This window comes from Micromonospora sp. NPDC023966 (genome assembly GCF_040639095.1).
Taxonomy (GTDB): Bacteria; Actinomycetota; Actinomycetes; order Mycobacteriales; family Micromonosporaceae; genus Micromonospora.
This window is the reverse complement of the sequence record NZ_JBEZZJ010000001.1, coordinates 680907-735831: the sequence shown is the minus strand read 5'-3', so window position 1 is coordinate 735831 and position 54925 is coordinate 680907. Positions and strand designations below refer to the sequence as shown.

57 protein-coding genes and 1 pseudogene (1 of these 58 running past the window's edge) are annotated in these 54925 nt (G+C 72.8%); 29 read left to right on the top strand and 29 right to left on the bottom strand.

Translation table 11 applies throughout. The features are described from left to right. Positions 1–1088: the 5' portion of an NCS2 family permease gene (locus AB0F68_RS03585; RefSeq protein WP_357332718.1), read on the bottom strand. Its footprint begins 394 nt before the window's first position; 1088 of the gene's 1482 nt are visible here — the first part of the coding sequence; the start codon lies at positions 1086–1088; its stop codon lies off the left edge, out of view. Between the two features lie 89 nt (positions 1089–1177). Between AB0F68_RS03585 and AB0F68_RS03580 the strand changes: the two genes are divergently transcribed. Further along, positions 1178–1438, top strand: coding sequence for a DUF2530 domain-containing protein (locus tag AB0F68_RS03580; RefSeq protein WP_357332716.1), 261 nt, complete (start codon positions 1178–1180; stop codon positions 1436–1438). Between the two features lie 18 nt (positions 1439–1456). Here the strand turns inward: AB0F68_RS03580 and AB0F68_RS03575 are convergent, their stop codons facing one another. Next, positions 1457–2296: a DUF3027 domain-containing protein gene (locus AB0F68_RS03575; RefSeq protein WP_357332714.1), complete on the bottom strand. Its 840-nt coding sequence runs from the start codon at positions 2294–2296 to the stop codon at positions 1457–1459. An 87-nt stretch (positions 2297–2383) separates the two neighbouring features. Here AB0F68_RS03575 and AB0F68_RS03570 point away from each other — a divergent pair, with 87 nt between their 5' ends. Both AB0F68_RS03570 and AB0F68_RS03565 read left to right on the top strand, forming a co-directional pair. Continuing rightward, on the top strand, positions 2384–3982 hold the full coding sequence (locus tag AB0F68_RS03570) for an MFS transporter (protein ID WP_357332712.1): 1599 nt from the start codon (positions 2384–2386) through the stop codon (positions 3980–3982). Continuing rightward, positions 3979–4629 (top strand): futalosine hydrolase, encoded by a 651-nt coding sequence (locus AB0F68_RS03565; RefSeq protein WP_357332710.1) that lies wholly within the window; start codon positions 3979–3981, stop codon positions 4627–4629. The genes AB0F68_RS03570 and AB0F68_RS03565 overlap by 4 nt, the downstream gene beginning before the upstream one ends. Before the next feature lie 19 nt (positions 4630–4648). Here the strand turns inward: AB0F68_RS03565 and AB0F68_RS03560 are convergent, their stop codons facing one another. Continuing rightward, positions 4649–5548 (bottom strand): GNAT family N-acetyltransferase, encoded by a 900-nt coding sequence (locus tag AB0F68_RS03560; protein ID WP_357332707.1) that lies wholly within the window; start codon positions 5546–5548, stop codon positions 4649–4651. Positions 5549–5971: 423 nt separating this feature from the next. On the opposite strand from AB0F68_RS03560, the gene AB0F68_RS03555 reads away from it, so the two are divergent. Beyond that, positions 5972–6802, top strand: a complete 831-nt coding sequence (locus AB0F68_RS03555; protein ID WP_357332705.1) for a 1,4-dihydroxy-6-naphthoate synthase — start codon at positions 5972–5974, stop codon at positions 6800–6802. Here AB0F68_RS03555 and AB0F68_RS03550 read toward each other — a convergent pair. Further along, positions 6763–7149: a cold shock domain-containing protein gene (locus tag AB0F68_RS03550; protein ID WP_357332703.1), complete on the bottom strand. Its 387-nt coding sequence runs from the start codon at positions 7147–7149 to the stop codon at positions 6763–6765. The two genes, AB0F68_RS03555 and AB0F68_RS03550, sit on opposite strands and share 40 nt — an antisense overlap. A 28-nt stretch (positions 7150–7177) precedes the next feature. Beyond that, the gene (locus AB0F68_RS03545) at positions 7178–7801 is read right to left on the bottom strand and encodes an HAD hydrolase-like protein (RefSeq protein ID WP_357332701.1); all 624 of its coding nucleotides are present in this window, start codon (positions 7799–7801) and stop codon (positions 7178–7180) included. Between the two features lie 84 nt (positions 7802–7885). Here AB0F68_RS03545 and AB0F68_RS03540 point away from each other — a divergent pair, with 84 nt between their 5' ends. After that, a complete protein-coding gene (locus tag AB0F68_RS03540; RefSeq protein ID WP_357332699.1) occupies positions 7886–10357 on the top strand; it encodes a helicase-associated domain-containing protein in 2472 nt (823 codons plus the stop codon). A 7-nt stretch (positions 10358–10364) separates the two neighbouring features. Here AB0F68_RS03540 and AB0F68_RS03535 read toward each other — a convergent pair whose 3' ends face one another. After that, the gene (locus tag AB0F68_RS03535) at positions 10365–10601 is read right to left on the bottom strand and encodes a hypothetical protein (protein ID WP_357332890.1); all 237 of its coding nucleotides are present in this window, start codon (positions 10599–10601) and stop codon (positions 10365–10367) included. A 123-nt stretch (positions 10602–10724) separates the two neighbouring features. Beyond that, positions 10725–11591 carry a L,D-transpeptidase family protein gene (locus AB0F68_RS03530; RefSeq protein ID WP_357332697.1) on the bottom strand — a complete coding sequence of 289 codons (867 nt, stop codon included), beginning with the start codon at positions 11589–11591 and terminating at the stop codon, positions 10725–10727. Positions 11592–11765: 174 nt separating this feature from the next. Here AB0F68_RS03530 and AB0F68_RS03525 point away from each other — a divergent pair, with 174 nt between their 5' ends. Next, the gene (locus tag AB0F68_RS03525; RefSeq protein ID WP_357332695.1) at positions 11766–13445 is read left to right on the top strand and encodes a DNA repair helicase XPB; all 1680 of its coding nucleotides are present in this window, start codon (positions 11766–11768) and stop codon (positions 13443–13445) included. Positions 13446–13763: 318 nt separating this feature from the next. Here AB0F68_RS03525 and AB0F68_RS03520 read toward each other — a convergent pair whose 3' ends face one another. Continuing rightward, positions 13764–13973 (bottom strand): winged helix-turn-helix domain-containing protein, encoded by a 210-nt coding sequence (locus AB0F68_RS03520; RefSeq protein ID WP_357332693.1) that lies wholly within the window; start codon positions 13971–13973, stop codon positions 13764–13766. A 395-nt stretch (positions 13974–14368) separates the two neighbouring features. On the opposite strand from AB0F68_RS03520, the gene AB0F68_RS03515 reads away from it, so the two are divergent. After that, entirely contained in the window at positions 14369–14656 is a 288-nt protein-coding gene (locus AB0F68_RS03515; RefSeq protein WP_357332691.1) for a DivIVA domain-containing protein, read from the top strand. Next, positions 14653–14919: a hypothetical protein gene (locus tag AB0F68_RS03510; RefSeq protein ID WP_357332689.1), complete on the top strand. Its 267-nt coding sequence runs from the start codon at positions 14653–14655 to the stop codon at positions 14917–14919. Before AB0F68_RS03515 ends, AB0F68_RS03510 begins: the two co-directional genes overlap by 4 nt. Positions 14920–15248: 329 nt before the next feature. Here the strand turns inward: AB0F68_RS03510 and AB0F68_RS03505 are convergent, their stop codons facing one another. The 5 genes from AB0F68_RS03505 to AB0F68_RS03485 all read right to left on the bottom strand — a co-directional run bounded on the left by AB0F68_RS03505 (position 15249) and on the right by AB0F68_RS03485 (position 19608). Beyond that, the gene (locus AB0F68_RS03505; RefSeq protein WP_357332687.1) at positions 15249–16103 is read right to left on the bottom strand and encodes a GNAT family N-acetyltransferase; all 855 of its coding nucleotides are present in this window, start codon (positions 16101–16103) and stop codon (positions 15249–15251) included. Between the two features lie 125 nt (positions 16104–16228). Next, positions 16229–17074, bottom strand: a complete 846-nt coding sequence (locus AB0F68_RS03500) for a patatin-like phospholipase family protein (protein WP_357332685.1) — start codon at positions 17072–17074, stop codon at positions 16229–16231. A 73-nt stretch (positions 17075–17147) separates the two neighbouring features. Continuing rightward, a complete protein-coding gene (locus AB0F68_RS03495) occupies positions 17148–18065 on the bottom strand; it encodes an alpha/beta hydrolase (protein ID WP_357332683.1) in 918 nt (305 codons plus the stop codon). A gap of 199 nt (positions 18066–18264) precedes the next feature. After that, positions 18265–19002 carry a TIGR03089 family protein gene (locus AB0F68_RS03490; RefSeq protein ID WP_357332681.1) on the bottom strand — a complete coding sequence of 246 codons (738 nt, stop codon included), beginning with the start codon at positions 19000–19002 and terminating at the stop codon, positions 18265–18267. A gap of 27 nt (positions 19003–19029) precedes the next feature. Beyond that, positions 19030–19608 (bottom strand): TetR/AcrR family transcriptional regulator, encoded by a 579-nt coding sequence (locus AB0F68_RS03485; protein ID WP_357332679.1) that lies wholly within the window; start codon positions 19606–19608, stop codon positions 19030–19032. An 88-nt stretch (positions 19609–19696) separates the two neighbouring features. Between AB0F68_RS03485 and AB0F68_RS03480 the strand changes: the two genes are divergently transcribed. Further along, positions 19697–20065 carry a DUF4267 domain-containing protein gene (locus AB0F68_RS03480; RefSeq protein ID WP_357332677.1) on the top strand — a complete coding sequence of 123 codons (369 nt, stop codon included), beginning with the start codon at positions 19697–19699 and terminating at the stop codon, positions 20063–20065. 28 nt (positions 20066–20093) lie between these two features. After that, positions 20094–20588 carry a cupin domain-containing protein gene (locus tag AB0F68_RS03475; protein ID WP_189193234.1) on the top strand — a complete coding sequence of 165 codons (495 nt, stop codon included), beginning with the start codon at positions 20094–20096 and terminating at the stop codon, positions 20586–20588. A 137-nt stretch (positions 20589–20725) separates the two neighbouring features. Here the strand turns inward: AB0F68_RS03475 and AB0F68_RS03470 are convergent, their stop codons facing one another. Together AB0F68_RS03470 and AB0F68_RS03465 are read right to left on the bottom strand one after the other, a co-directional pair. Next, positions 20726–21613, bottom strand: a complete 888-nt coding sequence (locus tag AB0F68_RS03470; protein WP_357332674.1) for a hypothetical protein — start codon at positions 21611–21613, stop codon at positions 20726–20728. Positions 21614–21619: 6 nt separating this feature from the next. Continuing rightward, positions 21620–22138: a SigE family RNA polymerase sigma factor gene (locus AB0F68_RS03465; RefSeq protein WP_357332672.1), complete on the bottom strand. Its 519-nt coding sequence runs from the start codon at positions 22136–22138 to the stop codon at positions 21620–21622. Positions 22139–22296: 158 nt separating this feature from the next. Between AB0F68_RS03465 and AB0F68_RS03460 the strand changes: the two genes are divergently transcribed. After that, positions 22297–24588, top strand: a complete 2292-nt coding sequence (locus AB0F68_RS03460) for an esterase-like activity of phytase family protein (RefSeq protein ID WP_357332670.1) — start codon at positions 22297–22299, stop codon at positions 24586–24588. A gap of 45 nt (positions 24589–24633) precedes the next feature. Here the strand turns inward: AB0F68_RS03460 and ligD (AB0F68_RS03455) are convergent, their stop codons facing one another. Together ligD (AB0F68_RS03455) and ligD (AB0F68_RS03450) are read right to left on the bottom strand one after the other, a co-directional pair. Next, on the bottom strand, positions 24634–25548 hold the full coding sequence (ligD, locus tag AB0F68_RS03455; RefSeq protein ID WP_357332668.1) for a non-homologous end-joining DNA ligase: 915 nt from the start codon (positions 25546–25548) through the stop codon (positions 24634–24636). After that, complete coding sequence (gene ligD, locus AB0F68_RS03450; RefSeq protein WP_357332666.1) at positions 25538–26476, bottom strand: non-homologous end-joining DNA ligase; 939 nt, start codon at positions 26474–26476, stop codon at positions 25538–25540. The genes ligD (AB0F68_RS03455) and ligD (AB0F68_RS03450) overlap by 11 nt, the downstream gene beginning before the upstream one ends. An 85-nt stretch (positions 26477–26561) precedes the next feature. On the opposite strand from ligD (AB0F68_RS03450), the gene AB0F68_RS03445 reads away from it, so the two are divergent. Continuing rightward, positions 26562–27575 carry a Ku protein gene (locus AB0F68_RS03445; RefSeq protein ID WP_357332664.1) on the top strand — a complete coding sequence of 338 codons (1014 nt, stop codon included), beginning with the start codon at positions 26562–26564 and terminating at the stop codon, positions 27573–27575. 95 nt (positions 27576–27670) lie between these two features. Here AB0F68_RS03445 and AB0F68_RS03440 read toward each other — a convergent pair whose 3' ends face one another. Beyond that, complete coding sequence (locus AB0F68_RS03440) at positions 27671–28063, bottom strand: PPOX class F420-dependent oxidoreductase (protein ID WP_357332662.1); 393 nt, start codon at positions 28061–28063, stop codon at positions 27671–27673. 182 nt (positions 28064–28245) lie between these two features. Between AB0F68_RS03440 and AB0F68_RS03435 the strand changes: the two genes are divergently transcribed. The 6 genes from AB0F68_RS03435 (at position 28246) to AB0F68_RS03410 (ending at position 32891) form a co-directional block, all read left to right on the top strand. Beyond that, positions 28246–28905: an FKBP-type peptidyl-prolyl cis-trans isomerase gene (locus AB0F68_RS03435; protein ID WP_357332660.1), complete on the top strand. Its 660-nt coding sequence runs from the start codon at positions 28246–28248 to the stop codon at positions 28903–28905. Between the two features lie 139 nt (positions 28906–29044). Beyond that, on the top strand, positions 29045–29902 hold the full coding sequence (locus tag AB0F68_RS03430) for a hypothetical protein (protein WP_357332889.1): 858 nt from the start codon (positions 29045–29047) through the stop codon (positions 29900–29902). A gap of 26 nt (positions 29903–29928) precedes the next feature. Further along, positions 29929–30189, top strand: coding sequence for a YciI family protein (locus AB0F68_RS03425; protein WP_357332658.1), 261 nt, complete (start codon positions 29929–29931; stop codon positions 30187–30189). Positions 30190–30230: 41 nt separating this feature from the next. After that, the gene (locus AB0F68_RS03420) at positions 30231–30890 is read left to right on the top strand and encodes an HAD family phosphatase (protein ID WP_357332656.1); all 660 of its coding nucleotides are present in this window, start codon (positions 30231–30233) and stop codon (positions 30888–30890) included. A 66-nt stretch (positions 30891–30956) separates the two neighbouring features. Further along, positions 30957–31706, top strand: coding sequence for a MerR family transcriptional regulator (locus AB0F68_RS03415; RefSeq protein WP_357332654.1), 750 nt, complete (start codon positions 30957–30959; stop codon positions 31704–31706). A gap of 171 nt (positions 31707–31877) precedes the next feature. Continuing rightward, positions 31878–32891 carry an NADPH:quinone reductase gene (locus AB0F68_RS03410; RefSeq protein WP_357332652.1) on the top strand — a complete coding sequence of 338 codons (1014 nt, stop codon included), beginning with the start codon at positions 31878–31880 and terminating at the stop codon, positions 32889–32891. 184 nt (positions 32892–33075) lie between these two features. On the opposite strand, the gene AB0F68_RS03405 is transcribed toward AB0F68_RS03410, so the two are convergent. Continuing rightward, positions 33076–34725, bottom strand: coding sequence for a fatty acid--CoA ligase (locus AB0F68_RS03405; RefSeq protein WP_357332650.1), 1650 nt, complete (start codon positions 34723–34725; stop codon positions 33076–33078). An 86-nt stretch (positions 34726–34811) separates the two neighbouring features. Here AB0F68_RS03405 and AB0F68_RS03400 point away from each other — a divergent pair, with 86 nt between their 5' ends. Then, the gene (locus AB0F68_RS03400) at positions 34812–35303 is read left to right on the top strand and encodes an NUDIX domain-containing protein (RefSeq protein ID WP_357332648.1); all 492 of its coding nucleotides are present in this window, start codon (positions 34812–34814) and stop codon (positions 35301–35303) included. Here AB0F68_RS03400 and AB0F68_RS03395 read toward each other — a convergent pair. Then, entirely contained in the window at positions 35296–36189 is an 894-nt protein-coding gene (locus AB0F68_RS03395; protein ID WP_357332646.1) for an EamA family transporter, read from the bottom strand. The genes AB0F68_RS03400 and AB0F68_RS03395 overlap by 8 nt on opposite strands. Before the next feature lie 84 nt (positions 36190–36273). Between AB0F68_RS03395 and AB0F68_RS03390 the strand changes: the two genes are divergently transcribed. Next, positions 36274–37158, top strand: a complete 885-nt coding sequence (locus AB0F68_RS03390) for a LysR family transcriptional regulator (RefSeq protein WP_357332644.1) — start codon at positions 36274–36276, stop codon at positions 37156–37158. A 33-nt stretch (positions 37159–37191) separates the two neighbouring features. On the opposite strand, the gene AB0F68_RS03385 is transcribed toward AB0F68_RS03390, so the two are convergent. Further along, positions 37192–38865: an MDR family MFS transporter gene (locus AB0F68_RS03385; RefSeq protein ID WP_357332642.1), complete on the bottom strand. Its 1674-nt coding sequence runs from the start codon at positions 38863–38865 to the stop codon at positions 37192–37194. A 51-nt stretch (positions 38866–38916) separates the two neighbouring features. Continuing rightward, positions 38917–39465 carry a type 1 glutamine amidotransferase domain-containing protein gene (locus tag AB0F68_RS03380; RefSeq protein WP_357332640.1) on the bottom strand — a complete coding sequence of 183 codons (549 nt, stop codon included), beginning with the start codon at positions 39463–39465 and terminating at the stop codon, positions 38917–38919. A 121-nt stretch (positions 39466–39586) separates the two neighbouring features. Between AB0F68_RS03380 and rfaE2 the strand changes: the two genes are divergently transcribed. Both rfaE2 and AB0F68_RS03370 read left to right on the top strand, forming a co-directional pair. Further along, the gene (gene rfaE2 / locus AB0F68_RS03375) at positions 39587–41431 is read left to right on the top strand and encodes a D-glycero-beta-D-manno-heptose 1-phosphate adenylyltransferase (protein WP_357332637.1); all 1845 of its coding nucleotides are present in this window, start codon (positions 39587–39589) and stop codon (positions 41429–41431) included. Next, entirely contained in the window at positions 41428–42306 is an 879-nt protein-coding gene (locus AB0F68_RS03370) for a glycosyltransferase family A protein (RefSeq protein ID WP_357332635.1), read from the top strand. Before rfaE2 ends, AB0F68_RS03370 begins: the two co-directional genes overlap by 4 nt. 3 nt (positions 42307–42309) lie before the next feature. Here AB0F68_RS03370 and AB0F68_RS03365 read toward each other — a convergent pair whose 3' ends face one another. The 3 genes from AB0F68_RS03365 to AB0F68_RS03355 all read right to left on the bottom strand — a co-directional run bounded on the left by AB0F68_RS03365 (position 42310) and on the right by AB0F68_RS03355 (position 44514). After that, positions 42310–43413 carry a glycosyltransferase family 9 protein gene (locus AB0F68_RS03365; RefSeq protein WP_357332888.1) on the bottom strand — a complete coding sequence of 368 codons (1104 nt, stop codon included), beginning with the start codon at positions 43411–43413 and terminating at the stop codon, positions 42310–42312. 61 nt (positions 43414–43474) lie between these two features. Continuing rightward, positions 43475–44011 (bottom strand): Hsp20/alpha crystallin family protein, encoded by a 537-nt coding sequence (locus AB0F68_RS03360; protein WP_357332633.1) that lies wholly within the window; start codon positions 44009–44011, stop codon positions 43475–43477. Beyond that, positions 44008–44514: a DUF2231 domain-containing protein gene (locus tag AB0F68_RS03355; RefSeq protein ID WP_357332631.1), complete on the bottom strand. Its 507-nt coding sequence runs from the start codon at positions 44512–44514 to the stop codon at positions 44008–44010. The genes AB0F68_RS03360 and AB0F68_RS03355 overlap by 4 nt, the downstream gene beginning before the upstream one ends. Positions 44515–44679: 165 nt before the next feature. Here AB0F68_RS03355 and AB0F68_RS03350 point away from each other — a divergent pair, with 165 nt between their 5' ends. Further along, a complete protein-coding gene (locus AB0F68_RS03350; RefSeq protein WP_357332629.1) occupies positions 44680–45300 on the top strand; it encodes a pyridoxamine 5'-phosphate oxidase family protein in 621 nt (206 codons plus the stop codon). A 27-nt stretch (positions 45301–45327) separates the two neighbouring features. On the opposite strand, the gene AB0F68_RS03345 is transcribed toward AB0F68_RS03350, so the two are convergent. Next, the gene (locus AB0F68_RS03345) at positions 45328–47538 is read right to left on the bottom strand and encodes an acyltransferase family protein (RefSeq protein ID WP_357332627.1); all 2211 of its coding nucleotides are present in this window, start codon (positions 47536–47538) and stop codon (positions 45328–45330) included. A 312-nt stretch (positions 47539–47850) separates the two neighbouring features. On the opposite strand from AB0F68_RS03345, the gene AB0F68_RS03340 reads away from it, so the two are divergent. The 4 genes and pseudogenes from AB0F68_RS03340 (at position 47851) to AB0F68_RS03325 (ending at position 50976) form a co-directional block, all read left to right on the top strand. Beyond that, the gene (locus AB0F68_RS03340; protein ID WP_357332625.1) at positions 47851–48735 is read left to right on the top strand and encodes a hypothetical protein; all 885 of its coding nucleotides are present in this window, start codon (positions 47851–47853) and stop codon (positions 48733–48735) included. Between the two features lie 141 nt (positions 48736–48876). After that, a pseudogene (locus tag AB0F68_RS03335) lies at positions 48877–49326 on the top strand (SRPBCC family protein); the annotation flags it as partial. Between the two features lie 358 nt (positions 49327–49684). Next, positions 49685–50272, top strand: a complete 588-nt coding sequence (locus AB0F68_RS03330) for a GNAT family N-acetyltransferase (protein WP_357332623.1) — start codon at positions 49685–49687, stop codon at positions 50270–50272. A 77-nt stretch (positions 50273–50349) separates the two neighbouring features. Continuing rightward, a complete protein-coding gene (locus AB0F68_RS03325; protein WP_357332887.1) occupies positions 50350–50976 on the top strand; it encodes a hypothetical protein in 627 nt (208 codons plus the stop codon). Here AB0F68_RS03325 and AB0F68_RS03320 read toward each other — a convergent pair. Both AB0F68_RS03320 and AB0F68_RS03315 read right to left on the bottom strand, forming a co-directional pair. Next, on the bottom strand, positions 50948–51892 hold the full coding sequence (locus AB0F68_RS03320; protein ID WP_357332621.1) for an inositol-3-phosphate synthase: 945 nt from the start codon (positions 51890–51892) through the stop codon (positions 50948–50950). The genes AB0F68_RS03325 and AB0F68_RS03320 overlap by 29 nt on opposite strands. Before the next feature lie 137 nt (positions 51893–52029). Next, a complete protein-coding gene (locus AB0F68_RS03315; protein WP_357332619.1) occupies positions 52030–52296 on the bottom strand; it encodes a helix-turn-helix transcriptional regulator in 267 nt (88 codons plus the stop codon). Between the two features lie 89 nt (positions 52297–52385). Here AB0F68_RS03315 and map point away from each other — a divergent pair, with 89 nt between their 5' ends. After that, positions 52386–53204, top strand: coding sequence for a type I methionyl aminopeptidase (gene map, locus AB0F68_RS03310; RefSeq protein WP_357332617.1), 819 nt, complete (start codon positions 52386–52388; stop codon positions 53202–53204). A gap of 228 nt (positions 53205–53432) precedes the next feature. Further along, positions 53433–54002, top strand: a complete 570-nt coding sequence (locus tag AB0F68_RS03305) for a TIGR03086 family metal-binding protein (protein WP_357332886.1) — start codon at positions 53433–53435, stop codon at positions 54000–54002. 306 nt (positions 54003–54308) lie between these two features. Here AB0F68_RS03305 and AB0F68_RS03300 read toward each other — a convergent pair whose 3' ends face one another. Further along, the gene (locus AB0F68_RS03300; RefSeq protein WP_357332615.1) at positions 54309–54875 is read right to left on the bottom strand and encodes a heme-degrading domain-containing protein; all 567 of its coding nucleotides are present in this window, start codon (positions 54873–54875) and stop codon (positions 54309–54311) included. Between the last annotated feature and the right edge of the window lie 50 nt (positions 54876–54925).

Below are 54925 nucleotides of genomic sequence, written 5' to 3'. Positions count from 1 at the left end.
CTTTCGATGTACGACGTGTTGCTCGACACCGAGGCCGCGCCACCCGCGGCGGCGGCGATCGAGTCGACCAGCAGGATCTCCCGCGCCCGCGGCGGGGTGCCCCGCTCGTCGAGCATGTCACCCTCCTGGCCGATGGCGACCATCGTGCCCATGGTGTCGAAGAAGTCCGTGATGAGCAGGGTGAACACGAACATCAGCGGAACCAGCCAGCCGACCCGGGTCCACGAGTCCAGCACGTTGAAGTTGCCGAGCAGGGAGAGGTCGGGAACGTCCACCACCTTCTCCGGCAGTTCCGGCACGTTCAGCGCCCAGCCTTTGGGGTTCGGCTTCCCGTTGACGAAGGACGGCCCGATGTTGCCGACCGCCTCCACCACGATCGCCAGCACGGTGGACGTCAGGATGCCGATCAGGATCGCGCCGCGCACCCGGCGTACCACCAGCACCAGGGTGAGCAGCAGGCCCACCACGAAGACCAGCAGGGGCCAGCTCACGATCTTGCCGCTGATGCCCAGCCCGACCGGCACGGTGGTGTTCGCCACGTCGGGCACCCGCCGGACGAAGCCGGCGTCGACCAGGCCGATGATGGTCAGGAAGAGGCCGATGCCCACGCCGATCGCCGTCTTGAGCTGGGTCGGGACCGAGCGGAACACCGCGGTACGCAGCCCGGTGAGCACGAGGATGCCGATCAGCACACCCTCGATCACCACCAGGCCCATGGCGTCCGCCCAGCTCATCTGCGGCGCGATCTCGAACGCGACCAGCGCGTTCACGCCCAGCCCGGCGGCCAGCGCGATGGGGAACCGGGCCACCACGCCCATCAGGATGGTCATCAGGCCGGCGACCAGCGCGGTGGCCGCCGCCAGCGCCGGGATGGCGAGCTTGCGCCCGTCGCCGTCGACCGCGCTGCCCAGGATCAGCGGGTTCAACACCACGATGTACGCCATCGTGAAGAATGTGGCCAGCCCGCCCCGGACCTCCCGGCCCGGCGTGGAACGGCGGGCGGAGATCTCGAAGAAGCGGTCGAAGCCGTTGCGCGGGTGCGCGGGATCGGGTGGGGTGCCGTGGTCCGGCGGCGGCGCTATGGCCATCGGGTCCTCACATATTGATCGACCGGTTGTCGCGCGCATCGTCCCAGATCACTCACGGGCAGGGAAGAACGATCGCGTACGCTGGGCGCGTGCCACAGGAGCAACCGCCGCGGCCCGAGCCGCTCGACCCGCCGATGGTGCCGATCGCCGTCGCCGGGCTGATCGCCTGGGCGGTGGCCGGGCTGGTGCTGCTGCTCTTCTTCCGCGACTGGCTCACCACGCACGGGCACGAGAACTGGCTCTGGACCTGCCTCGCCGGTTTCCTGTGGGGCTTTCCCGGCCTGGCTGTGATGATGCGGCACGACGCCAACCGGCGCCGCCGCCGGGCGGCCACCGCCCGTCAGAGCTGACCCGTCAGGGCTGACCCGTCAGGGGTGGCCGTACGGCTCCGCCGGCTCGGCCGCCTCCACCGAGCCCGGGGCCCGGCTCACCGACACCGCCTCGACCGCACTGTCGTCGTAGACCGTGGGCAGCTCGTCGACCGGGCTCTCGGCCGCCTCGATCAGCGTCTCCGAGTGGGCGCCGCAGCCGTGGTCGGCGCTGACCACCCGGCCGTCGTCGGGGGCGTAGAAGTTGCCACAGGCGCCGAAGGACTGCCGTAGCGCGCCGGCGAGCGGCAGGTAGAAGCCGCAGGTGCCGCAGCGGGCGGCGGCCGGCGCGGCCACCGAGATCGCGGCGTCGGGCCCGTGGTCGCCGTCGTACCAGCGCTGGGCGGCGTCGGTCCGGCCTTCCCGGGACAGCACCCGGGCCCGGCCGAGGCCCAGCTCCCAGGCGGTCTCCTCCACGGCCGGGTCGTCGGAGAGCAGGTAGCCGGGGGCGAGCCGCTCGTCGTCCGGCGGGGTGGGAAGCAGGTCACCGGGGCCCAGGTCACCCGGCTTGAGCCGCTCCTGCCAGGGCAGCCAGCCCGGCGCGAGCAGCGCGTCGGAGCCCGGCAGCAGCACCGTCTCGCAGATGGTGACCGTGCGGCTGCGCGGCACCCGGGTCACCGTGACGGCCCAGCGCCAGCCCCGGTAGCCGGCGAGGCGGCACTCGAAGTAGTGGGTGACGAGCCGGTCGCCCTCGGCGACGGCCTGGAGGTGATCACCGACATCGGCGGGGTCCACCTCGGTGATGGCGTTGCGGGCCACCTCGACGGCGGCGGCACACACCTGGTCGAGCCGGGGAGCGCGGGCGGAGGCGGGCCTGGTCACCCGACCATTGTTCCCCATGCCGGCGGTCGAGTGACAGCCACTCCCCAGAGTCGTTCTCTCCGGGTGATGCGGCACGCGTGGATCAGATGGGCGAGGATGGGACACATGCCGCTGTCCTCCCGCTCCGGCCGGTCCGTCCTCGGGCGGACCGTCGGCACCGGCATCCGCGCCACCCGCCTGCTGCTCCGGGGCTCGCTGCACGGCGGGCGGTGGATGACCCGGCGGGCCGGGACGGCCCGGGCCCGCAGCGCCGGCAACGAGGTGGGCATGGTCCGCCTCTTCGACCTGCACGCCCTCTCCTGCGCCGGGGACACGCTGATCGCCATCGGCCTGGCCGGGACGATCTTCTTCGACGTCCCGCTGGGCGAGGCGCGCAACAAGGTCGCGCTCTACCTGCTGGTGACCATGGTCCCGTTCGCCATGCTCGCCCCCGTGGTCGGTCCGCTGCTGGACCACTTCCGGCACGGCCGCCGGTACGCGCTCGCCGCCACCATGCTCGGCAGGGCATTCCTCGCCTGGCTGATCTCCGACTACATCGGCGGCTTCGGGCTCTATCCCGCCGCGTTCGGGGTGCTCGCCCTCTCCCGGGCGTACGGGGTGGCCCGCTCGGCGGCGGTGCCCCGGCTGCTGCCGGACGGGCTCGGGCTGTCCCAGGTGGGTGCCCGGGCGAGCGTCTACGGCACGGTGGCCGGCGCGCTGGTCGCCCCGATCGGGCTGGCCGCCTTCTGGTTCGGGGCGCAGTGGCCGCTCCGGGTCGCCTCGCTGATCTTCGTGATCGGCATGGTGATCTCGCTCCGGCTGCCGCCACGGGCGGACTCGGAGCCGCCGGAGCGGGTGCCGCGTCCGCTGCGGGCGCTGCGCCGCCGGGACGGGGAACGCCCGCTGGGCCGGGGCCGACCGGCCGGCCGGCTGGTGATCGCCACCCTGATCGGCGCGGCGGCGCTGCGCGGGCTCTACGGCTTCCTGCTGCTCTTCCTGGCCTTCGCGATCAAGGGCGGGGACCTGACCACCGACTTCTTCGGCCGGGACCTGGGCGCCCAGGGCGCGCTGGGCCTGGTCGGCGCCGCGCTGGCGGTGGGCACCTTCCTGGCCACCGCCATCGGCACCCGGCTGCACATCCACCGCCCGACGGCGATCCAGTCCAGCGGCACGATCATCGTGGCCGGGGTGGCGGTGCTCGCCGCGCTGAAGTTCTCGCTGCCCATGGTGGCGCTGCTCTGCGTGGTCACCTCACTGTTCAGTGGGATCGCCAAGCTCGCGGTCGACGCCTCGATCCAGGAACGCATCCCGGAGCGGCTGCGGGCCAGTTCCTTCGCCCACTCGGAGACCGCCCTGATGCTCGCCTTCGTGGCCGGCGGCGGGCTCGGGCTGGTGCCGTTCACCGGCCCGGTCGGCGTTGCGGTCGCCGCCGGCGTGGCCGCGCTGGTGGCCGTCCGCGGGGTGCTGGTGGCCACCCGGCTGCGCGGCGAGCACCTGGTCGGCCGCCCGCTCGGCGACGACGAACTGGCCACCGAGGCGGGTACGGAGTTCGACGACCCCGCCCCCACCTCGCCGGCCCCGTCCCGGGCCGACCCGCCGCCCCCGGCCGACGACGATGACCTGGCGCCGCCCGGGTTCCACATCTACCGCCCCTCCTCCTCCGTCGGCGGGCCGGGCGGGAGCGAGGACGAGAACCGGCGGGAGCCCCGGGGACCGGTGGCGTGAGCGGTCTGCTGGTGGTGACCGCGGTACCCGCCGAGGCGGACGCGGTCCGGGCGGGCCTCACCGACCCCACGGTCACCGTCGTGCCGGTCGGGGTCGGCCCCGCCGTGGCCGGGGCCGCCACCGCACGGTTGCTGGCGCTCGCCGAGGCGGCCGGACGGCCGTACCGGGCGGTGGTCAGCGCGGGCATCGCGGGCGGTTTCGTCAACCGGGTGCCGGTCGGTGGCACCGTGCTGGCCAACCGCAGCGTCGCCGCCGACCTGGGCGCCGAGTCACCCACCGGCTTCATCCCGGTGGAGGAGCTGGGCATGCCGGCGGAGCTGCTGCGCGGCGGCAGCGTCGTACCCGCCGACCCCGGCCTGCTCGCCGCCCTGCGGACCGCCCTGCCGGCGGCCGCCGTCGGCGCGGTGCTCACGGTCAGCACGGTGACCGGCACCGCCGCGAGCACCGCGGCCCTCGCCGACGGGCACCCCGACGCGGTGGCCGAGGCCATGGAGGGGTACGGCGTGGCCGTCGCCGCCACCCAGGCCGGCCTGCCCTTCGCCGAGCTGCGGACGGTGTCCAACCCGATCGGTCCCCGCGACCGCGGCTCCTGGCGGATGCGCGAGGCTTTCGCCGCGCTCACCGAGGCGGCGGCCGCCCTCAGCTGAACCCTGCCGGCCGCCGCCCTCAGCTGAAACCTGCCGGCGTCGACCCTCCGCTGAACTCTGCCGGCGTCGGCCCTCCACCGAGCCCCGGCGGCGTCGGCTCTCCCCTCGCCGGCCGGTCGAGCCGCAGGACCGCCGACCGCCTCGCCTCGATCTGGAACCCGCACGCGAGCAGGAAACTCGCACCACCGCTCTCGGCGATGGCGTGCGCCGACCGCGCGCCCGCCCGGTCCATCTCCGTCACGAGCGCGGCGACGAGCCGCCGCCCGATGCCCAGCAACCGGTACGCCGGGGCGACGAGCACCCCGTCCAGCACGACCTGCCGCTGACCCGGCTCGGGGTGCCCGATGAGCAGGTCGCCGCTGCGTTCGTGCGCCCGCAACTCTCCGACGAGACCGCCGTCCGGCAGCTCGGCGACGAACCGCCAGGAGGTCGACGGGAGCGCCGGGTCGACGTGGCGGCGAACCCGGTGGTCGCGCCGCACCCGTTCGCGCACCCGCTCCCGGTCCCGCATGGTGCGATCGAGCCGGAAGGTCACGGCCGGCAGCGGCGGCCAGCGGTCGGGTGGCAGGTCGAACCAGTGCGCCCACCAGGCGCCGGGCCAGTCCCGGGGCTCACGCACCTCGCGGGCGTCCAGGTGCGCGGGACAGTGCCGCCCCGCCGCGTCCCGCAATTCCTCGTGCGGCACCGTCGTCAGCTCACCGCCCACCGGCCCCTGAAGCACGATTCCACCGGCCACGGCACCGACGAGGCGCTCGACGGTGCGGAAGCTCGGATCCGGCGACCGCCCCGACTCGATGCGGGCGATCGTGGCCTGCGGCACCCCGGACTTCCCGGCCAGCTCCCGCTGGCTCAGATCAGCCGCGCGGCGCAGCGCCCGTAGGGCCGCAGCCAGGTCGGTCAAGAGCTCGGCGTCGGTCACCGGGCCATGTTCCGGCGGGCCCCCGATGGCCCTCAACCCCGGGCAATCCACCTGTGGACAACCATGTGGAAAACCCGGCCGGCTGGGGATATGTGCGGTCGCCGGCCGGCTGCTCCAGCTCGACCCGACCACCCTGTGACCGCTACCGCAGCGACTAGGAACTTGATGATGTGGGTGACTCATGACCTCAGGCGGAGCTGGCTCCGGGCGTCAGAGGCGGGTCCGGGCGTCAGAGGTGGGTTCGGGCGTCAGAGGTGGCTCCGGCCCATCGTCAAGGGGTCGCCGCGATCCGTTCACGTCATCAAGTTCGTAGCGGCCGAACAGAAGGCACCGGGGCTGACGGGGGCAGGCGCGACAGGTCCGCCGTCACACCCGGCGGGCCGGGGTGGTGGGCGCCGGATCGGGCGGGGTTACCGTGGGGGCGTGGCGCTCTCCCTGGCGATCTCGCCCTGCCCCAACGACACGTTCGTCTTCGACGCCCTGGTGCACGGCCGGGTGCCCGGCGCACCGCCCGTCGAGGTGACCTACGCCGACGTCGACGTCACCAACACGGCCGCCGAGCGCGGGGCGTTCGACCTGGTGAAGGTGAGCTACGCGGCGCTGCCGTGGCTGCTCGACGACTACCACCTGCTGCCCTGCGGGGGCGCGCTGGGCCGGGGCTGCGGCCCGCTGGTGCTCACCCGGGGCGACCGCACCGACCTCTCCGGCTCGACGGTGGCGGTGCCGGGCGAGCGGACCACGGCGTACCTGCTGTTCCGGCTCTGGGCGGCCGATCAGGCACCGGCGCGCATCGAGGTGGTGCCGTTCCACGAGATCATGCCGGGGGTGGCCGCCGGGCGTTACGACGCCGGGCTGGTCATTCACGAGGCGCGCTTCACCTACCCGCGGCACGGGCTGACCGCCCTGGTCGACCTGGGCGAGTGGTGGGAGGGCGACACCGGGCTGCCGATCCCGCTCGGCGCGATCCTGGCCCGCAAGGGCGCGGTGGACCCGGTCGAGGCGGCCGCCTGGATCCGGGAGTCGGTCCGGCAGGCCTGGGCCGACCCGGAGGCCAGCCGGGAGTACGTCCTCGCGCACGCGCAGGAGATGGAGCCCGACGTGGTGGACCGGCACATCGGCCTCTACGTCAACGAGTTCACCGCCGACCTCGGAGAGGCCGGCTTCGCCGCCGTGGACGCGCTGCTGGGCCGGGCCGCCGACGCCGGGCTCGTCCCTCAGACCTCCAGCTCGCGCGCCACCGCGTGGACCAGCTGAGCGATCTTCTGCGCGGCCTTCCGGTCGGGGAAGCGGCCCCGGCGCAGGTCCGGCTGTACCTTCGCCTCCAGCACCTTGATCATGTCTTCGACCAGGCCGTGCAGCTCCTCGGCCGGCCGGCGGCGCAGCTCCGCCACCGAGGGCGGCGCCTCCAGCAGCTTGACCCCCATCGCCTGGGCGCCCCGCCGGCTGTCCACCACGCTGAAATCGACTCGCTGGCCGCCCTTCAGGTCGGTGACACCCGTCGGCAGCGCGCCCTTCGGCAGGAACACGTCGCCACCCTCGTCACTGGTGACGAACCCGTATCCCTTGGCCGCGTCATACCACTTCACTCGACCCGTCGGCACCTGAAAACCCCTGCTTCGCTCGGAACCTCTACCCCTCCAAGGCTAGCCCGATGATCCCGTCCAGCGCCGCCGGGAATCCGGTGAGATCGTCCAGCACGACGTGCGCTCCGGCGGCGCTCAGCTCGTCCGTCGGGCAGGGGCCGGTCGCCACTCCCACGCCCGGGATTCCCGCAGCTTGCGCGGCGGCCATGTCGGCCACGTGGTCGCCGACGTAGAGGGTGGCGCCGTGCTCGCGCAGCGCCGTCGCCTTCTCCTCGGCGAACAGGTCGCCGGCCAGCTCGTCGACGGCCAGGCCCAGGTGGTCCAGGTGCAGCTTCGCCAGCCGGCCGATCTTGGAGGTCACCACCATGACCCGGCCGCCGCGCGCGTGCACCGCCCGGATCGCGGCCTCCGCGCCGGGCATCGGCAGGGTCGGGGTGATCGCGTACGCCGGGTAGAGCTCGCGGTATGCGGTCACCGCCTCCTCGACCTGCTCCGGCGGGAACCAGTGCGCGATCTCGGTGCGCAGCGGCGGCCCGAGGCGGGACACCGCCAGCTCCGCGTCGACGGGCACGCCGGTCCGCGCGGTCAGCGCCCGGTAGGCGGCCGCGATGCCGGGGCGCGAGTCGACCAGGGTCATGTCGAGGTCGAATCCGACCATCAGTGGGGGCATGCCGAGAACGTACCCGCCCAACCCGGACCGAGGCGGACGTCCGAGGGGCGCGACGGCCCTCGGCCGGGCTAGCGTGGAACGACGATGACCACCTCACTCGCCGACCATCTGCGGACCCTTCCCGACGAGTCCCTGGCCGCCCTCCTCCAGCTGCGGCCGGACCTCGTCGTGCCGGTGCCGGCCGACGTCTCCGCCCTCGCCATCCGCGCCCAGTCGCGGGTCTCGGTGGCCCGGGCGCTCGACGGGCTGGACCAGTTCACCCTCCAGATCCTGGACGCCGCCCGGCTCACCCGGGACCCGGAGGGCGGCGGCACCGCCACCGAGGCGATCCTCGCCCTGGCCACCGCCGGCCCGCACCCGCCCGCCCCGACCGCGGTCCGCGGCGCGGTGAACCGGCTCCGCGCGCTCTTCCTGCTGTACGGGCCGGAGCACGACCTGCACGTGGTGGGCGGCGTCGACGAGGTGTCCCCGTACCCGGCGGGTCTGGGCCGGCCGGCGGCGGAGCTGGACCCGCGGGCGGCGGCCGTCTGCACGGACCCGGCGAAGCTGCGGCGGACGCTGCTGGCCGCGCCGCCCTCGGCCCGGGCGATCCTGGACCGGCTGGCCGCCGGTCCGCCGGTCGGCACCGTGCCCCCGGGCGCGCTGGACGCCCCCGCCACCGGCGCCGAGGACATCCTCCCGCCGGACCTGGTCAACGGCGGCGCGGCCACCGGCTCGCCGATCCGCTGGCTGGTCGAGCACCGGCTGCTCGTCCGGATGTCGGCCGTCAAGGGCGGCGGCACCGTCGAGCTGCCCCGCGAGGTGGCGCTGCTGCTGCGCCGGGACACCGGCCCGCTCGGCCCGGTGCGCACCAGCCCGCCCGTCGTGTCGAGCCCGCCGCGCGAGGCCAAGGCCGTCGACTCGGCCGGGGCCGGGCAGACCATGGAGGTGGTCCGGCACACCGAGGCGCTGCTGGAGGCCCTCGCCGCCGAGCCGGCCCCGGTGCTGCGCTCCGGCGGCGTGGGCGTCCGCGACCTGCGCCGGCTGGCCCGCGGCCTCGGCCTGGAGGACGCGACCACCGCCCTGCTGTTCGAGGTGGCGTACGCGGCCGGGCTGCTCGGCGAGCTGGAGCTGACCGGGGCGGTCACCACCCGGCACGGCGGCGACCAGCAGATCCTGCCCACCGGCGGGTACGAGGTGTGGCGGGCCGCCTCGCTGGCCCAGCGCTGGGAGCAGCTGGCCCGGGCCTGGCTGACCATGACCCGCCAGGTGGGCCTGGTCGGCCAGCGGGACGACCGGGATCGGCCGATCTCGGTGCTCTCCGCCGAGGCGGAACGGGCCGGCGCGCCGGCCGCCCGGCGCTCGGTGCTCGCCGTGCTGGCCGACCTGCCCTCGGCGACCGCCCCCACCCCGGACGAGGTGCTGGAGCTGCTGGACTGGCGGGCGCCCCGCCGGGCGCGGGGCCGGGAGGCCGCGCACCGCGAGGTGCTGGCCGAGGCGGCCCAGCTCGGGGTGACCGGGCTCGGCGCGCTCACCTCGTACGGGCGGCTGCTGCTCGCCGAGCTGACCGACGCCGACGAGCGGGCCGAGGACCCGCTCGGGCTCTACTCCGAGGCCGAGTCGGGCGAGCCGTCGACCGCGGTCCGTGCGCTGGACGCGCTGCTCCCCGCCCCGGTCGACCACTTCCTCGTGCAGGCCGACCTGACCGTGGTGGTGCCCGGCCCGCCCGACCCGGCGCTCGCCGCCGAGCTGGACGTGGTGGCCGAGCACGAGTCGGCCGGCGGGGCGAGCGTGCACCGGGTCACCACGGCCAGCGTCCGCCGGGCCCTGGACGCCGGCTACTCGGCCGACGACCTGCACGCGCTGTTCCGGCGCCGGTCGCGTACCCCGGTGCCGCAGGGGCTGAGCTACCTGGTGGACGACGTGGCGCGCAAGCACGGTGGGCTGCGGGTCGGCTCGGCCAGCGGATACGTGCGCAGCGACGACGAGGCGCTGCTCACCGAGGTGCAGGCCGACCGGCGGCTGGAGTCGCTGGCCTTCCGGCGGCTGGCCCCGACGGTGCTGGTCACCCCGTACCAGGTGAACCGGATGCTGACCGCGCTGCGCGACGCCGGTTACGCGCCGGTGCCCGAGGACGCCGGCGGCGCAGCCGTGCTCGCCCGGCCGAAGGTCCGGCGGGCGCCGGCCCGGGTGCCGGTGACCAGCCGCAGCCTGGACCCGCTCGCGGCACCGCGGCTGCCGATGCCCCGGCTGCTCGGGGTGGTCGAGCAGATCCGCCGGGGCGAGGCGGCGGCCCGGGCGGCGCGGCGCGCCCCGGCGGTGGTACGCGGCGGAACGGCGGCCACCGGTCCGGCGCCGGCGCACACCCACAGCGACGCGCTGGCCGTGCTGCAGCAGGCGGTGCGGGACAAGGCGCTGGTCTGGGTCGGCTACGTGGACGCGCACGGGGCGACCGCGTCCCGGCTGGTCCGGCCCGTCTCGATCGGGGCCGGCTACCTGCGCGCCGAGGACGAGCGCACCGAGATGCTGCACACCTTCGCGCTGCACCGCATCACCGCGGCGGTACGCGAGGACTGAGTCGTCGTCAGTCGCCGTTGCGGCGCAGCGTGCCGACCACCGAGACGGCGAGCAGCAGCCCGAACGCGGCTCCGGCCGACTCGCCGACCGAGTCGACGAAGCCCTGCCGCTGCACCAGCAGCCCGAACAGGAACCAGCCGAAGATGCCGGCGGCGGCGGCCGCGTAGCCGACCAGGGCCGCCGGCGATACCTCGTGCTGGCGCGTCCGGTCGTCCTCGGGAAGCACGTCGTGATCGACGGTCATCTGCAGCCCCTCCCGCCCCGTGGTGGACCCGGCCTCCAGCGTGGCACCGGAGGGGGTCACCCGGACAGGGGATAAAACCCTGATCCGGGCGGGACGATCACGGCCGGTGGTACCGGCCCGGGCTCAGGTGCCGGGGCGGTGGCCGAAGACGACCACCCGGGTGCCGACCGAGCCCAGCTCCCAGAGCCGTACCGCGTCGCGGTGCAGCAGGTTCACACAGCCGTGCGAGCCGATCCAGGGGTTGTGCAGGTAGGTCGTGGTCTCGTGGAAGCCGATCCCGCCGTTGAACCGCTGCCAGTAGGGCAGCCACACCTCGTACGGGTTGGACCACTCCCGCAGGTTCTTCCCACCCACCGAGTAGGTGCCGGTCGGGGTGGCGTAGCCGGCCATGCCGGTGCGGGTCACCGTCGGGCCCATCACGACCTTGCCGCCGCGCATCGCCCAGACGGTCTGCCGGGTCAGATCGACGCAGAAGGTGGTGCCGGAGCCGGCGCGGCAGCGCCCGGTGTCGGTGCCGGCCAGCCGCTTCGCCACGTCGTAGGTGGTGGCGCCGGCGCGACCGGCGGCCGGGCTAATCCCGTACCGGCTCTGGAACTTCTTGATCGCGGTGCAGTCGGCGGCCGACTGCTTGCCGTCCACGGTCAGCGTCCCGAAGCCGCCCAGCCGGGTCAGGTACGTCTCCACGGCCTTCTGGTGCTCCCCCTGCGGGCACCCGGCGGACCTGGACGGCTTGGGCGAAGCCGGCTTCGGCGTGGTGCTGCGGGAGGGTTTCGGCGTGGCCGTCCGGCTCGGCTGCGCCGACGGGGACGTGGTCGGCTGCTCCGGCGCGGGCGACGCGCTCGCCCCCGATGCCTGTTCCGTCATGCCGACGGGGGCCGGGGCAGCCGCCCCGGATCCGTCGCCCTGCGGATCGAGCGCGCACGCACCGACGCCGACCAGCACGACCGCTGCCAGGCTGACGGCCCGGACGACGAACCGGACACGCTTCATGGGCCCTCCCCCTGGACAGTTGTCCCGCTTGCTAGACGTACGGGACGAGTGTGACGTTGCCTGTCCAGCGAGGTTTTTTCCGATCACCTTTTCCCGTGCAACACTGGATGGTCCGCCTTCGGCAGGTCAGCCGCCGTGCGGGCGAGAATTCCGGCATAGGGAGAGGACGCTGGCGTGAGCGGTGGACCACTGATCGTGCAGTCGGACAAGACCCTGCTGCTGGAGATCGACCACCCCGACGCCCAGGCGTGCCGGATGGCGATCGCGCCCTTCGCCGAACTGGAGCGCTCCCCCGAGCACGTGCACACCTACCGGCTCACCCCGCTGGGGCTGTGGAACGCCCGGGCCGCCGGCCACGACGCCGAGGGCGTGGTGGACACCCTGATCAAGTACTCCCGCTACCCGGTGCCGCACGCGCTGCTGGTCGACGTGGCCGAGACGATGGACCGCTACGGCCGGCTCCAGCTCGCCAACGACCCGGCGCACGGCCTGGTGCTCCGCGCGCTCGACCGGGTGGTGCTGATCGAGGTCGCCAAGAGCAAGAAGCTCGCCGGGATGCTCGGCCCGAAGCTCGACGACGACACCATCCAGGTGCACCCCTCCGAGCGGGGCCGGCTCAAGCAGGCGCTGCTCAAGCTCGGCTGGCCCGCCGAGGACCTGGCCGGCTACGTCGACGGCGAGGCGCACCCCATCGAGCTGGCCGAGTCCGGCAAGGACGGCGGCAAGCCGTGGACGCTGCGGTCGTACCAGCGGGAGGCCGTCGAGGCGTTCTGGGCCGGCGGCTCCGGCGTGGTGGTGCTCCCCTGCGGCGCCGGCAAGACGCTGGTCGGGGCGGCGGCCATGGCCGAGGCGAAGGCGACCACCCTGATCCTGGTGACCAACACGGTCGCCGGCCGGCAGTGGAAGCGCGAGCTGATCGCCCGCACCTCGCTCACCGAGGAGGAGATCGGCGAGTACTCGGGCGAGCGCAAGGAGATCCGCCCGGTCACCATCGCCACGTACCAGGTGCTCACCTCGCGGCGCGGCGGCGCGTTCACCCACCTCGACCTGTTCGGGGCCCGCGACTGGGGCCTGGTCGTCTACGACGAGGTGCACCTGCTGCCCGCGCCGATCTTCCGGTTCACCGCGGACCTTCAGGCCCGCCGCCGGCTCGGCCTCACGGCGACCCTGGTGCGCGAGGACGGTCGCGAGGGCGACGTGTTCAGCCTCATCGGCCCGAAGCGGTACGACGCGCCGTGGAAGGACATCGAGTCGCAGGGCTGGATCGCGCCGGCTGAATGCGTCGAGGTCCGAGTCACGCTGACCGACGCGGAGCGGATGGCGTACGCGACGGCCGAGGCCGAGGAGCGGTACCGGATGGCGGCTACCGCGCGGACGAAGTTGCCGGTGGTGCGGGCGCTGGTTCAGCGGCACCCGGATGAGCAGGTGCTCGTCATTGGTGGGTACATCGACCAGCTGCACCAGCTTGGGGAGTATCTGGACGCGCCGATCGTGCAGGGGTCGACGACCAACAAGGAGCGGGAGCGGCTGTTTGACGCCTTCCGGTGCGGTGAGGTGAAGACGCTGGTCATCTCGAAGGTCGGCAACTTCTCGATCGACCTGCCGGAGGCGGCGGTGGCCATCCAGGTGTCGGGGACCTTCGGGTCGCGGCAGGAGGAGGCGCAGCGGTTGGGGCGGGTGCTGCGGCCTAAGGCTGATGGCCGGCAGGCGCACTTCTACACGGTGGTGTCCCGGGACACGATCGACACGGAGTACGCAGCCCACCGCCAGCGGTTCCTGGCCGAGCAGGGGTACGCGTACACCATCGTCGACGCGGATGACGTACTCGGCCCGAAGCTCCCCACCATCGACTGAATTTGCTGCTTCGTACTGGGGCCGGCGCCCAGACGGACGCCAGGTTTGCGCGCTGCGATGCAAGGCACGTGCTTCGGGGTCGAGACTGATCTATCTGTCTCGGCCGCGGAGCACACACTCCGCCAGCGGGGTGGAGCTTTGCGTACCTGAGTCAACAGCCGATGAGCCAGATGTGCGAGCTGCTCCTCCTCGGACCCGCAGCCGCAGGGGAGACGCGTCTTCAAGGGGGCACGGGCGTGTACCGGCGCCTCACCACCCGCGGAAAAAGCCTGGTTAGCCAGTCCGGCCAGGCGGCTCGAGCCGAGCTGGCAGTTCAGATCAGCGCCGGGTGGGCTCGGCGACGAAGACGCCGCGGCCCGGGCGGCCAACGAGCACCCCTTGCTCCCGCAATGTGGCGATCGCCCGTTGGATGGTCGAGTGCGAAACGTCGTAGGAGTCGGCGAGCACTCGGCCCGCGGGCAACTGGCTACCCGGAGGATAGGTCCCGTCCTTGATTTTCCTCCGCAGATCGTCGAGCAGTTCGTCCATAGTGGGCGGAATAGGCACGATGTGGCCCCTTGCAGTCGGTTGGCCCACCCAGTATCGATCGACGCTCTCGAAGTAGGCAATGCATCTACTGAAAGAGGTGATGGTGGTGACATAGCTGCCGGTGATGAAGGTTCGGCATAAGAGGATGGAGAGGTACTTGACGTAAGTGATGTTGCATCGGTAGCGTCGCTCTCGGTGATGCGGTGCTGCTGCGGTCGGTTGGCGCCTCTCGTATCGGTCTCGCATCGCCGTCGAGACCTCACCCTCCGCGCTCCCCCAGCGCGGCCCTGCCGCCGTACCCGATTCAAGGCCGCAGGGCAGGCGGCCTCCGCCGACCGCAGCCGGCGGAGGCCGCCCCACCACACTTCGACGCACCCCGACGAAGGGCGGTCCCCATGCGCAACCTGATCCGTCGGCTGGCAGGCCGACGCGACGAGGAACAACCAACCGCAGAAAGCAAGAGAAGACAGCCACTCCGCCCCTGGCAGATCCGCGAGCGCTGCTTCAACGTCCGCCGGCGCGGCCTCGATCCGGTCGAGATCCGCACCTTCCTCCACCAGGTCGCCGACGAACTCACCGTCGCCCAGACCGCCCTACGAGCGGTCCAGGAGGAGAACGTCCGCATCAAGAACGCTCTGCGCTCCTGGCAGAGCACCCAGTCGGCGAACCACCGCTACCGATGACCGACCGCTGGGTGATCCACCTCCCCGTCACCGCCCCCGACCTGCACCGCGCCCGCATTTTCGCCCGCACCGCCGCCCGCCTGCTCGCCCAGCTCAGCGCCCGCGTCGAGCCCGGCGGGGTGACCGTCTTCGAAGAGGACCAGCAGTGCGTACGCCATTGGGTCTTCTGCGACCGCCCACTGCCCGGCGCCGGCCGCTGCGCCCTGCCGGTCGACCACACCTCACCCTGCGCGCGGCGCGCCCCCTGGCTCACCCGCCGCTGAGCAGGACCGGCGCCGCGGCCAGTGCTGGCGGAATGGCGGCTGACCCAGCGGGTACGCGGAGTGGAGGTAGGGCGGGCAGTCGCCATGCCGCGGAAGCGCCATCTCCGATCTGACGCAAGAGAGAAGAGAGGCACGCGATGAAGGACAGAATTCTCACCCCGATCAAGAGGGCGACAAAGACCATTCAGGTGCGCCGTAAACGGGGAGACGCCCTGATCACCAAGGCGAAGGCCACCCGTCCCGGCCGGCTCTTCCAGTAAGCCCGACACAACGACCGCCCGGTGGAGACAGGCGCGCTCGGCCTCCACGAGGGCCGAGCGCGCCCATGGCTACGGACGGCGGCGCAGGTAGCGAGCCCGCCGGCCGGCGTCCTGGAACCCGAGCCGCCGGTACAGCCCAACAGCCGGGTTGTTGTCGTTGACGCAGAGCCACGCCTCCCGCGCCCCGTCCGCCGCCAGCCCTCGCAGCGCACAAGCCACCAGATACGCCCCGACCCGCCGCCCCCGCCACCCGGGGACGACGCCCACCTGGTCGACCCAGTTGTCGATGACGTTGACGAACCCCACGGCGTTGCCGTCGGGACCGCGCGCGATGAGCGACAGGTCCGGCCGGTAGCCGTCGTCCTCCCCCAACTCACCCAGCCACTCCTCGGCCGCAGGCGAGCCGAAGCCGGGCCGGTCAGCGAACGACGCCCGGTAGGTCGAGAACAGCTCAGGGCCAAGCGTCACAGGCTCGGTTGTCACGCCATCGGCAGGGCTGACCGAGGGGATGCCGGTGAGGTCGTGCCGCTGCACCCACTCTGTAAACGTCCGCTCGAAGCCGCGCCCCGTGAACAGGGCGTCCGCGCCCGGGCTCCACGACTCGGTCGTCACCAGCAGGTCGGCGTCCCCCGCCTGCTCGCCAACCCAGCTCAACAGCCGCCCGCCGAGACCCCGCTCCCGCCACTCCGGATGCACCAGGCCGGTGCTGGTGGCCGGCTGCCCGCCGGCGCCGACGCCCGCGGCCGCGACCAGGCCGCCGTCGTGCCAGGCGCCGAGGGTACGGGTCTGGAGCAGCCGCGCCCGCAACAGCGGGGTACGGGCGAACAGCGGCAGCCCACCGTCGACGGCCAGGCACGCCTCGGCCAGTCGGGTCAGCTCCGCGAGGTGTTCCTCGCCGAACTCCTTCCAGATGAGCCCGTCCACTACCCGCCCCTGTCGCCTGCCGCTGATCGTGGGACCGCCCGCCCGGGTACGACAGTGTCCGCTGCGCAGTAGGCCCTGCGCCCGGGACCGGTGTCAACCAGATTCGGGCCGGCCGGCGGTTGGCGCTATTTCCAGACGGCCGCGACGGCGGCGGCGTGCGCCGCGCCGACGGCCCGCCCGGCGCGGGCGGACGCCGCGCGGGTCGCGGGTGACAGCGCGTTGGTGCCGAACGCGTCGACGGACGCCTGGTCGGCGCTGATCACGTGCACGGTGGCCGGGGCGAGCGCGGCGATCTCGGCGTCGAGGTCGCCCCACGGCTGCGGCGTGTCCGCGAGGATCGGCTGGATGATCAGCACGCGGTCGGCCCCGGCGGCCAGGTCGGCGTTGGTCATGGAGCGCACGCCGCCGTCGACGTAGCGGCGGTCGCCGATCGTGACGGGCGGCCAGATGCCGGGTACGGCGCAGCTGGCGGCGACGGCGTCGCGCAGGGTTACGCCGGACTCGCGGGTGAAGATGGCCTCGTCGCCGGTCTCGGCGTCGACCGCGGGCAGCAGCAGGCGCCGGTCGGGCCACTGCTTCACGGGGAGCCGGGCGTCGATCGCGGCGAGCCGGACGGCCGGGTCGACGGTCTGCGCGGCGAGGGCGATCCCGCCGATCCGGCGGCGGGCTTCCTCCGGCCCGGACACGCCGGTCAGCACGGCGGCGTAGTCGGCGAAGAGCTTCTCCGTGTCGACGTCGACCTCGATCTCGGCGGTTTCGGGGCGGAGTTGGGCCGCGTACAGGTCGTCGAGCGGGACGCCGCTGGTGATCTGCGCGGCGACCGACGAGCCGGCGGAGGTGCCGACGATCAGGTCGGCGACGAGGATCCGGTCGGCGAGGGTGGGATCGGCGTCGGCGAGGCCGCGCAGGACGCCCAGCTCCCAGGCAATCCCGGCCACGCCGCCACCGGCGAGTACGAGTGCATTCGTCATGATCAGCAGCCTTGCACAGCGGGCGGGGGCGGTGGATCCCCGCGATCCGTGACGGACGCCTCACGGGCGAGGGTCAGGCCGCGACCTGCAGCACCGCGTCGGCGAACGCCTGCGGCGCTTCCTGCGGCAGGTTGTGCCCGACGCCGCCACTCACGGTCCGGTGTTCGTACCGGCCGGAGAATCGTCCGGCGTACACGGACGGGTCGAGGTGGGGTGCGCCGTTGGCATCGCCTTCGAGGGTGATGGTGGGCACCTCGATGCTCGGGTTCGCGGCCAGCTTCTCCTCCACCTCGTCGTACTGCGGCTCCCCGGCGGCGAGGCCGAGGCGCCAGCGGTAGTTGTGGATGACGACGTCGACGTGGTCGGGGTTGTGCAGCGAGGCGGCGCTCCGGTTGAACGTCGCGTCGTCGAAGGCCCACTTCGGGGACGCCGTCCGCCAGATCAGCTTGGCGAAGCTGTCGAGGTTCTTCTCGTACCCGTCCCGGCCGCGGTCGGTGGCGAAGTAGAACTGGTACCACCAGGACAGTTCGGCCTGCGGCGGTAGCGGTGCGCGCCCCGACTCCTGGCCGGCGATCAGGTAGCCGCTCACCGAGACGAGGCCCTGGCAACGTTCCGGCCACAGCGCGGCGATGATGTCGGCCGTGCGGGCGCCCCAGTCGAACCCGGCGAGGGTCGCCCTCGGCACCCCGAGGGCGTCCATGAAGGCCACGGTGTCGAGGGCCAGGGCCGCCGGCTGGCCGTTCCGCATGGTGTCGGCCGACCGGAACCGTGTCGTGCCGTACCCCCGCAGGTGCGGCACGAGCACCCGGTGGCCGGCCGCCGTCAACCGGGGGACGACCTCGGCGAAGCTGTTGATGTCGTACGGCCATCCGTGCAGCAGGAGCACGACCGGACCGTCCGGGGGGCCGGCGTCGACGTACCCGACGTTCAGCACACCAGCGTCGACCTGCCGCAGGTCGGTGAACAACGTTGACGATCCGCTGGCGTTCATACCGGCCGCTCCTCGTGCTCGCCCCGCCGACGTCTGCACGGTAGAGCCCGGCGCAGGGCGCCGGAGCCGGTCCCGGAGAAGGCGGCCCCCGGTGACCCGGGATGGCTAGGATCGCCCTCTCCGCTGGTCAGCGGCGCGCCGACGCGCCCCGCGAGGCGATCGCCTGGGGGATCCGCCCGGGCGATCCACCACCCCGAGGTCACAGCACCCGGGTGACCCGCTCCCCGGGGATGCGGGCGTCGCGGTCGGCCGGGTCGAGGTTGGCGCAGAGCACCACCGACGCTCCGGCGGCGAGCGGGGCGAGCAGCCACTTGAGCGGCTGCTCGTGCTCGGCCACGTCGACCAGCAGCCGGTCGCCGGCGCGCAGGTCGAGCTGCTCGGCGTACGCCCGGGCCACCGCGCCCCACTCGCCGTAGCTGGTGCCGTCCGGGCTGGCCGGGTCGGACGGGCGGAGGGCGCCGAGGTCGGGCGTGACCTCGGGGTGGCACAGCACTTCGGTGGACCAGTCGAGCCAACCCGGCGGCACCTCGTTCAGCGGGCCGGGCCCGGTTCCGACCAGGTAGCGGTGCGTCCCCTCGGGCACGTCCTCCAGCCAGTCGTCGAGCCGTTCCGGGGTGACGAACACCGCGTCGTACGGCAGGTCGGCGCCCGGTTCGAGGACCGGCAGCCCGGCCAGGGCCCGGGGCCGGAACGAGACCGCCAGCCCGACCGACCAGGCCCCGATGAGCACGGCCGCGGTACGCCAGTGCGGCGGCAGCAGCACGGCCACCCGGTCGCCGGGGCGCAGGCCGCAGCCGTCCCGGAGCAGCCCGGCGCTGCGGGCCGCCCACGCGCCCAACTGCTGGGCCGTGAGGTCGGTGCGCTCGCCGGTGGCGCCGTCGAGGTAGCTGAGCAGCGGCTCGTGGGTCGCGACGGCGACGGGTGCGTGGTCGGCCATCGGGTGCACTCCTCCCTGGCGGTCAGCTCACCCTAGCCGGGCGAACCGGTCGACCAGGAGGGCCAGCCGCCGCTCGTGTTCCTCCCGCCGGAGCCGGCCGTTACGCATCAGCGAGACCAGGCCGTGCAGCCCACTCCAGAAGGTCTCGGTGAACGTCTCCAGGTTGTCGTCACCGGCGAAGGGGCGCAGGGTCTCGGCCAGCTCGGCGAAGGCGCGGGCCAGCTCTACCGGCACGTCCTGGCTGGCGAAGGGCAGTTCGGTGGGGAGGTTGAAGATCGCGTCGTAGAGGGCGGGCCGCCGTTCGGCGAACGCCGCGTACGCCGTGGCGATGCCGGCCACCGCCTGCCGCGCGTCGGTCGCATCGGCCCGGGCGGCGGCGAGTTCGGCGGCCAGATCGCCGCAGCCCTCCACGGCGACCGCCGCCATGATGGCGCCCTTGCCCTTGAAGTGGCTGTAAAGGACGGGCTGGCTGTACTCGATCTCGGCGGCGAGCCGGCGGGTGGTGACCGCGTCCCAGCCTTCCGACTCGGCCAGTTCCCGGGCCGCGGCGACGATCGCCCGCTCCCGTTCCGCCCGCTCGCGCTCCCGCCGCTCCCGAATCGCCATGACCGGAACTCTAGCACCGCTAGCCAAGCTGCCGCCGCTCTGCTAGCTTCGCTCTTGGATCTAGCAGCGCTAGTAGATGGAGTCGACCATGCTCACCCCCATCGCCTACGGGCTCGCCATCGTCCTCAGCCTCTTCTGCGTCTTCATCGGCGCCCGGTTCCTCCTGGCGCCTCAGGCCTCGGCCGCCGGCTACGGCGTCCCGGTCAAGCCGGACGAGGACCCCGCCTACCTCACGATCAAGGGCCTGCGCGACCTCAGCTACGGCCTGCTCGGACTCGCGCTCATCGCCTTCACCAGTGCCGAGGCGGTCGCCTGGTACATGCTGATCGTCGCGATCAACCCGCTGGGAGACACCCTCATCGTGCTGCACCACGGCAGGAAGGCCGTCGCCTTCGGCGTCCACTTCGCCACCGCCGTGGTCGTCCTGCTCAACGCCGTCCTGCTGTTCGCCCTCTGACCCACACCGCCACGACAGGAGTAGCGCGATGTCCCTGATCACGCCCGACTTCGACCGGTCCGTCATCGTCCGTGACGCGGACGCCGAGGTGGTAGGCCGCGCCCCCACCACGATTCGGCTGCTCGCCGACAGCAGCGCCACCGGCGGGGCGCTCTCCACCCAGCGGGTCACCCTGACCGACGGCGCGGACGGCGCCCGGCCGCACCACCACGGCAACTCCGCCGAGCTGTTCTACCTGCTCGACGGCACCGCGCAGCTACTCTCCGGCGAGCAGGTCGTCACCGCCGAACGCGGCGACCTCGTGATCGTGCCGCCCGGCGTGGCGCACGCGTTCGCCGCCGCGCCCGGCGAGAACGCCGACATCCTCATCGTCATCACCCCGGGCGTCGAACGGTTCGAGTACTTCCGGCACCTGGAGCGGATCGCCTACGGGAAGGTGCCGCCGGAGAGTCTGCTGGAGGTGCAGGAGCTGTACGACACGTACTTCCGGAGCAGCGCCGCCTGGGACGCCGCCCGTCGCTGAAACCGACGACCGGACCCGCGACCGTCGACTCTGGTCGCGGGTCCGTCGGCCGATGGCGCCCGCAGGCTGACGCGGACCACGCAGAGCTGCCCGCGACCGCCGGGTCGCGGGCAGCTCGTCGTCGGCGGGGAGACCGGCTACTTCTTGACCTTGACGACGTCGGTCGGGCGCTTCACCGTCACCGTGACGCCGTAGTCGAAGAGTTCGAGCGTCGAGCTGAACGTGCCCTTGTCGAGCCGGCCCTTCGCCGTCGTCTGCCAGCTGCCGGTGAGTGCCACCTTCGCGATCCGGCCGTCACGGTCGAGCGTGACGTCACCGGAGGTGGTGGTCGACCCGACCTTGTCCGACGTCGTGTAACCAAAGTGCAGCGTCCCGTCGGGGTTCTCCGAGATGGTCGCGTTCGCGCTCTTGAGCGCCGTGAACAGGGCCGCCGGGTCGGGTGCCGCGGCGCCCAGGACGCTGTTCCCGTCGCCGTAGAGGGACAGCCGGTCATACCTGCCGGGGTACTGGCCGTAGCGGCCGTACGTCTCGCCCGGGCCGTCCTTGTCGGCCGGCAGCTTGCCCCGCGGTGGTTCCGCGCCCTCGTACCGAGTGCCGTTGATCAGCAGCTCGGTCATGACGGAGTCGTCCTGCGCCACGCGCACGTAGCCGGTGGCCGTCCTCGGGTCGAACGCGCCCTCGTACGTCAGTCCCTGCGGTCCCGAGTTGATCAGCCGCATCCGGTAGCTGATGTTCTCGCTGGCGGTGAGGGCCGATACCAGCCGGATCGCCGGCGAGGCCGGCTCCGGCGGTGACGCCTCGGCGGTGACGCCGGGACGGCCCGGCGCCGGCGTCGTCGCCACCGTCGCCGCGGTGGCGACGCCCAGCGCCAGCAGCGCGCACGTCGCACCGACCAGCGTGGTCGTCCGGCGGCGGCGGGCCCGCCGGCCGCGTTCCAGCAGCGCACCCACCGGGGGTACGGAGCCCGGCTCACCGTCGACGATGTCGTGCAGCCGGTTGGCGAGCCGCTCATCGAGCGTGTTCATGACTGATCACCTGCTTACCGTTTGGGAGGGTTGGTCGAGGAAGTGGCGAAGCTTGTCGAGCGCCCGGGCGTTCTGGCTCTTGACCGTGCCCACCGAGCAACCCAGCAGCCGGGCGACCTCGCGCTCGGTCAGGTCCTCGTAGTGGCGGAGCACCACCACGGCACGCTGCTTCGCGGGTAGCGACATGAGCGCCCGACGCAGCACGACGGCGTCGGGGCCGACGTCGCCGGCCGGGGCGGCCCGCTCGGGGACGTCCGCGACGAGGCTCTCCCGGCGGCGCCGGCGCCAACCGGACGTGTGGTTGTTGACCAGGGCGCGGCGCAGGTAGGCGTGCGGGTCGTCGAGCCGGGACAGCCGCCGCCACCGCTCGTACACCTTGACCAGGCTGTCCTGGAGCAGCTCCTCGGCCCGCCATCGGTCGCCGGCCAGCAGCATGGCCAGCCGGATATGTCGCTGCCAGGCCACCTCGACGAAGGCGACGTACGACCGGTCCGCCGCGGACAGGGGTTGCGTTTGGTCGGTCACGCCCCTAACACGTGACGGTGGCACGGAAGGTTGTCACGGGCTGCGGACGTTTCCGCCGGACCGCGCGCTTCGTCAGCTGTTCACGTCCGCGCAAGCTGCTGCTCCTCCACGGGTGCCAGCCTCCGTCGGGGCACGACCTACGGAGGAAGTCCTTGACAGTGAGAAGAGCACTCATCGCAGCTGGTGTGGTGGTCGCCGGCCTGGCCGCCGTCACTCCGGCGTCGGCCGGCGGGCACCACCCGGGCGGCCCGCTCGCCTTCGACCGGGTCGCCACCTACCCGGTCTTTCAGAACCGGCCGGCCGGTGAGGACCCGGCGACCCCGACCGTCGCCGAGATCTCGGCGGTCAGCCCGGACGGGCGAACCCTCGTCTACACCGACGCGCTGGCGCGCCGGATCGGCTTCCTCGACATCGGGCGGGCCGACCAGCCCCGCGGCCTCGGCACCCTCTCGCTGGCTCAGCTCGGCGACGCCGAGGACGAGCCCACGTCGGTGGCCGTCATCGACGGGTACGTGCTGGTGGTGGTGAACACCAGCCGCAGCTACATCGAGCCGTCCGGGCGCCTGGACATCATCGACCTGGCCACCCGTACCCGGGTCCGCAGCCTCGACCTCGGCGGCCAGCCCGACTCGATCGCGATCAGCAAGGACCGCCGCTACGCCGCGATCGCCATCGAGAACGAACGCGACGAGGAGGCCACCCCGCCCGGCGGCGAGGAGGGCGACCTGCCGCAGCTTCCCGGCGGCTTCGTGCAGATCGTCGACCTGACCGGCGCCGCACCGGCCGGCTGGCGCCTGCGGCCCGTGCCGCTGACCGGCGCCGACGGCAGGGCGCTGCCCGCCCTGGCCGGGGCCGGGCTGGCCGCGCCGACCGATCCCGAGCCGGAGTACGTCTCGATCAACGGTCGCAACGAGCTGGCGGTGACCCTTCAGGAGAACAACGGCGTCGCCCTGATCGACCTGCCGACCGGCCGGATCACCGGGGTCTTCTCGGCGGGCACCGCGACGGTGAGCGGCATCGACACCGTCAAGGACGGCACCATCGACCTGACCGGCGGCATCACCGACGTGCCGCGCGAGCCGGACGCGGTGGCCTGGATCGACGACCGCTACCTGGCGACGGTTAACGAGGGCGACTGGCGGGGCGGCACCCGCGGCTGGTCGGTCTTCGACAGCCGCACCGGCACGGTCGCCTGGGACGCTGGCAACACCTTCGAGCGGCTCGCCGTCACCTACGGGCTGCACAACGAGGACCGCGCCGGCAAGAAGGGCACCGAGCCGGAGGGCGTGGCCGTCGCCGAGTACGCCGGCGTCCGCTACGCGTTCGTCGGGTCGGAGCGGAGCAACTTCGTCGCCGTCTACGACCTGAGCAACCCCACGAAGCCGGTGTTCCGGCAGGTGCTGCCCACCACCAACGGGCCGGAGGGGCTGCTGCCCATCCCGTCCCGCGGGCTGCTCGCGGTCTCCAGCGAGGAGGACGACGCCTCGGTGGGCGTCCGGGCCTCGGTCTCGCTCTACCGGCTGGGCCGCGGCACCCCCGGCTTCCCGAGCCTCGTCTCCGGCACCGGGGTGGACGGCACGCCGATCGGCTGGGGTGCGCTCGGCGCGCTGACCGCGGTGCCCGGCAAGCCGCACGAGCTCTACAGCGTCACCGACGCCGCGTACGCGCAGACCCGGATCCTGGCCGTCGACGCGGGGCGTACGCCGGCCGTGGTCACCGCCGCGCTGCCGGTCCGGGACGCCGCCGGCCAGCCGGTCGGCTACGACGCCGAGGGCATCTTCGCCCGCCCGCAGGGCGGCTTCTGGCTCGCCGTCGAGGGCGCCAAGGGCTCGGAGAACAAGCTGGTCCGGCTGGACGCCGCCGGAGTGACCCGGCAGGTGGTCCCGCTGCCGGCCGAGGTCGCCGCCGGCCTGGGCAAGCAGGGCCTGGAGGGCGTCACGGCCGGCACCGACCGCAACGGCCGGGAGATCGTCTGGGTGGCCGTGCAGCGCGAGCTGTCCACCGACCCGGCCGGGATCGTCCGGCTGGGCCGGTTCGATGTCGCGGCGGGCACCTGGAGCTGGTTCGGCTACCGGCTGAACGGCACCACCGTGCCGGGCGACTGGATCGGGCTCTCCGAGATCACCGTGGTCGGTGACCGGCTCGCCGTGATCGAGCGGGACAAGCTGAACGGCCCGGCCGCCGCCCTGAAGCGGGTCTACACCGTGCCGCTGCCCGGCGCGGCCGCCGCGCCCGGCACGCTGCCCGTGCTGCCGAAGACCCTCGCGGTCGACGTGCTGCCGGCGCTGCGCGCCACGCACGGCTGGACCCAGGAGAAGCTGGAGGGTCTGACCGTGGCCGGTGACGGCCAGGTGTACGCGATCACCGACAACGACGCGCTCCAGGACGCCACCGGTGAGACGGTCCTCCTGCGGCTCGGCACCAGCCAGCAGGTCTTCGGCCGGCGCTGAATCCCGACGCGGCCCGGCGTCCACCTTTCCGGGGTGGGCGCCGGGTCAGCGCAGTGGCAGCTCGGGGCCGCCGTCGAGCAGCGGGGCCAGCAGGTCGCCCTGCTTCTCCACCCGCTTGAGCACCTCCGTGGCCGTGTACGGCTTCGTCGACGGTCGCTTGCCGGCCGCGCCCGCCTCGACCTCGTCCCAGGTCAGCGGGGTGGAGACCGAGGGCACGTCCTGGGCCCGCAGCGAGTACGGCGCCACCGTCGTCTTGGCCGCGTTGTTCTGGCTCCAGTCGATGAAGACCTTGCCGGGGCGCAGGTTCTTCGCCATCTTCGACACGATCTGCTTCGGCTGGTCCTTCTCCAACTCCTGCGCGATCCGCTTCGCATAGGCGGAGACGTCGTCGGCGTCCTGGGTGCCGGCGATCGGGCAGCAGAGCTGCATGCCCTTCTTCCCCGAGGTCTTCGGGTACGAGTCGATGCCGTCCTCGGCCAGCCGGTCCCGCATGAGCAACGCCACCTGGCAGCACTGCTTCAGCGCGGCCGGCGCGCCCGGGTCCAGGTCGACCACCATCATGTCCGGGTGCTCGCCGACCTTCCACTGCGGAGTGTGCAGCTCCAGCGCAGCGAGGTTGGCCAGCCAGACCAGGGTGGGCAGGTCGTCGGCGACCACGTAGTCGATGGTCTCCCGCCCCTTGCTCGATCCGGGGGCGGGCAGGTTCTCGGTGCGTACCCAGGCGGGGGTGGCGGCGGGGGCGTTCTTCTCGAAGAACGAGCCGCCGTCGACGCCGTTGGGGTAGCGGATCCGGGTCAGCGCCCGGTCCTGGAGATGCGGCAGCAGCACCGGGGCGATCCGGGTGTAGTAGTCGATCACCTCGCCCTTGGTGAAGCCGGCCTTCGGGTAGAGGACCTTGTCCAGGTTGGACACCTCCAGCGAGCGGCCCTCCACGTCCACCTTGAGACGATCAGCTGACATCGTCGACCTCCTCGACCGGCTTGTCGGGGCGCAGGCGCAGGATCCGGGGGAAGCGCAGCCGGCCGTCCGGGGTGCGCTGGCCGTACTTGACCTCCACCACGACCTGGGGAGTTACCCAGTTCGCGCCGCGGGCATCCTCGCGCGGCACATCCCCGGCGAACGGCGACCCGGCGGTACGCAGCGGCTCCAGCTCGCGCAGCAGTTCGCGTTCGAGTGCCGCGCCGATCCCGCCGCCGACCCGGCCCCGGTAGGTGAGCCGCCCGTCCGGCCGGGGCACCCCGACCAGCAGGCCGCCGATCTTCCGCGCGCCGGGCCGCCAGCCGCCGACCACGAAGTCGCCGGTCACCTCCAGCTTGACCTTCACCCAGTCCGGCGAGCGCACCCCGGGCCGGTAGACGGCGTCGACCCGCTTGGCCATCACCCCCTCCAGGCCGTGCTCGCCGGCCGCCGCGTAGGTGGCCGGACCGTCGCCGAAGACCGGCGGCACCGCCCACCGGGCGGCGCCGAGCCCGAGGGACTCCAGCGCGGCGCGCCGCTCGCGGTAGGGCCGGCCGGTCAGGTCCGCGCCGCGCAGCCGCAGCACGTCGAAGATCATGTACGTCACCGGGACGGTCGCCGCGAGCCGGGCGGCCTTGGCCGCGTTGCGGACGTGCATCCGCTCGGCCAGGGCGGTGAACGAGGGCTGCCCGTCGGTGAAGAGCACCACCTCGCCGTCCAGCAGGGCGTCGTCGACCTGCTCGGCCAGGGGGATCAGCTCGGGGTACGCGGTGGTGATCTCGACGCCGGAGCGGGCGTACAGGTGCTGGTGACCGCGGCTGATGTCGGCGAGCGCGCGGACCCCGTCCCACTTGAACTCGTACGCCCAGCCGTCACCGGCCGGGAGCTGCCCGGTCATCGCGAGCATCGGCTTCAACGGCGCGCCGGGCACCTCATGACTGTAGTTGCACGCGGAAGAGCGTGCGCCCCGTTCGATCATTTGCGATTCTGGTCAGAACCGGGGAGAGGAGCGCGGGATGCGGGCGATCTGGAAAGGAGCGGTGTCGTTCGGCCTGGTGTCGATCGGGGTGAAGGTCTACTCGGCCACCGAGGAGAAGGACATCCGCTTCCATCAGGTGCACCGCGAGGACGGCGGCCGCATCCGGTACAAGCGCACCTGCTCGGTCTGCGGCGAGGAGGTGACCTACGACGACATCGCCAAGGGCTACGACATCGGCGGCGGCGAGATGGTCATCCTCACCGACGAGGACTTCGCCGAGCTGCCACTGACCACCTCGCACGCCATCGACGTGCTGGAGTTCGTGCCGGCCGAGCAGGTCGACCCGATCCTCTACAACAAGGCGTACTTCCTGGAGCCGGAGGGCACGGCCACCAAGCCGTACGTGCTGCTGCGCGACGCGCTCGCCGACTCGGAGCGGGTGGCGATCGTCAAGGTGGCGCTGCGCCAGCGGGAGCAGCTCGCCACCCTGCGCGTCCGGGAGGGCGTACTGCTGCTCAACACCATGCTCTGGCCCGACGAGGTGCGCCAGCCCGACTTCGGCTTCTTGGACGAGGACCTCAAGGTGCGGCCCCCCGAGCTGGCGATGGCCAGCTCGCTGATCGACTCGATGGCCGGCGAGTTCGAGCCGGACGCCTTCACCGACGACTACCGGGCGGCGTTGCAGGAGGTCATCGACGCCAAGGTCGAGGGCCGCGAGGTGGTCCAGCCGGAGGAGGAAGAGGCCGCGCCGGCCGCCGCCGTGGACCTGATGGCCGCCCTCAAGGCGTCGGTCGAGCGGGCCCGGGCGGCCCGGGGCGAGGCGCCGGAAGGCGGGGCGGGCGAGCCGACGCCCATCTCGGCGGCCCGTTCGGCGCAGAAGGCGGCCAAGGCGCCCGCCAAGAAGGCGGCCGAGAAGAAGGCCGCGGCGAAGAAGGCACCCGCCAAGAAGGCCGCGGAGAAGAAGGCCGAGCCGGCCAAGAAGACCGCCGCCAAGAAGACCGCGGCGAAGAAGGCCCCGGCCAAGAAGGCGGCCCCCCGAAAGACCGCCTGAGGGTCCGCACCGGTTGATCGACTCCAGTCCGCCGAGGTGGCGGTGTCAGCGGATGCGGGATGCCGCCACCTCGGCGAGCTGGTGTTGAAGGTGACTCAGCCGCGGCCGAGCTTCTCGGTCGGGGTGATCCGGACGATCACCCGCTCCTCGCCGGGCCGGCGGAACGGGTACGTCTCCTGCCCCAGATACTTCTGCGCCATCCGGTCGATGTGCGCGTCCGCCCCCTCGGTGACCAGCTCGGCGGTGCCCTTGACCCAGAGGGTGCGGAAGTCGTCCGCCTTGTCCACCACGGAGACCGCGACCATGGGGTTGCGGGCGATGTTGACGTACTTCTGGCGGCCCTTGGCGGTGTTGAAAACGATGTGCTCGCCGTCGGTGTCCACCCAGACCGGGGTGACGTGCGGAGTGCCGTCGACCTCGATGGTCGCCACGTGGGCGAGCTGCGGCTCGGCGAGCAGGGCCAGGTCTTCTTCGGTGAGGATCGCCATGCTCGAGAAACTACCCCGGCCTCCCCGGCCGTCACCGGTGTTCCGCCGCCGTCCGTTGAGGGCGAGCTGTCCGAATTCGGGCGGCCGCGGGAGCACGGCGGGCGTTCGGGCGGGTACCGTGTGCGCTGGCCTCGGCGGCGGCCCGCCGGGGGCGCACCCACCCCACCCAGCAGGGAGTCGACGTGAGCGAGCGCGTGCAGAACCGGTCGGCGGGCCAGAGCCCGGGCACCAAGGCGGAGCGGCGGCTGGCCGCCCAGCTGGCGGCGAAGAAGGCCGCCGAGGCGAGGCGCCGCCGGCAGTCGATTCTGGGCGCCGGCGTCGCTGTGCTCGCCGTGGCGCTCCTGGTCGGCGGCATCGTCTGGAAGAGCAGGGGCGACGACGTCAAGCCGGCCAGCCCTGCCGCCTCGGCCAGCCCGACCGCCCCGGCCGAGCCCACCGCGCCGCCCGCGCCGCAGCTCCCGGCCGACATCGACCCGGCGCTGAAGACCAAGCCGACCGTCGAGGCGGGCAAGGGCGAGCTGAAGAAGCTCACGGTGACCACCCTGGTGAAGGGCAAGGGCCCGGCGGTCAAGGCCGGCCAGCAGATCACCACGAACTACGTGGGCGTGTTCTACAAGGACGCCAAGGAGTTCGACTCGTCCTGGAACAGCGGCCAGCCGGCCACCTTCCCGATCGGTGTTGGCCAGGTCATCCCCGGCTGGGACCAGGGCCTGGTGGGCGTGCCGGTCGGCAGCCGGGTGCAGCTGGACATCCCGGCCGAGCTGGCGTACGGCAACGACGCGTCGGGCGGGCGCCCGGCCGGGCCGCTGCGCTTCGTCGTCGACGTGCTCGCCGCACAGTAGGTCACAGCAGGCTTCCGCCCGGTCACCCAGCGGCAGTAGGTTCATGGTCACCGCGGGCGGTCCGTCCGCCCGCGGCGACCTGCCCACCGACGCGGAGGTGCACGTGGCGGCGCTGGACGACACCGGGCTGGCCCGGCTGATGTGGACGCACTTCGAGCCGGTCCACGCGGTGACCTACTTCCACCCCCGGGCTCGCACCGCGTACGAGGCGGTCGGGCTGCGCGGCTACTGGCGGGGCTACTTCGCCGGCCGGGCCGCCCCGCTCGGGCCGGTCGGCGCGCCGACCGTGGTGGCCGCCTTCTTCAGCTTCGCGCCGTCGATGGTGGCCCGGGCGCTGCCCTCGGTGTGGCGGCTGGCCACCCCGCAGGAGGCGCTGCGCGCCCGGCTCACCGGCGCCGTGCAGGCGCTCGCCGAGTTCACCTACGAGCTGCCCGAGTCACACCTGGTCGAGGCGGCCGACCTGCTGGAGGAGGCGGCCGGGCGGGTGGAGCCGGCCGGCCGGGTGCTCGGTGCGGTCAACGCCGCCCTGCCCCGGGGCGAGTATCCGCTGGCCCGGCTCTGGCAGGCCGCCACCACGCTACGCGAGCACCGGGGCGACGGGCACGTGGCGGCGCTGGTCGGCACGGGGCTGGCGCCGGTCGAGGTGGTGGCCTGGCGGTGCCGGGTGGACCAGTCCCGCGAGTTTCACCAGGCGGCCCGCGGTTGGACCGACGAGGAGTGGGCCGCGGCCGAGGAGCGGCTGGTCGAGCTGGGCTGGCTGACCGCCGACCGGGCGCCGACCGAGCACGCCACCGTGGTCTTCCGGGCCGTGGAGGAAGCCACCGACCGGGCCGCCCTCGGCCCGTGGCGGGCGCTGGGCGCGGAGCGGACCGCCCGGCTGCGCGAGCTGCTCGAACCGATCGCCACCCGGTGCCGCACGATCATCCCGCAGAAGGCCCCGATCGGCCTGCCGGCGCAGCGCGGCAGCGCCACGGACGCGCCGTCCCCGGCCCGCTGACCGGCGAACGGCGTAGCCTGCCTGGCATGTGGATCGTGGAACTTGCGTTCACCGAGGCGCCGGAGCGGCTCGCCGCCCGCCCCGCCCACCGCGCGCTCCTCACCGAGCTGCACGAGAAGGGCGTCGTCCGGATGTCCGGCCCGCTGGCCGACGACTCCGGCGCCGTGCTCGTGTTCGACGTGCCGGACCGGCCGGAGCTGGACCGCCTGCTCGCGGCCGACCCGTACTTCACCACGCCCGGCGTGGAGGTCACCCGGATCCGGGAGTGGGCGCCGTTCCTGACCTGACCCCGGCCGCACACCCCCGGGCCGTCCGGCAGGATGGGTACGTGGTGGATGCGGTGCTCTTCGACCTGGACGGCGTGATCGTGGACTCCGAGCCCGTCTGGGAGGAGGTCCGGCGAGCGTACGTGGCGGAGCACGGGGGCACCTGGCAGCCGGACACCCAGCGCCGGCTGATGGGGATGAGCACCGGCGAGTGGGCCGCGTACCTCAGCGGCGAGCTGGGCGTCGACCGCACCGCCGAGCAGGTCGCCACCGAGGTGGTGGCCGAGATGACCCGGCGGTACGCGCAGCGCGTACCCCTGATCGACGACGCCGACGCGGTGGTACGCCGCACGGCCGAGAGGTGGCGGCTGGGGCTGGCCAGCTCCTCCCCGACCCGGCTGATCGCGGCGGCGCTGGACGCGACGGGCCTGGCCGGCGCGTTCGGCGCGACCCTGTCGACCGAGGAGACCGCCCGGGGCAAGCCGGCGCCGGACGTGTGGCTGGCGGTGGCGGCGCGGCTCGGGGTCGACCCGGCCCGGTGCGTGGCGGTGGAGGATTCCTCGAACGGGGTCCGCTCGGCGGCCGCCGCCGGGTGCCGGGTGGTGGCCGTGCCGCACGGCTCCTACCCGCTGGACCCGGACGCGGAGAAGCTGGCGGCGGTGGTGCTGCCCTCGATCGATGCGCTCACCCCCGACGTGGTGGAACGCGCGGCTTGCACCTGACGCGACGTCAGGTCATAGCGTCGCCCACGTCGCCGCAGGGCGCGGTGACGCGAGAGGGAGTGGGACGTGGCGTCCACCTGGCGGATCGGTGAGCTGTGCCGGCGTACCGGGCTGACGGTCCGGACCCTGCACCACTGGGACCACGTGGGGCTGCTGCGGCCGTCCGCCCGGACGTCGTCCGGGCATCGGCTCTACGACGAGCGGGACGTGGACCGGCTGTACCGGATCGTCGCGCTGCGCGAGCTGGGCCTGCCGCTGGAGACCATCGGCGCGCTGCTGGACGGCGGCGGGAGCGGTGGCCCGGAGCTGGCCGAGCTGCTCGGCGAGCACCTGGCCCACGTGGAGCGGCAGCTCGCCGCGCTGGGCGGGCTGCGGGACCGGTTGGCCGTGCTGGTGCCGGCGGTCCGCGCCGCCGGGGGCGCCCCGTCCGTCGACCTGCTCGCCCTGATCGAGGAGGTGACCAGGGTGGACGAGACCATCCTGAACTACTTCAGCGAGGAGCAGCTGGCCGCGTTGGCGCAGCGGCGGGAGCGGCTCGGCGAGGACGCGATCCGCGGCGTGGAGGCGGAGTGGCCGGAGCTGATCGGCCGGGTCCAGGCCGAGCTGGACGCCGGCACCGACCCGGCGGACCCGCGGGTGCGGGCACTGGCGGCGCGCTGGATGGAGCTGCTGGAGGCCTTCCACGGCGGGGACTCGGGGTTGCGCGACTCGCTCTACCGGATGCAGGCGGAGAACAGCGCGGAGATCGCCCAGCAGTACGGCGGCCCATCCCCCGAGCTGATCGACTACGTCAAGCGCTCGGTGGCGGCCGGATGACGCCATCTCGCGCTTAGGTGGAACGCCATGGGTGTCACGCACCCATGGCGTTCCACTCATGCCGCCGATGTCCACCGAACGCCCGGTTGTACGGTTTCGGAGGTGCGCCGGATCGGAATGATCGCGGGGCGTCCGGGTAGCGCAGCCGGCACGACGGCGGAGGGGACGGCGATGAGGGCGATCGTGTACGAGACCAACGGGGACGCCTCGGTGCTCCAGCTCGTGGACCGGCCGGTGCCGGAGCCCGGCCGCGGTGAGGTGCTGGTGCGGATGGCCGTGGCCGGGGTGAACCCGACCGACTGGAAGGCGCGCCGCGCCTGGCCGCTGCCGCTGGGTTGGCAGATCCCCGGGCAGGACGGCGCCGGGGTGATCGAGGCGGTCGGCGAGGGCGTCGACCAGATCCTCATCGGTTCACGCGTGTGGATCTGGGAGGCGGCCTGGCAGCGGCCCTGGGGCACCGCCGCCGAGTACACCGTGGTTCCGGTGCGGCACACCGTGCGCCTCGGCTCGGCCTCGTTCGACCTGGGCGCGGCGCTGGGCATCCCGTTCATGACCGCGCACCGCTGCCTGACCGCCGGCGAGTTCATGCCGGACAAGCTGCACGCCGGCGCGTTGAGCGACCACGTGGTGCTGGTGCAGGGCGGGGCGGGCGCGGTGGGTAACGCGGCGATCCAGCTGGCCCGCTGGGCCGACGCGTGCGTGATCGCCACGGTGAGCAGCCCCGAGAAGGCGCAGCTGGCCGCGGCGGCCGGGGCCAGCTTCGTGGTCAACTACCGCGAGCAGGACGTGGTCCAGGAGGTCCGCAAGATCGCACCCGACGGGGTGCACACGATCGTCGAGGTCTCCGCCGCCCGCAACGCCGCCACCGACGTGCAGTTGCTGCGCAGCGGGGGTGCGGTCTGCGTCTACGCGGACGATGGCGGCGAGCAGGTGACCCTGCCGATCCGGCAGCTGATGATGCCGAACGCCCGCTGGCAGTTCGTGCTGATCTACACGGCGCCGAAGGCGGCCAAGGCGCAGGCGGTGACGGACATCGCGGCGGCGGTGACCCAGGGCGCGATCCGGGTGGGCGCGGAGGCCGGCCTGCCGCTGCACCACCACTCGCTGGACGCGGCCCGGGCGGCGCACGAGGCGGTGGAGAACTCGGTGGTCGGCAAGGTGCTGATCACGACCAGCGAGACGTGAGAACGCGAAACGGATTTCGCCATCATCGGGACAGAGGCGAACAAGTTTCGCGAGAATGACATTGCGGGTCGCCCCGCATGGACGGGCGGCCCCGGCGCGGTGCGAACGCCGGGGCCGCCCTCTGGGGAGGAATGTTCGTGAGGAACACGTCCTACCCGTGCTGGCGACGCTACGCCGGAAAATGTTACGGCGCGGTCAGTTCTCGCACCTCCAGGCCACCGTCCGCGTAGCGCGAACGCACCACTTTTTTGTCGAATTTGCCGACGCTGGTCTTGGGCACCGCATCGATGAACGCCCAGCGTTCCGGCAACTGCCAGCGCGCCACCGACTTCGCCAGGAAGTCCCGCAGCTCCTCGGCCGTGACCGAGGCGCCCTCCCGGACCACCACGGTGGCGAGCGGCCGCTCGTCCCAGCGCTCGTCCGGCACGCCCACCACGCACGCCTCCAGCACCGCCGGGTGCGCCATCAGCGCGTTCTCCAGCTCGACCGAGGAGATCCACTCCCCGCCCGACTTGATCACGTCCTTGGCCCGGTCGGTGAGGGTGATGAAGCCGTCCGGTGAGAGCGTGCCGACGTCCCCGGTCCGCAGCCAGCCGTCGCGGAACTTCTCCTCGTCCGGGACGTCGTCGCCGGCGTACCGGGCGGTCACCCACGGCCCGCGGACCTCCAGCTCGCCCACCGACGTCCCGTCGGCGGGCAGCGGCTCGCCCAGCGGGCCGACGATCCGCGCGGCCACCCCGGCCGGCACCCGGCCCTGCGTGTAGCGGTAGCGCCAGGCCGTCTCGCCGGTCGCGCCGGCCGGCGGCCGGGAGACCGAGCCAAGCGGCGACATCTCGGTCATGCCCCAGGCGTGGATGACCTCGATCCCGTGCCGCTCGTGGAAGGCGTGCATGAGCGACGGCGGGCAGGCCGAGCCGCCGACGATCACCTCCTGGAGCGAGGAGGTGTCCACCTCGTGACTGTCCAGGTAGGACAGCAGGTCGGTCCAGATGGTCGGCACCGCCCCGGCCAGGGTGGGGCGCTCGCCGGCGATCATCGCGGCGATCGGCTCGGCCTGGAGGAACCGGTCCGGCATGATCAGCGACGCGCCGGAGAGGAACGCCGCGTAGGGCAGGCCCCAGGACATCGCGTGGAACATCGGGACGATGGCCAGCTCGCGGTCCTTCGGGCCGAGACCGAAGCCCTCCGGCATGCAGACCTGCAGCGAGTGCAGGTAGATCGAGCGGTGGGAGTAGGCGACCCCCTTGGGGTTGCCGGTGGTCCCCGAGGTGTAGCAGAGCGCGGCAGCGTCGCGCTCGTCCACCTCGGGCCAGTCGTAGACCTCCGGCCGGTCGGCCAGCAGGGCGTCCCAGTGGTGTACGGCGATCCGGTCGCCGGCCGCGGCGAGCAGCGGGGCCGGGTCGCCGCCGCCGACCACCACCACGTGCCGCACCGTGGTCATCTCGCCGATCACCCGGGCCAGCAGCGGGATCAGCGTGCTGTCGACCAGCACCACCCGGTCCTCTGCGTGGTTGGCGATGTACGCGACCTGGTCCGGGAAGAGCCGGATGTTGAGGGTGTGCAGCACCGCGCCCATGCTCGGCACGGCGAAGTAGGCCACCAGGTGCTCGTTGTTGTTCCACATGAAGGTGGCGACCCGCTCGTCGCCGGTCACCCCGCACTCGTCGCGCAGCGCGTGGGCCAGCCGGGCGGCGGTCCGCCCGACCTCCGCGTACGTCATCCGACGGGGCTCGGCGCCGGTCCAGGTGACGACCTCCGCCGTGCCGTGCACGGTGGAGCCGTGTTCGAGGATCCGGGCGACCTGGAGGGGGGCGTCCATCATCGTGCTACGCATGGGTAACAACGTAGTGTCGCCGGTCACACGAACGGAAGCCCCGGAACGGCCGACCCAGGCTCGGGGAAGCTGCGTAGATTGTCCGGGTGAGTATCTCGTGGGCCGACTCGTACGTGGGGCAGCTCAGGGCCCTGGCCGGTGATCGCACCCTGATGTTCGTCGGCGCCCGCGCCGTGGTCCGGGACAACGCGGCCCGGGTGCTGCTGATCCAGCGCTCGGACAACGGCCAGTGGGCGCTGCCGGCCGGCGCCATGGAGCTGGGTGAGTCGATCGCCGACTGCGCCGTGCGGGAGGTCCGCGAGGAGACCGGCCTGCGCGCCCTGCGGGTCAACGCCTTCGCCCTCTACACCGGGCCCAACTTCACCAACACCAACATGTACGGGCACACCTACCAGGTCTTCACCACGGCGTTCCGCGTCGAGGAGTGGGACGGCGAGCTGGCTCGGGTCACCGACGAGACCACCGACGCCGGCTTCTTCCACCGGGACGAGCTGCCCAGACCGCTCTCCGCCAGCGTGCTGGAGACCCTCGCCGACCTGGACGTCTTCGAGCAGACCAACCGCCTCATCCTCAAGTGACGGCGCCGGCCGCCACGGGCCGCTCGCCGGGCGCCGGGTGGTCAGCCGGCCGGGCGCCGGACCGTTCCGCGCCGATCCCGGCCACCACCACGAAGGCGATCCCGGCCGCGGCGCCGACGCCGGGCACCTGACCCAGCGCGACCAGGCCGACGACCAGGGCGATGGCGGGCTCCAGGCTCATGAGCGTGCCGAACGCGGCGGTGGTGAGCCGGCGCAGCGCCAGCAGTTCCAGCACGAACGGGACGACGGGCAGCAGCACGGCCAGCCCGAGGCCGGCCAGGAGCACCTGCCACGTCAGGTCGCCGAACACCGACGGACCGACGACCAGCGTCGCCACCACGGCGGCCACCGGCATGGAGACCGCAAGGCCGCGCACCCCGGAGACCTCGTCGCCCACCCGCTGGGTGAGCAGGATGTACGCGGCCCAGCAGGCTCCCGCCCCCAGCGCGTACGCCACTCCCACCGGGTCGGCGCCGCCGTGCCAGGGCTCGGTGAGCAGCAGCACCCCGACCGCCGCGAGCGCCGGCCAGAGCTTGGTGCCGCCCCGGCCGCGGGCCACGGCCACGCCCAGCGGCCCGAGGAACTCCAGTGCGCTGGCCGTACCCAGGGGCAGCCGGGCCACCGCCGCCATGAACAGGATGGTGACGCCGGCCGTCACCACGCCGAGCGCCAGGCAGGCCCGCAGGGCCGAGCGGGTGAACGCCGACGGCCGGGGCCGGACCACGACCGCCAGCAGCACTCCGGCCCAGGCCAGGCGCAGCCAGGCGGCGCCCTCCGGGCCGACCCGGTCGAAGAGCCCCACCGAGGCGGCCAGCCCGAGCTGGACGCAGGTCATCGAGGCCACGGCCATGGCGGTGCCGGCCCGGGCGGGAGTCAGGGTGGTCATGGGGACAGTAGAGCCGGTCCGGACCGCTCGCGTCCACGTGCCATTCCTGGACGCATCGTTCGGCAATCATGAACAATCGCTTCCGTGGACCTCCGTCGCCTCCGCCTGCTGCGGGAACTGGCCCGGCTCGGCTCGATGCGCCAGGTCGCCGACGAGCTGCACGTCACCACGTCGACGGTGTCGCAGCAGCTCGCGGTGCTGGCCCGGGAGGTCGGCACCGAACTGGTCGAGCCGCACGGCCGCCGCGTCCGGCTCACCCCGGCCGGGCGCCGGCTGGCCGAACACGCCGTGACGATCCTCGCCGCGGTCGACGCGGCCCGGCTCGACCTGGACCCGCGGGCCGAACCGGCCGGCACGGTACGCGTCGCCGGCTTCGCCACCGCCGTCCGGCGCTCGCTGCTCCCGCTCACCGCGCGGCTGGCGGCGGACCACCCGCGGGTGCGCCTCCGCATCGACGAGCACGAGCCGGCCGAGGCGTACGCGCTGCTCGCGGCCGACGACGTCGACCTCGCGCTCATCTACGACTACAACCTGGCCCCGCTCTCGGCCGACCCTGCGCTGGAGGCCACGCCGCTCTGGTCGGCGGCCTGGCACCTCGGGGTGCCGGCCGCCGGGGCGCCCGGCCCGGCGGCGGACGCCCCGGCGGTCTTCGACCGGTTCCACGACGCGGACTGGATCGTCAACTCGCGCAACACGGCCGACGAGGTGGTGGTCCGGACCATCGCCTCGATGGCGGGCTTCGAGCCCAGGATCGTGCACCGCGCCGACAGCCTCGACCTGGTCCAGGACCTCATCGTCGCGGGGCTGGGCGTCGGCCTGCTCCCCGGCGACCAGCCCACCGTGCCGGGCGTCCGCCTGCTGCCGCTCACCGGACCGCGGGCCCTGCTGCGCGCGTACGCCGTGACCCGCCGCGGCCGGGCGGCCTGGCCGCCGCTGGCGCTGATCCTCGACCTGCTCACGGCCCGGTGAGCCGCGGCCGCGCCCGCCGGCAGCGGCGGCCGGTCAGAGCATGGTCTGGGACTTGGACTCCATGTCGGCGGCGGCCTCGTCCTTGGACTCCTTGGTGATGGGCTTGCCGCCGGCGGCGGCCGCCGGACCGCCGAGCGGGTCCGCGCCGCCGGTCGAGCCGTGCGGGCCGGCGCCGCGCAGCTGCTCGTTCGGCATGGCCAGGGTGACCAGCACGGCCACGATGGCGACCAGCCCGGTGGTCAGGAAGACCAGGTGCAGCGACTCGACGAACGAGGCCTGGATGGCGGCCCGCACCGGGCCGGGCAGGGCCATGATCGTCGCCGGGTCGTTGATCGAGATGTTGGCGCCGCCGCCGGCCGCCACCGCCGCCCGCTGGTCCGGCGGGAGCTGGGCGATCGCCCCCGGCAGCCGGCCGGCCAGCTCGCCGGTGAGCCGGGACGACAGCACCGCGCCCAGGATGGCCACGCCGAACGAGCCGCCCAGCGAGCGGAAGAAGGTGGCCGAGGAGGTGCCGGCGCCCAGGTCGCGCGGGTCGACCGCGTTCTGCACGGCCAGGATCAGCGACTGCATGCACAGGCCCAGTCCGACGCCGATCACCACCATGTAGCCGAAGGCCGCCCAGAGCGAGGTGGCCACCTGGAGCTGCCGGAACAGCAGCATGCCGGCGACCAGCACGGCCGCGCCGGCCACCGGGAACCACTTGTAGCGGCCGATCCGGCTCATCGCCCGTCCGGTGATGATCGAGGTGAAGATGATGCCGGCCATCATCGGCAGCATCAGCAGGCCACTGCGGGTCGGCGAAGCGCCCTTGACGATCTGCAGGTAGAGCGGGATGAAGATGATCGACCCGAACATCACCAGACCGAGCACGAAGCCCGCCGAGTTGGCCAGCGCGAAGGTGGCGCTGCGGAACAGCCGCAGCGGCAGGATCGGCTCGCGTACCCGGGCCTCCTGGAGCACGAAGAGCACGCCCAGCACCGCCCCGGCCACGAACAGCCCGATGATCACCCCGGAGCCCCAGGCGTACTCGTTGCCGCCCCAGCTCAGCGCGAGCAGCAGGCTGCTCACCCCGGCGACCAGCAGCCCCGCGCCGACCCAGTCGACGGTGTGCTCCCGGCGCTGGAACGGCACCAGCCGCATGACGTGGTAGCAGACCACGATGGCGAGGATGGCCAGCGGCACGTTGATGTAGAAGATCCATCGCCAGTTGGTCTCCGCGAAGTAGCCGCCGACCAGCGGGCCGGCCACCGAGGAGATGCCGAAGACGGCGCCGAACAGGCCCTGGTAGCGGCCGCGTTCCCGGGGTGAGACCACGTCCGAGATGATGGTGAAGGCCAGCGTCAGCAGGCCACCTGCGCCGAGGCCCTGCACGCCCCGGGTGACGATCAGCTGGGTCATGTTCTGCGACAGGCCGGCCAGCAGCGAGCCGAGCAGGAACGTGCCGATTGAGAAGAGGAAGACGGGGCGGCGCCCGTACAGGTCGGCCATCTTGCCGTAGAGCGGTGTCGACGCCGTGGAGGCGAGCAGGTAGGCGGTGACCACCCACGAGTAGTGGTTGATCCCGCCCAGCTCGCCGACGATCGTGGGCAGCGCGGTGCCGACGATGGTCTGGTCGAGTGCCGCCAGCAGCATGCCGGTCATCAGGCCGAGCATCAGCAGGCGGATCTGGCGGGCGTGCAGCACGGGACGAGCGGCCTGGGCTGTCATCCCGCTTCCTTTCCCACCGGGAGCGGATCATGCCCCCGGTGGGAGAAGAAGTCAGTGCTTCCCCTCCGCGAACTCCTCGACGATCTTGACGCAGAAGGCCGGCAGGTCGTCCGGCTTGCGGCTGCTGACCAGGCCCTTGTCGGTGACCACCTGCTGGTCCACCCAGTTCGCGCCGGCGTTGGTGAGGTCGGTGCGCAGGCTCGGCCACGAGGTGATCGTCCGGCCCCGCACCACGTCGGCCTCGACCAGCGTCCACGGGCCGTGGCAGATCACCCCGACCGGCTTGCCGGCCGCGAAGAACGACTTCACGAACCGCACCGCGTCGGGGTCGGTCCGCAGGAAGTCCGGGTTCGCCACGCCGCCGGGCAGCACCAGCGCGTCGTACGCCCCCGCGTCCGCCTCCTTGGTCGTCACGTCGACCGGGTACTGCCCGCCGTGGTCCAGGTGGTTGAAGGCCTGGATCGAACCGGGCCTGATGGAGACCAGCTCGACCCGGGCGCCGGCGTTCTCCACCGCCTCGCGGGGCTTGGTGTACTCGACCTCCTCGACGCCGTCGGCGGCCAGGAAGGCGATCCGCTTGCCCTGCAACGTCGCTGCCATGGTGGTTCTCCTCTCCGGGGTCTGTCTGCACCCGTTCCCGGGCCGGACCCGCCGAAACCGGGCACCGCGGGTGGCCCGCAGCGGAGGTTTGGCCGGTCCCGCTCGGGGGACCCGAAGGGACATGGCAGGAGCAGCAGCGGAAGAGCGCCGGCTCGCCACCGTCGTGGCGGGTTGGCAGGGGCGTCCCGTGCTGGTCGTCGGCGACGCCATGCTGGACGAGTGGCGGTTCGCGGAGTCGGAACGGCTCTGCCGGGAGGCGCCCGCGCCGGTCCTGACCCTGCGCAGGCGGATCTCCGCAGCCGGCGGCGCGGCGAACACCGCGGTCAACGTGGCCGCCCTCGGCGGCCGGGCCGCCCTGGTCGCCCCGGTGGGCGCCGACGTGGCCGGTGACGAGCTGCACGACTGCCTCGACCGGGCGGCCGTCTGGGACCGCACGGTCAACCAGCCCGGCCGCCCCACGCCGGTGAAGCGGCGGATGCTCGCCGGCAATCAGATCCTGCTCCGCGAGGACTCCGGCGACCCGGACGACGCGCTCGACGACGACGGGGTGGCCCGCCTGCTGACCGCGCTGCACTGCGCCACGGAGGAGCTGCGCGCGGCGGCCGCCGGGCGGCCGCTCACCCTGGTGGTGTGCGACTACGGCCTGGGCGCGCTGCCCTCCGCGGTGCGCGCCTGGCTGGTCGCCAACCGGGACCGGTACGCCACCGTGGCGCTCGACGCGCACGACCTGGCCGACTGGCGCGGCCTCAACCCGACCGTGGTGACCCCGAGCTTCGCCGAGGCGACCCGGCTGCTGGCCCGGGCCGCCGCCGGCTTCAACGGCGGGCATCGGACCGGAGCCCGCGGCGCGACCGCCGGCGACCTGCACCTCGACCACCTGGCCGACCCGGCCGACGGCCCTTCCGAGCTGGTCGTCGGCGCGGCCCCGGGCGGTGCCGGCGAACGGGCCCCGGGTAGCCCGCACCCGACCTCCGGCGCGCCCGCGACCGAGCACGACGGGGCCCCCGGCCCGACCGGCGAGCCGACGCCCGCCGAGGAACGGGTCGCGCTGACCGGGGACGGGCTCAGCGTCACCGGCACCGGCGTCACCGTCAACGCGGCGGCCGGCGCCGGCGTGGACCGGGCCGTGCTGGCCGAGTCCCGCCTGGACGAGCTGCGCGAGCACACCGGCGCGGACGTGGTGGCGGTGACCCTGGACACCGAGGGCGCGGTGGTCGGCGGGGCCGACGGCGAACCCCGGCGCAGCCACAGCACCCCGGTCCCGGCCAGCCACGCCGTGGGGGCCGGGGACGCGTACCTGGCGGCGATGACCCTGGCGCTGGCGGCAGAGGCGAGCCTGCCGACCGCCGCGCAGCTCGCCCAGCTCGCCGCGACCATCACCGTCTCCGACACCGGCACCTGCGTGTGCCGGCGGGAGGACCTGCTCGACGCGCTGGGCAGCGGGCCGGAGGACGCCGGGCGGCCGACCCAGGTGGGCGCCGAGGAGCTGACCGCGATCGTCGCCGAGCATCGCCGGGCCGGCCGGTCGATCGTCTTCACCAACGGCTGCTTCGACGTGCTGCACCCCGGGCACGTCCGCTACCTGACCCAGGCCCGCGCGCTCGGCGACCTGCTGGTCGTGGCCGTCAACTCGGACGGCAGCGTACGCCGGCTCAAGGGTCCGGACCGGCCGGTCAACCCGGTCGAGGACCGCACCGCCCTGCTCGCCGCGCTGGAGTGCGTCGACCACGTGGTGGTGTTCGAGGAGGACTCCCCGGCGAAGCTGATCGAGGCGGTCCGCCCGGACGTCTACGTCAAGGGCGGCGACTACCCGCCCGAGATGGTCCCGGAGGCCCCGCTGGTCCGCCGGCTGGGCGGCCAGGTGCGCACCCTCGGGTACGTGCCGGACCGCTCCACCTCGGCGATCATCGACCGGATCCGGGCCCACCCGGTCGTACCGCCGGTGGGCGAGGGCAGGCCCGCGTGAACCGTCCGCTCGACCTCGGCGCACCCGAGGAGTTCCGCCGCCCCCGGCAGCTCGACGTGCTGATCCCCACCCGCAACCGGCCCGCCGAACTGGCGGTCACCCTCTCCGGGCTGGCCGCGCAGGAGGGCGTACCGGACTTCGGGGTGGTGGTGAGCGACCAGTCCGACGGCGACCCGGCGTACGCGCACCCGGCCGCGGCCACCATGGTCCGGGCGTTGCGCCACCGGGGGCACCCGGTGCTGCTGACCCGGCGGCTGCCCCGGCGCGGGCTGGCCGAGCACCGGGCCTCCCTGCTGGACCGGTCGGCCGCCCGGTACGTGCTCTGCCTCGACGACGACGTCTGGCTGGAGCCGGGCACGGTGTCCCGGCTGGTCACCGCCATCCGGGAGCTGGGCTGCGGCTTCGTCGGCAACGCCGTGCACGGGCTCTCCTACGCCGACGACGTGCGCCCGGAGACGCACGGGCACTACGAGGAGTGGCCGGGCCGGCCGGTGCCCGAGCGGATCCGGCCCGGCACGCCGGAGTGGCAGCGGGCGTCCATCCACCCGGCGGCGAACCTGCTGCACGTCACCGAGAAGCTGCGGCTGCCGGCCGGGGCGTGGCGGGCGTACAAGGTCTCCTGGATCGGCGGGTGCGTGCTCTACGACCGGGCCAAGCTGATCGACTCCGGCGGCTTCGACTTCTGGCGCCGGCTCCAGGAACGGCACCAGGGCGAGGACGTCGCCGCGCAGCTCGCTGTGCTGGAGCGGCACGGCGGCGCCGGCGTGCTGCCCAGCGGGGCCTACCACCTGGAGTCGCCGACCACGGTCACCGAGCGGGACGTGGAGGCGTGGGAGGTCGTGGTGACCGAGTCGGACACCCCGCAGCCGGCCTGACCCTCACCCCAGCAGCTCGCGAGCGGCCTCGACCACCTCGGCCGTCGGGACGTCGGCGACGAACGAGTCGCGGTGCGGGCACTCCCCGTCGCCGGGGCGGTGCGGGTAGATGTCCCGTGTGCAGTCGATGCCGCAGACCGGGCAGTTGGTGGTCCACGAGGCGATCGGGCGGTGCCGGACGCGCAGCGGCGTGGCCCCGTTGATCAGGTTGCCGATCCAGTAGATGCCGACCGTCGGGGCGCCGACCGCGGCGGCCAGGTGCAGCGGGCCGGTGTCGTTGGAGACCACCAGCGCGCAGCCCGCGTACGCGGCGGCCAGCCCGCCCAGGCTGAGCGTGCCGACCTGCGGGCGGACCGGCACACCGGCCGCGGCGACCACCTCGTCCACCGTCTCCCGCTCGGCGGGAGTGCCGGTGACCAGCACCTCGTAGCCGTCGCCGGCCAGCGCCCGGGCGACCTCGCCGAAGCGCTCCGGCGGCCAGCGCCGCCGGCTGTCGGTGGCCCCCGGGTGCAGCGCCACCCGGGGCCCGGTCGGCTCGCCGAGCACGTCCCGGGCCTCGGCCCGGTCGGCGTCGGTCACCGCCAGCGCCGGGGTGATCGTCACCGCCTCCGCCCCGACCAGGGCCACCGCCTCCAGGTAACGGATCACCTCGTGCTGGTAGTAGACGTACCGGATCCAGCGGTCCAGCGGCGGCGCGTCCTCGGCCCGCAGGCCGGCGGTGACCCGGGCGCCCAGCCCGGCGATCATCGGGTTGGAGTTGGCGCCCCCGCCATGCAGTTGCAGGGCCAGGTCGAACTGCTCCTTCCGGCCCGCCGCGAGGAAGTCCGCCAGCGCGGACGGCGGCTCGTCCGGCCCGGGTTCGCGGATGCCGGGCGCCGGCGGGACCACCAGCACCCGGTCCACCGGGCCGGGGCGGTCGCGCCAGAGCTGCGCGTGCCACGGCGCGCCGAGCAGCACGATCTCCGCCGACGGGTACGCGGCCCGCAGCGCCTCCAGCGCCGGCAGCACGAAGATGAAGTCGCCGAGCGCGTTGGCCCGCAGCACGGCGATCCGCTCGACGTCGGGGACGCGCTCGCCGACCGGGCCGAGCACCGACGACGGCTCCAGGTCGCGGCGCGGCGACCGACGCGCCGAGCTGGAGTCGTCGGACAGGGTGGCCACGCGACCCCTACGGCCGGTCGATCTCTTCGACCGCGGTGTCCGGGTGGTGCAGCTCCCGGTCCGCGGCCGGGTCGGCCACGGTCCGCGTACCCCCAGAGGTCGCGCGTGGGCCGGTGCGGCCGACGGTGATGGTCCGCGGCGCGGGCCGGGCCGCCCGGGGCAGCCGCACCCGGAGCAGGCCGTGGTCCATCACGGCGTCGATCCGGTCCGGGTCCACCCGGGACGGCAGGTCCACCCGGTATTCGAAGCCCCGCGTGGTGAACCCGCCCGGGATGCCCTGGTCGGCGTTGACCTCGGCCTCCGAGCGGGCCCGTACGCACAGCTCCCGGTCGTCCAGCTCGACGGCCACCTCCTCGGGAGCCACGCCGGGCAGCCGGACGACCACCTCCCAGCCGTCGGCGATCTCGGTCAGCTCGACGTCCGGGCTGCCGCCTCGGCCACCGACCAGGCGGCTCAGCTCGGCGCGCAGCGACTGCAGCTCGCCCATCGGGTCCCAGCCCTGCTGGCGACCCCGCCAGCCCCGACCGCCGCTCTGTTCCGTCATCGCACGTCTCCGATCCGCTGGGTCGCCGAGGGGGGTCGCAGCGAGCTCGGCGCGTTCAGGTCGTGCTCCGGGTCGACACCCACGCCCAGCCGGTCCACCAGCTCGCCGCCGAGCCAGGCGCTGACGCCGAGGATGGCCACGGCGACCACCTCGATGGCGATCAGGGCGCCCCCGGCGGCCCGGGAGTCGGCGTTGAGCCGGACCACCCAGACCGCGGCGAAGAGCAGGATCACCGCGACGTTGGCGGCGGCGTGGGTGAGCCCGACCCGCTTGGCCCGGGTGCCGGTGGGCAGGGCGAGCAGGTCGAAGGCGCCGGCCGCCGCGGCCAGCAGGCCGCCGATCAGGCCGACCGTGATGTTCCAGTAGGCGACCTCGCCGAGGAAGTCCGGCCCGCCCACGGTGTCGATCACGTCGAAGATCACCGCGGTCACCAGGAGGGCGACCGGGAACATCACCAGCATCGGGTGCACGGGATGGCCGAGCACCTTCAGTCGGCTCTCCATCTCCGCCTCCATCGATCGCGTCCGGGCGCGCTGCGGCTCAGTCCGTACCCGCCCGTTCCGGGGGCAAACCTCGCGGTCGACCCGCTCTCCTAGGCTGACCATGGCGGAAACCAGCCGTTCCCGGGCCGGAACCGCCGTCAAGGTCAACGGACGGGGGAGGAAGTCGTGACGGCACGGGAGATCACCAGCCCGGAGGAGTTGGCGGAACTGCTGGGCGCACCGACGCAGCGGGCCCGGGACAAGGAGCGCACGGTGCTGCACCAGCGCGACCGGGAGTGGCTGGCCGCCTCGCCGTTCTGCCTGGTCGCCACGGCCGGCGTGGACGGCGATTGCGACGTCTCCCCGAAGGGTGACCCGGCCGGCTTCACCCTGGTGCTGGACGAGACCACCATCGCCATCCCCGAGCGGCCCGGCAACCGGCGGGCCGACGGCTACCGCAACATCCTGGCCAATCCCCACGTCGGGCTGATCTTCCTGATCCCCGGGCGCACCGACACGCTGCGGATCAACGGCCGGGCCCGGCTGGTCCGCGACGCGCCGTACTTCGCCGACATGGTGGTCAAGGGACACCGGCCGGTGCTCGCCGTCGAGGTGGCGATCGAGCAGATCTTCTACCACTGCGCGAAGGCGTTCCTCCGCTCGGAGCTGTGGCGGCCGGAGACCTGGCGGCCCGACGCGCTGCCGACCCGCGCCCGGCTGGTGAAGGAGGTCGAGGCCCCGACGGAGAACCTCGCCGACCTGGAACGCCACTACGGCCCGGACTACGTCAAGACCATCTACGCCTGACCGCGCCCGCCGCCGGTCCGGCGGCGGTCACTTCGACGGGGAAAAGCTCACCGGCACGCCGATGTCCGACAGTGCCCGAGCGAGGTGCGGGGCCGTGGTCTTGACGTAGGCCGCGCCGATGTGCGAACCCCCGCGGTAAATGAGGACGTTGCCGAACACCACCGGGCACTTCTCGGTCGGGCAGATGGCGTCGAAAAGGTCGATCATCTTGACCTCCGGCATCCCGGCCACCGCCTTCCGCTGCGTCAGGAAGGCCGGCTCCACGTCGTGGCGCTTACGGTCGAACGCGCAGGCCGACAGGTGCTTCCGGTTCTTGTCGGCGCAGGTCACGGCGGGGCCGGGAGCAGGGTTGTTGGCGAGGACGATGACCTTCGTGCCCACCGAGGCGAGCGCCTTCCAGTTGGAGCGCAGCCCTGCGATCATCGCGTCGACCGACCCCTTGCCCGCGGCGTCGAAGGCGCGCGCCGCCGCCTGCGAGGTGACGACGTAGTCGGGACGCTCCTCGACCAGTCTGCGCAGCAGCGTCCGGTTCCACTCGACGCAGTCGGTGTAGAGCTTGCTGGGGTCGTCGGCCCGGATCGCAGGGGCACTGGTGAACGCGCACGATGCCTTGGCGGCGATCACCAACTTCCAGTCGTTCTGCGCGGCCAGCACCTGGAACGCCGGCAGCCACTGGTCCATCTTGGAGTCGCCCACCAGGGCGACGGTGGTGGCCCCGTCAGGGTTGCCGTAGGTGCACGACAGGACCTCGGACCCCACGACCTGCTGGAAGCACTTGTCCCGGTTGGTGTCGGGAACGTCCATAAATCCCTGCTGGATCTGAAGGGGGTCCGGCGTGATGAAGTCGAACCGCTCCGGAACCGGGCCGATCGGGGCGGTGCCGGGGGTGGTCGACAGCAGCGCCGCGCCGGGCGCGTACCGGCCGCCCCGGCTCGGCGTGGCGGCGGCCGCCCACGCCGCCATCAGGACCAGGGCGAGGCCGGCGCAGATCCCGGCCATCGTGAAGTTGCCACCGAGGCTCAACGCGAGACGCGGCGACTTCGAGATCGCCCGCGAGTAGCGCAGTGGGTTCTCCACGAGCCGGAAGGTGATCCAGGCCGGCACCACCGAGGCGAGCGCCACCGCCATGCCGCGGGCCAACGACAGACCGTCCCAGTACGCGCCGGCCACGATGAGCATCGGCCAGTGCCACAGGTACAGGGAGTACGACAGGTCGCCGACCCATCGGAACGGGCCGGTGCCGAGGAGCACGAGCGGGCCGCGCGAGCCGGCCGCGACTCCGGCCGCGATCACCGCGGCGGCGCCGAGCGTGGGCAGCGCGGCTGCGTACCCGGGCCACGCCGTGCCCGCGGTCACCAGCAGCGCCGCTGTCACGATCGCGGCGAGACCGAGCCACCCGAGGACGACGGCCAGCGACCGTGGCATGCGCGCGGCGCTGGTCGCGACCAGGGCGATGCCCGCCCCGACCGCGAGCTCCCACAACCGGGTCGTGGAGACGAAGAAGGCACGCTCCGGAGAGGTCGCCGTCTGCACGACCGACCAGGCGAACGACGGCACCGCCAGGATCGCGAGACCGACCCAGAGGACCGGCCGCACGTTCGACCGCCGCAGCCTCCTCGCCGCGAGGATCGCGAGGATGATCAGCAGAGGCCAGACCAGGTAGAACTGTTCCTCGACGGCGAGCGACCAGAAGTGCTGGACCGGCGAGGGCGGAGCGTCCGCGGCCAGGTAGTCGACCGAGCGGTCGGCGAACCGCCAGTTCACCACGTAGATCGCCGCGGAGGCGATGTCGCCGCCGATGTCGTGCCACTGGCTCCTGGGAACGAACAGCCGGACCGCCACGGCGGTGGCCGCCAGCACCACCGTCGCGGCGGGCAGGATCCGCTTGGCCCGCCGCGCGTAGAACCCAAGCAACGAGACGCGGCCGGTGCGCTCGATCTCGGTCAGGAGCTGCCCGGTGATGAGGAACCCGGAGATCACGAAGAAGACGTCGACCCCGACGAAGCCACCCGGAATGAACGGCAGCCCGGCGTGGTACAGCAGCACCAGCCCGACGGCCACGGCGCGGAGCCCGGCGACGTCCGTCCGGAATCGACTCGACGAGGGCTCCCTGCGCGGCTCGCGCCCGGTTGCCGCGTCCGGCGGGGTGCCGGGGCCCGCCGGGGAGGCCGGGACGTCCGACTTCTCGATGTGGGTCCTTCCCCGGGCGGCAACGGTCGTCAACTCCGGGGAAGTCATCGCGATCCTCATGCTTCGGGGGGTTCCGGCCTCGGGAACGATAGCGGCTCGTCAGGCGGGTGGACAATCGCGGACGGCCCGGTCGGGGCGCTGCTCGGCGGCCTGATGTGGCTGCTCTTCTCCCCGGTCACGGGCCGCCCTGGCGGGCATGTGACCGAGGGCCACCCTCCCGCTCGGCCCCGGCGTGGGCCACCCCGCACCCGGTTGACGGACGTTTGGGCCGCCGACTGGGGGTACAGATTTCCAGACGGCCCACCGCGTCACGCGCGCTGCAACCCCCATTGGACACGGGTCGAGGAAGGATGATGTTCGATGCCCACGAAGAGCAGCTCGGGGCGCGGCAGCGGCTCGACCGCGACCGCGAACCCGCCGGGCAATCAGACCCCGAACACCCCCGACATCAACGAGAGCGAGATCGCCCGGCTGAAGGTCGACCAACTCCGCGACCGGCTGCGCCGGCGCGGCGTCACCGGCACCGCCGACCTGCGCAAGGACGACCTGGTCAAGGCCCTGGTGAAGGCCATGCGGGACGGCGCCAAGAAGAGCACGTCCGCCCGGGCCGGCTCGTCCTCCCGCCGCGGCTCCTCGTCCGCCAAGAAGAGCACCTCGTCGGCGGCGAACCCGCCCGGCAACCAGACTCCGAACACCCCCGACATCAACGAGAGCGAGATCGCCCGGCTGAAGGTCGACGAGCTGCGCAGCCGGCTGCGCGGCCGGGGAGTCACCGGCACCTCCGCCATGCAGAAGGCCGACCTGGTGCGGGCGCTGGTCAAGAGCCTGCGCGACGACTCCGACGGCTCGACCCGCTCCTCCTCTGGCGGCGGCGGTGTTCGCAAGGGACCGCAGAACTCGAAGTCGATCAAGTACGCCCAGGAGGTCACCTCCGTCGACGACGAGCCGGAGCGGCCCGGCCGCAGCCTGGTCACCACCGACCACGAGGTGATCCGGCGGTGGGCGGAGGCCCGCAAGGGCGTACCGACCACCGTGGACGGTACCGAGCACGACGGGCACGCCGGGGTGTTGCGCTTCGACTTCCCGAGCAACGGCCGCGAGCAGCGGCTGCGGGAGATCAGCTGGGAGGACTGGTTCCGCACCTTCGACGAGCGCCGGCTGAACTTCATCTACCAGGAGGAACGCTCCGACGGGAAGCAGAGCAACTTCTTCCGGCTGGAGAGCCCGAACCGCGAGGACGGCTGATCCCCCACGGAACTCCGGAGGCCCGGGTCGGCGCGTCGACCCGGGCCTCCGGCATTTCGGCCGAATCGGCACCGGTCTGGTTAGCCCGGATCTGCCGGGGTACCGATTTCAGTACCGACGACTGAACGACAAGGAGTGCTCATGACCACGAAGGTCGAGAAGTCCATCGAAGTCGACGTACCGGTCAGCACCGCGTACAACCAGTGGACGCAGTTCGAGGAGTTCCCCCGATTCATGGGCGGCGTGCAGGAGGTGCGCCAGCTCGACGACCGGCGGATCCACTGGGTCGCCGAGATCGCGGGCGTGAAGCGCGAGTGGGACGCCAAGGTCCTGGAGCAGGTGCCGGACCGCAAGGTCGCCTGGGCCGCCACCAGCGGCGCCACCAACGCCGGCGCCGTCTACTTCCAGCCGATCGGCACCGGCCGCACCCAGGTCCGGCTCTCCCTCGAGTACGAGCCGGAGGGGCTGGTCGAGAAGGCCGGCGACAAGCTGCACATCGTCGAGAAGCGGGCCGAGGCCGACCTGGAGGAGTTCAAGAACTACATCGAGAACCGGGGCGCGGAGACGGGCGCCTGGCGCGGCGCCATCGACGAGGGCCGTACCCTCGGCACCCCCGGCGTGGAGCACGCCGCGTCCTCGCTCGGCGACGACGGCAAGGCCGGCGTCTCGGCCAAGGCGGTCGCGGCGGGTGCCGTGGCTGCGGGCGCGGCCGCGGCCGGGGCCGCCGCGGCGGCCAAGCACCGCACGGACACCGACGAGAACCCCATCCCGGAGATGGAGACCGAGTACGTGGTGACCGAGGTCCCCGTGCAGCGGAGCGATGCCTTCCCGCCCGACCCGCGCCGCACCCTGTAGGCCTTTCACCTCCCTGCCGGAGCGAGCCCGGTGGGCCGGCCCCCGCGCCGTGCCCGCCGGGCTCGCTTCGCGTCGGCGCGTATCCTTGCCGCCCGTGACCGACCTCGGACGACGCACACCGGAGATCACCGTCGCCACCCCGGCGGACCGAGGGCGGGTCGTCGACTCGCTGGTCGCCGCCTTCGCGGCCGACCCCGTCCTGACGCACCTCTTCCCCGACCCGGCCGGCTACCCCCGGTACGCCGCCGCCTTCTTCGGGCACCTCTTCGACAAGCGGGTCCACCGGGGCAGCATCTGGACGATCGACCGGGGAGCCTCGGTGGCGATCTGGGAACCGCCTGCCGGCGGGGAGGCCGGACCGGCCGACCCGCTCGCCGCCCAGCTGCCCGCCGACGCGCTGGCCCGGGTCCGCGCCTACGACGAGGCCGTGCACGCCGCGCTGCCGACCGGTCCGTTCTGGTACCTGGGCGTGCTCGGCACCCACCCCGACCGCGCTGGGCGGCGCTGGGGCCACGCCGTCATGCGGGCCGGGCTGCGCCGGGCGGCGGCGGACGGGCTGCCGGCGGTGCTGGAGACCAGCAACCCGGCCAACGTCGAGGTCTACCGCCGGGCGGGCTGGCAGGTGGTACGCCAGGTCGCCGAACCGCTGCCGACCTGGATCATGCAGCAGCCGCCGCGGTGAATCCCCACCGAGCGACTCCCCGGATCGTGCCGGAAGAGGATCTTGCCGGCTACACCGTCGGCCAGTTCCTGGAGGTCATGAAGGCCCTCACGGTGATCCTGACCCTGCCCCAGTCGGCCGCGGATCACGTCGACGCACTCGTCGTCGCCACCGGCCAGGGCGAGGAATGGCGCCTCACCCATGCGATCCGGAGCTGGGAGGCGAATCCGCAGCTCCGCCACCTTTTTGTGGCGAACGGGAACCCGGCTGAGGCGACCTACGTCGAGGTCACGCTCGACTACCTGCGGAGCCTGGGCCTTCGTCGCGTCGAGGGGGTCCACCTCCAGGCCGAGCCGGCCCCCAACACCGGCCGGCAGGCCGACTGGATCGTCAGCCAGGTCCAGGCCCGCGGCATCACCAGCCTCGCGCTCACCGTCTCCCCCTACCACCTGGCCCGCGTCTATCTCACGGTCCTCAAGGCACTCGGCAGGAGCGGCCTTCGCCTCCCCGTCATCCCGCTCCCCGTGGCCGTTTCTCCGGGAACACCCGTCCCGGAGACCGGAGCGACCGCCTACGACCTCGTGCCCGGGGAAGTCAAACGCATCCTCGACTACATGCGCGAAGGATGGGTCGCCACGCCGGCGGAACTACAGGAGTACCTGGAGTGGCTGTGGAGCCGGCACGAGGCTCTCCTCGTCAGATCGCCGTCCCGGGGGGAGACTTGAGGAGCGCCGCCGCCTCGGCCAGGTAGCCGCCACGACCCGAACGCAGAGCGGCAGCCGCCATGCGGACCAGATCGATGTTGACGCCGGCAGCGCCGCTCGGGTCATGCACCTTCAGCTTCACGTCCAGGCTCACCGCTGTCTCACCCCAGCCCTGCGCCTCGATGTTGAGGTGGGCGATCTTCTGGGACTGCAGATGCGGAAGATATCCGAGCGGAGCCATCTGAACCTTGTCGTGGGACCCCAGGGCGTTCAACTTGGACTGCTTCTTCGTGTTGGAGTTCTCGACCAGGTTGCGGAAGTCTTCGGTGCCCCCGAGGTTGACCTGGTAGGAGCTGACCAGGGTGAGACCGCGCTCCTGGAGCAGCCGCAGCAGTGCATGATGCACCACCGAGGCGCCGAACTGGCTGGCCAGGTCATCGCCGAGCAACGGCAGGCCCGCGGCCTCGAATCGCTCGAGCCACAACGGCTCCCTAGCGATCGCGTCCGACGTGGTGTTGACGAACGCCACCCCCGCCAGGAGCGCCGCCTCGGCGTAGGCTCGGGCCGTTTCCGGCCGGCCGCTCGGCGCGGAGTAGAGCAGCACCTCGGCGCCCTTCAGCGCTTCCGCCACCCGCTCGATCTCCGCCGAGTCCACGAGACCACGCTGCACCGTCACACCCGATGGCGGCAGCTCCGCGTCGAGTCGGGGAAAGTTGTTCGGCGGCTCGAAAATCGCCTCGTGCAGGTCCTTGCCCACCTTGCCGTCGCTGAGGGCGAAGGCCGCCACGACGTCGACGTCGCCGACGCCCAGCCCCGCGATCTCCGGCCGGTGGACGCCCACCAGGCTGCCGGTGCTGCGATGGAGGGCAATCCCCTGCACCAACGCTGAGGTGTTGTTGCCCACGCCGACGACCGCGACCTTCACCCTGTCGATCATGGTGCGAGGGTACCGGCGAACGCCGCTCGTCCTGATCTGGCGGCATCGGCTGATGGTCCCTTTCCCGCCACAAGACCAGCCATCGCCCCGGCAATCCTGAAACGGATCTCCTACTGCAGTACTTGGGCGGCTGGTCTCTAGGACGCCTGGCGGATGGACATGTCGGCCAGCCAGACGTCGGCCAGGTCGCCGAGGGGGACGTCGAGGGCCTGGCTCAGGCACACCACGGTGCCGAACGCCGGTGCGGGAAGACGACCCGCCTCGATCTTGCGCAGCGTCTCGGGGGAGATGCCGGCCGCCAGGGCCACCTCGACGAGGCTGCGGCCGGCGCGCGCGGCCCGGAGGGCGGCTCCGAGGCGCTGGCCCGCCGCGATCTGTTCGGCGGTGAGCGGTTGGCGAACCATGCCAGCAGGATATCCCTCCGGAGCGTCCCGGCCAGGCGTGGTATAAAAATCCCGGTATTAAAATACCGCATCCAGAGGGGGAGGCTGTCGTGATCGAGCTCAAGTCCGCCGAGGAGATCCGCCGGATGGCGGTGGCCGGCCAGTTCGTCGGCGACCTGCTCGCCGAGCTGAGCGGTGTGGCCGCAGTCGGCGTCAACCTGATGGACCTCGAACACCTTGCCCGCCGCCGGATCAAGGAACGCGGCGCCGAATCCTGCTACTGGGACTACGCCCCTTCGTTCGGCCGCGGCCCGTTCCACAACGTGCTGTGCCTGTCGGTCAACGACGCGGTGCTGCACGGCCTGCCGCACGACTACGTTCTGCGGGACGGTGACCTGCTCAGCATCGACATGGCGGCCGGCATCGACGGCTGGGTCGCCGACTCCGCGCTCTCCGTCATCGTCGGCACCCCCGACCCGGCCGACCTGAAGCTGATCGAGGCCACCGAGGTCGCACTGGAAGCCGGCATCACCGCCGCCCAGCCCGGCGGCCGCCTCGGCGACATCTCCGCCGCGATCGGCGAAGTCGCCCACTCCTACCGCTACGGCGTCAACGGCGAGTTCGGCGGCCACGGCATCGGCCGCACCATGCACGAGGACCCGCACGTCCCCAACAACGGCCGCGCCCGCCGCGGTCTGAAACTCGAGCCCGGCCTCACCATCGCCATCGAGCCCTGGTTCTGCCGCTCCACCGACAAGATCAGGTTCGACGACGACGGCTGGACCATCCGCTCCGCCGACGGCTCCCGCACCGCCCACTCCGAACACACAGTCGCCATCACGGATTCCGGGCCTCAGGTCCTGACCCGCCGCCCCACTGACGGCGCCACCTCGGCCGATCCGACCAGGAAGCCCGCCACAGCCTCCTGATTCGCTCCCCCTTGGGGCGTGACTCAGGGCGTTCCGGGATGGGACCTGCCGCAGCTTCCGTGGGCCCAGGGGGTGTCGCCGCGGAAACGACCTGCTGCACATCGTCGGCGAAGCTAGCCGAGTCCAGGACGACGATGGCGATGCCGGCGAATGCCCTCTCAGCTGCCCTGAGGTCCCGATAGCGGATGCCTCCGTCCTGATGATCGGCACTATCGTGATCGCGTGACGATGGTGCGGCAACGGCAGGACTACTTCGATGCTCTCGGCTGGGTAACCCAGCTGATGACACAGGTGCGGAGTGAGCACCTCGAAGCCCGCACTCCCTGCGTAGATTTCGATGTTCGAGGGCTGCTGGGTCACCTCATCGGCACCGCACACCGTGGACTCGGCACCGCCCGGGGCATCCCGACACGGGGCATCCCGCACGTGATCACCAGCGTTCCAGATGCGGAACTCGCCTCCACGTATGCAACGTTGGCGGCCTCGATCCGAGAGGCGTGGTCGCCGCTGGCGGCTTCTGACGGGGTCATCGCGCCTTGGGGGCCCTGTACGGCTGCGGAAGCGGCAGGCGGCTTTACGGTCGAGACGATCACGCATGGATGGGACTTGGCCGTGGCCAGCGGCCAGCCGAGCGATGCACCGAACGGCATTGCCGATCGCTGCCTCTCCTATGCTGCAGCCGCCATCCCCGACCGGCTCCGAGGAGTCATGTACGACGCGCCCGTTGTCGGGGCGAAGCCCTCATCCACGACGGAGCAACTCGCGCGCCTTCTCGGTCACAAGAGAGAGCCTCGATGACATTCGAGGAGGCATCTGCCGATGACCATTGCTCACCGAGATCAGGTGCGCGGAATTGCCGCAGACCGCGCGTCACGCACGGCAAGCAGCGGGCGTCGGCTGTCTCGGGCGGTGGTCGCTGGTTGCTCTGGTGTCAGCAGCGGTGGCGTGGAGGCGATCGGAGGGGTCAACACCAAGACCAGTTGGTGAAGCGTCAGATGTCCAGACGTGTCGGTTTCCCGCTCCTATGACACCGCATGCTGCTCGGCCGAGGTTGCCCTCCGTCACCGCCGAGAGTGAGGCAGCCGAAAGTTGAGAAGGAGCCGTTCACGAGACGGTCCCCTTCTCGGAGCCCTTGGAGTTCAGGAAGAGTTCGAGGGCCTCGACGACGAGTCGGTGGTCGTCGAGTTGGGGCAGTCCTGAGACGGTGACGGTGCCGACTGGGCCGGTGTCCCTGAGGATGATCGGGAAGCTGCCGCCGTGCGCGGCGTACAGGGCCGGTTCGAGTTGGGATTGTTCCTCGAAGGTGGTGCCGCGGTCGCGGTAGGTCTGGCCCACGAGGTAGGAGCTGTGTCCGAACCGGCGGACGACGCGGATCTTGCGTTCGATCCAGTCGTCGTTGTCGGCGGAGGTGCCGTGCAGTGCGTAGTGGAAGAGTTGGTGGTCGCCGAGGCGGATGTCGACGGTGACAGCGTGGCCGCGCTCTCTGGCCAGGCCGACCAGGAGAGTTCCCAGGGCCCAGGCGTCGTCATGGTCAAAGCGGTCGAACTGGAGGCGTTCTTCCTGCTCCTGAAGCTCCGGCGTCACGGCGTACCGTTCCCTTCCTCGATCGTCAGAACGATCTAAGCAGAGGAAGAACTGGCGAGCGGAACGTTCATCGTGCCGTACGTCCATCAGCAGATCGGGGTCATGCCGGCATCCGCTTCTGCCGCAGGTCGTGCGTA

Bases quoted from the DNA above. Each gene is read 5' to 3' on its own strand.
- AB0F68_RS03575 (WP_357332714.1), bottom strand. From the start codon at position 2,296: ATGGGGAACAATGGTCGGGTGACCAGGCCCGCCTCCGCCCGCGCTCCC.
- AB0F68_RS03570 (WP_357332712.1), top strand. From the start codon at position 2,384: ATGCCGCTGTCCTCCCGCTCCGGCCGGTCCGTCCTCGGGCGGACCGTC.
- AB0F68_RS03545 (WP_357332701.1), bottom strand. From the start codon at position 7,801: ATGCCCCCACTGATGGTCGGATTCGACCTCGACATGACCCTGGTCGAC.
- AB0F68_RS03540 (WP_357332699.1), top strand. From the start codon at position 7,886: ATGACCACCTCACTCGCCGACCATCTGCGGACCCTTCCCGACGAGTCC.
- AB0F68_RS03535 (WP_357332890.1), bottom strand. From the start codon at position 10,601: ATGACCGTCGATCACGACGTGCTTCCCGAGGACGACCGGACGCGCCAG.
- AB0F68_RS03530 (WP_357332697.1), bottom strand. From the start codon at position 11,591: ATGAAGCGTGTCCGGTTCGTCGTCCGGGCCGTCAGCCTGGCAGCGGTC.
- AB0F68_RS03520 (WP_357332693.1), bottom strand. From the start codon at position 13,973: ATGGACGAACTGCTCGACGATCTGCGGAGGAAAATCAAGGACGGGACC.
- AB0F68_RS03515 (WP_357332691.1), top strand. From the start codon at position 14,369: ATGCGCAACCTGATCCGTCGGCTGGCAGGCCGACGCGACGAGGAACAA.
- AB0F68_RS03510 (WP_357332689.1), top strand. From the start codon at position 14,653: ATGACCGACCGCTGGGTGATCCACCTCCCCGTCACCGCCCCCGACCTG.
- AB0F68_RS03500 (WP_357332685.1), bottom strand. From the start codon at position 17,074: ATGACGAATGCACTCGTACTCGCCGGTGGCGGCGTGGCCGGGATTGCC.
- AB0F68_RS03495 (WP_357332683.1), bottom strand. From the start codon at position 18,065: ATGAACGCCAGCGGATCGTCAACGTTGTTCACCGACCTGCGGCAGGTC.
- AB0F68_RS03490 (WP_357332681.1), bottom strand. From the start codon at position 19,002: ATGGCCGACCACGCACCCGTCGCCGTCGCGACCCACGAGCCGCTGCTC.
- AB0F68_RS03485 (WP_357332679.1), bottom strand. From the start codon at position 19,608: ATGGCGATTCGGGAGCGGCGGGAGCGCGAGCGGGCGGAACGGGAGCGG.
- AB0F68_RS03480 (WP_357332677.1), top strand. From the start codon at position 19,697: ATGCTCACCCCCATCGCCTACGGGCTCGCCATCGTCCTCAGCCTCTTC.
- AB0F68_RS03475 (WP_189193234.1), top strand. From the start codon at position 20,094: ATGTCCCTGATCACGCCCGACTTCGACCGGTCCGTCATCGTCCGTGAC.
- AB0F68_RS03470 (WP_357332674.1), bottom strand. From the start codon at position 21,613: ATGAACACGCTCGATGAGCGGCTCGCCAACCGGCTGCACGACATCGTC.
- ligD (WP_357332668.1), bottom strand. From the start codon at position 25,548: ATGTCAGCTGATCGTCTCAAGGTGGACGTGGAGGGCCGCTCGCTGGAG.
- AB0F68_RS03445 (WP_357332664.1), top strand. From the start codon at position 26,562: ATGCGGGCGATCTGGAAAGGAGCGGTGTCGTTCGGCCTGGTGTCGATC.
- AB0F68_RS03440 (WP_357332662.1), bottom strand. From the start codon at position 28,063: ATGGCGATCCTCACCGAAGAAGACCTGGCCCTGCTCGCCGAGCCGCAG.
- AB0F68_RS03430 (WP_357332889.1), top strand. From the start codon at position 29,045: ATGTGGACGCACTTCGAGCCGGTCCACGCGGTGACCTACTTCCACCCC.
- AB0F68_RS03425 (WP_357332658.1), top strand. From the start codon at position 29,929: ATGTGGATCGTGGAACTTGCGTTCACCGAGGCGCCGGAGCGGCTCGCC.
- AB0F68_RS03410 (WP_357332652.1), top strand. From the start codon at position 31,878: ATGAGGGCGATCGTGTACGAGACCAACGGGGACGCCTCGGTGCTCCAG.
- AB0F68_RS03405 (WP_357332650.1), bottom strand. From the start codon at position 34,725: ATGCGTAGCACGATGATGGACGCCCCCCTCCAGGTCGCCCGGATCCTC.
- AB0F68_RS03395 (WP_357332646.1), bottom strand. From the start codon at position 36,189: ATGACCACCCTGACTCCCGCCCGGGCCGGCACCGCCATGGCCGTGGCC.
- AB0F68_RS03385 (WP_357332642.1), bottom strand. From the start codon at position 38,865: ATGACAGCCCAGGCCGCTCGTCCCGTGCTGCACGCCCGCCAGATCCGC.
- AB0F68_RS03380 (WP_357332640.1), bottom strand. From the start codon at position 39,465: ATGGCAGCGACGTTGCAGGGCAAGCGGATCGCCTTCCTGGCCGCCGAC.
- rfaE2 (WP_357332637.1), top strand. From the start codon at position 39,587: ATGGCAGGAGCAGCAGCGGAAGAGCGCCGGCTCGCCACCGTCGTGGCG.
- AB0F68_RS03360 (WP_357332633.1), bottom strand. From the start codon at position 44,011: ATGACGGAACAGAGCGGCGGTCGGGGCTGGCGGGGTCGCCAGCAGGGC.
- AB0F68_RS03355 (WP_357332631.1), bottom strand. From the start codon at position 44,514: ATGGAGAGCCGACTGAAGGTGCTCGGCCATCCCGTGCACCCGATGCTG.
- AB0F68_RS03345 (WP_357332627.1), bottom strand. From the start codon at position 47,538: ATGACTTCCCCGGAGTTGACGACCGTTGCCGCCCGGGGAAGGACCCAC.
- AB0F68_RS03340 (WP_357332625.1), top strand. From the start codon at position 47,851: ATGCCCACGAAGAGCAGCTCGGGGCGCGGCAGCGGCTCGACCGCGACC.
- AB0F68_RS03325 (WP_357332887.1), top strand. From the start codon at position 50,350: ATGAAGGCCCTCACGGTGATCCTGACCCTGCCCCAGTCGGCCGCGGAT.
- AB0F68_RS03320 (WP_357332621.1), bottom strand. From the start codon at position 51,892: ATGATCGACAGGGTGAAGGTCGCGGTCGTCGGCGTGGGCAACAACACC.
- AB0F68_RS03315 (WP_357332619.1), bottom strand. From the start codon at position 52,296: ATGGTTCGCCAACCGCTCACCGCCGAACAGATCGCGGCGGGCCAGCGC.
- AB0F68_RS03305 (WP_357332886.1), top strand. From the start codon at position 53,433: ATGGTGCGGCAACGGCAGGACTACTTCGATGCTCTCGGCTGGGTAACC.
- AB0F68_RS03300 (WP_357332615.1), bottom strand. From the start codon at position 54,875: ATGGACGTACGGCACGATGAACGTTCCGCTCGCCAGTTCTTCCTCTGC.